Source organism: Streptomyces sp. NPDC056373, from assembly GCF_042262425.1.
Classification (GTDB): Bacteria; Actinomycetota; Actinomycetes; order Streptomycetales; family Streptomycetaceae; genus Streptomyces.
In genome coordinates this window covers 458,724-513,542 of sequence record NZ_JBHJPX010000003.1, presented here as the reverse complement: position 1 = coordinate 513,542, position 54,819 = coordinate 458,724, and the positions used below count along the sequence as shown (strand labels likewise).

The 54,819-nt window shown below is 71.3% G+C and carries 48 protein-coding genes; 25 read left to right on the top strand and 23 right to left on the bottom strand.

The window, feature by feature from the left end; all coding sequences use genetic code 11:
- Positions 1-163: 163 nt before the first annotated feature.
- On the bottom strand, positions 164-745 hold the full coding sequence (locus tag ACFCXS_RS09110) for a biotin transporter BioY (RefSeq protein ID WP_376642401.1): 582 nt from the start codon (positions 743-745) through the stop codon (positions 164-166).
- A 476-nt stretch (positions 746-1,221) separates the two neighbouring features.
- On the opposite strand from ACFCXS_RS09110, the gene ACFCXS_RS09105 reads away from it, so the two are divergent.
- The 8 genes from ACFCXS_RS09105 to ACFCXS_RS09070 all read left to right on the top strand — a co-directional run bounded on the left by ACFCXS_RS09105 (position 1,222) and on the right by ACFCXS_RS09070 (position 9,911).
- Positions 1,222-2,421 (top strand): ROK family protein, encoded by a 1,200-nt coding sequence (locus ACFCXS_RS09105; RefSeq protein WP_376642400.1) that lies wholly within the window; start codon positions 1,222-1,224, stop codon positions 2,419-2,421.
- A 231-nt stretch (positions 2,422-2,652) separates the two neighbouring features.
- The gene (locus ACFCXS_RS09100) at positions 2,653-3,708 is read left to right on the top strand and encodes an ABC transporter substrate-binding protein (protein ID WP_376642399.1); all 1,056 of its coding nucleotides are present in this window, start codon (positions 2,653-2,655) and stop codon (positions 3,706-3,708) included.
- Complete coding sequence (locus ACFCXS_RS09095) at positions 3,705-4,568, top strand: ABC transporter permease (protein ID WP_376642398.1); 864 nt, start codon at positions 3,705-3,707, stop codon at positions 4,566-4,568. Before ACFCXS_RS09100 ends, ACFCXS_RS09095 begins: the two co-directional genes overlap by 4 nt.
- A complete protein-coding gene (locus ACFCXS_RS09090; RefSeq protein WP_376642397.1) occupies positions 4,544-5,278 on the top strand; it encodes an ABC transporter ATP-binding protein in 735 nt (244 codons plus the stop codon). The genes ACFCXS_RS09095 and ACFCXS_RS09090 overlap by 25 nt, the downstream gene beginning before the upstream one ends.
- Entirely contained in the window at positions 5,275-6,618 is a 1,344-nt protein-coding gene (locus ACFCXS_RS09085; RefSeq protein ID WP_376642396.1) for an LLM class flavin-dependent oxidoreductase, read from the top strand. Before ACFCXS_RS09090 ends, ACFCXS_RS09085 begins: the two co-directional genes overlap by 4 nt.
- A gap of 114 nt (positions 6,619-6,732) precedes the next feature.
- A complete protein-coding gene (locus ACFCXS_RS09080) occupies positions 6,733-7,626 on the top strand; it encodes a TauD/TfdA dioxygenase family protein (protein WP_376642395.1) in 894 nt (297 codons plus the stop codon).
- Between the two features lie 120 nt (positions 7,627-7,746).
- Positions 7,747-9,129, top strand: coding sequence for an amino acid permease (locus ACFCXS_RS09075; protein ID WP_376642394.1), 1,383 nt, complete (start codon positions 7,747-7,749; stop codon positions 9,127-9,129).
- Between the two features lie 134 nt (positions 9,130-9,263).
- Positions 9,264-9,911 (top strand): superoxide dismutase, encoded by a 648-nt coding sequence (locus ACFCXS_RS09070; RefSeq protein ID WP_376642393.1) that lies wholly within the window; start codon positions 9,264-9,266, stop codon positions 9,909-9,911.
- Between the two features lie 114 nt (positions 9,912-10,025).
- On the opposite strand, the gene ACFCXS_RS09065 is transcribed toward ACFCXS_RS09070, so the two are convergent.
- On the bottom strand, positions 10,026-10,649 hold the full coding sequence (locus tag ACFCXS_RS09065; RefSeq protein WP_376642392.1) for a histidine phosphatase family protein: 624 nt from the start codon (positions 10,647-10,649) through the stop codon (positions 10,026-10,028).
- The gene (locus ACFCXS_RS09060) at positions 10,646-12,154 is read right to left on the bottom strand and encodes an FGGY-family carbohydrate kinase (RefSeq protein ID WP_376642391.1); all 1,509 of its coding nucleotides are present in this window, start codon (positions 12,152-12,154) and stop codon (positions 10,646-10,648) included. The genes ACFCXS_RS09065 and ACFCXS_RS09060 overlap by 4 nt, the downstream gene beginning before the upstream one ends.
- 156 nt (positions 12,155-12,310) lie before the next feature.
- Between ACFCXS_RS09060 and ACFCXS_RS09055 the strand changes: the two genes are divergently transcribed.
- Genes ACFCXS_RS09055 through ACFCXS_RS09010 form a run of 10 tightly spaced genes read left to right on the top strand, consistent with a single transcriptional unit; the run spans position 12,311 to position 22,174 of the window.
- The gene (locus ACFCXS_RS09055) at positions 12,311-13,732 is read left to right on the top strand and encodes an ABC transporter substrate-binding protein (protein ID WP_376642390.1); all 1,422 of its coding nucleotides are present in this window, start codon (positions 12,311-12,313) and stop codon (positions 13,730-13,732) included.
- A 3-nt stretch (positions 13,733-13,735) separates the two neighbouring features.
- Positions 13,736-14,620: a carbohydrate ABC transporter permease gene (locus tag ACFCXS_RS09050; RefSeq protein ID WP_376642389.1), complete on the top strand. Its 885-nt coding sequence runs from the start codon at positions 13,736-13,738 to the stop codon at positions 14,618-14,620.
- Positions 14,617-15,441 carry a carbohydrate ABC transporter permease gene (locus ACFCXS_RS09045; protein WP_376642388.1) on the top strand — a complete coding sequence of 275 codons (825 nt, stop codon included), beginning with the start codon at positions 14,617-14,619 and terminating at the stop codon, positions 15,439-15,441. Before ACFCXS_RS09050 ends, ACFCXS_RS09045 begins: the two co-directional genes overlap by 4 nt.
- On the top strand, positions 15,438-16,526 hold the full coding sequence (locus tag ACFCXS_RS09040; protein ID WP_376642386.1) for an ABC transporter ATP-binding protein: 1,089 nt from the start codon (positions 15,438-15,440) through the stop codon (positions 16,524-16,526). The genes ACFCXS_RS09045 and ACFCXS_RS09040 overlap by 4 nt, the downstream gene beginning before the upstream one ends.
- A complete protein-coding gene (locus ACFCXS_RS09035) occupies positions 16,523-17,350 on the top strand; it encodes a DeoR/GlpR family DNA-binding transcription regulator (protein WP_376642385.1) in 828 nt (275 codons plus the stop codon). Before ACFCXS_RS09040 ends, ACFCXS_RS09035 begins: the two co-directional genes overlap by 4 nt.
- A complete protein-coding gene (locus ACFCXS_RS09030) occupies positions 17,328-18,416 on the top strand; it encodes an ABC transporter ATP-binding protein (RefSeq protein WP_376642384.1) in 1,089 nt (362 codons plus the stop codon). Before ACFCXS_RS09035 ends, ACFCXS_RS09030 begins: the two co-directional genes overlap by 23 nt.
- A complete protein-coding gene (locus tag ACFCXS_RS09025; protein WP_376642382.1) occupies positions 18,413-19,444 on the top strand; it encodes a 2-hydroxyacid dehydrogenase in 1,032 nt (343 codons plus the stop codon). The genes ACFCXS_RS09030 and ACFCXS_RS09025 overlap by 4 nt, the downstream gene beginning before the upstream one ends.
- Positions 19,445-19,464: 20 nt before the next feature.
- Positions 19,465-20,889: an FGGY family carbohydrate kinase gene (locus ACFCXS_RS09020; protein ID WP_376642381.1), complete on the top strand. Its 1,425-nt coding sequence runs from the start codon at positions 19,465-19,467 to the stop codon at positions 20,887-20,889.
- A gap of 26 nt (positions 20,890-20,915) precedes the next feature.
- Positions 20,916-21,953, top strand: coding sequence for a glycerophosphodiester phosphodiesterase family protein (locus ACFCXS_RS09015; RefSeq protein ID WP_376642380.1), 1,038 nt, complete (start codon positions 20,916-20,918; stop codon positions 21,951-21,953).
- Positions 21,953-22,174 carry a hypothetical protein gene (locus ACFCXS_RS09010; protein ID WP_376642378.1) on the top strand — a complete coding sequence of 74 codons (222 nt, stop codon included), beginning with the start codon at positions 21,953-21,955 and terminating at the stop codon, positions 22,172-22,174. Before ACFCXS_RS09015 ends, ACFCXS_RS09010 begins: the two co-directional genes overlap by 1 nt.
- A 3-nt stretch (positions 22,175-22,177) precedes the next feature.
- On the opposite strand, the gene ACFCXS_RS09005 is transcribed toward ACFCXS_RS09010, so the two are convergent.
- On the bottom strand, positions 22,178-22,816 hold the full coding sequence (locus ACFCXS_RS09005) for a DsbA family protein (RefSeq protein WP_376642377.1): 639 nt from the start codon (positions 22,814-22,816) through the stop codon (positions 22,178-22,180).
- A 138-nt stretch (positions 22,817-22,954) separates the two neighbouring features.
- Here ACFCXS_RS09005 and pepN (ACFCXS_RS09000) point away from each other — a divergent pair, with 138 nt between their 5' ends.
- Positions 22,955-25,534, top strand: a complete 2,580-nt coding sequence (pepN, locus tag ACFCXS_RS09000) for an aminopeptidase N (protein WP_376642376.1) — start codon at positions 22,955-22,957, stop codon at positions 25,532-25,534.
- Positions 25,535-25,730: 196 nt separating this feature from the next.
- Positions 25,731-26,771, top strand: coding sequence for a hypothetical protein (locus ACFCXS_RS08995; RefSeq protein ID WP_376642375.1), 1,041 nt, complete (start codon positions 25,731-25,733; stop codon positions 26,769-26,771).
- Between the two features lie 152 nt (positions 26,772-26,923).
- Here ACFCXS_RS08995 and ACFCXS_RS08990 read toward each other — a convergent pair whose 3' ends face one another.
- The 9 genes from ACFCXS_RS08990 to ACFCXS_RS08950 all read right to left on the bottom strand — a co-directional run bounded on the left by ACFCXS_RS08990 (position 26,924) and on the right by ACFCXS_RS08950 (position 36,011).
- Positions 26,924-27,610, bottom strand: coding sequence for a hypothetical protein (locus ACFCXS_RS08990; protein WP_376642373.1), 687 nt, complete (start codon positions 27,608-27,610; stop codon positions 26,924-26,926).
- A complete protein-coding gene (locus tag ACFCXS_RS08985; RefSeq protein WP_376642372.1) occupies positions 27,607-28,032 on the bottom strand; it encodes a hypothetical protein in 426 nt (141 codons plus the stop codon). The genes ACFCXS_RS08990 and ACFCXS_RS08985 overlap by 4 nt, the downstream gene beginning before the upstream one ends.
- Positions 28,033-28,038: 6 nt before the next feature.
- Positions 28,039-30,417 carry a glycoside hydrolase domain-containing protein gene (locus ACFCXS_RS08980; RefSeq protein ID WP_376642371.1) on the bottom strand — a complete coding sequence of 793 codons (2,379 nt, stop codon included), beginning with the start codon at positions 30,415-30,417 and terminating at the stop codon, positions 28,039-28,041.
- Between the two features lie 97 nt (positions 30,418-30,514).
- Entirely contained in the window at positions 30,515-31,522 is a 1,008-nt protein-coding gene (locus ACFCXS_RS08975) for a hypothetical protein (RefSeq protein ID WP_376642370.1), read from the bottom strand.
- Positions 31,523-31,534: 12 nt separating this feature from the next.
- On the bottom strand, positions 31,535-32,050 hold the full coding sequence (locus tag ACFCXS_RS08970; RefSeq protein WP_376642369.1) for a hypothetical protein: 516 nt from the start codon (positions 32,048-32,050) through the stop codon (positions 31,535-31,537).
- Positions 32,051-32,159: 109 nt separating this feature from the next.
- Entirely contained in the window at positions 32,160-32,282 is a 123-nt protein-coding gene (locus ACFCXS_RS08965; protein ID WP_376642368.1) for a hypothetical protein, read from the bottom strand.
- A gap of 29 nt (positions 32,283-32,311) precedes the next feature.
- Entirely contained in the window at positions 32,312-33,463 is a 1,152-nt protein-coding gene (locus ACFCXS_RS08960; protein ID WP_376642367.1) for a serine hydrolase domain-containing protein, read from the bottom strand.
- A 100-nt stretch (positions 33,464-33,563) separates the two neighbouring features.
- Positions 33,564-35,321, bottom strand: a complete 1,758-nt coding sequence (locus ACFCXS_RS08955; RefSeq protein WP_376642366.1) for a TIGR03767 family metallophosphoesterase — start codon at positions 35,319-35,321, stop codon at positions 33,564-33,566.
- A 231-nt stretch (positions 35,322-35,552) separates the two neighbouring features.
- A complete protein-coding gene (locus ACFCXS_RS08950) occupies positions 35,553-36,011 on the bottom strand; it encodes an NUDIX hydrolase (protein WP_376642365.1) in 459 nt (152 codons plus the stop codon).
- A 224-nt stretch (positions 36,012-36,235) separates the two neighbouring features.
- Between ACFCXS_RS08950 and ACFCXS_RS08945 the strand changes: the two genes are divergently transcribed.
- On the top strand, positions 36,236-39,547 hold the full coding sequence (locus ACFCXS_RS08945; RefSeq protein WP_376642364.1) for a S8 family serine peptidase: 3,312 nt from the start codon (positions 36,236-36,238) through the stop codon (positions 39,545-39,547).
- A gap of 130 nt (positions 39,548-39,677) precedes the next feature.
- Here ACFCXS_RS08945 and ACFCXS_RS08940 read toward each other — a convergent pair whose 3' ends face one another.
- Both ACFCXS_RS08940 and ACFCXS_RS08935 read right to left on the bottom strand, forming a co-directional pair.
- A complete protein-coding gene (locus ACFCXS_RS08940) occupies positions 39,678-40,439 on the bottom strand; it encodes a hypothetical protein (protein ID WP_376642363.1) in 762 nt (253 codons plus the stop codon).
- A gap of 1 nt (position 40,440) precedes the next feature.
- On the bottom strand, positions 40,441-41,013 hold the full coding sequence (locus ACFCXS_RS08935) for an RNA polymerase sigma factor (protein ID WP_376642424.1): 573 nt from the start codon (positions 41,011-41,013) through the stop codon (positions 40,441-40,443).
- Between the two features lie 401 nt (positions 41,014-41,414).
- On the opposite strand from ACFCXS_RS08935, the gene ACFCXS_RS08930 reads away from it, so the two are divergent.
- The gene (locus ACFCXS_RS08930; protein ID WP_376642362.1) at positions 41,415-42,431 is read left to right on the top strand and encodes an aspartate-semialdehyde dehydrogenase; all 1,017 of its coding nucleotides are present in this window, start codon (positions 41,415-41,417) and stop codon (positions 42,429-42,431) included.
- On the opposite strand, the gene ACFCXS_RS08925 is transcribed toward ACFCXS_RS08930, so the two are convergent.
- Together ACFCXS_RS08925 and ACFCXS_RS08920 are read right to left on the bottom strand one after the other, a co-directional pair.
- On the bottom strand, positions 42,428-43,009 hold the full coding sequence (locus ACFCXS_RS08925) for a DUF1203 domain-containing protein (protein ID WP_376642361.1): 582 nt from the start codon (positions 43,007-43,009) through the stop codon (positions 42,428-42,430). The two genes, ACFCXS_RS08930 and ACFCXS_RS08925, sit on opposite strands and share 4 nt — an antisense overlap.
- A gap of 5 nt (positions 43,010-43,014) precedes the next feature.
- Positions 43,015-44,247, bottom strand: a complete 1,233-nt coding sequence (locus ACFCXS_RS08920) for an MFS transporter (protein WP_376642360.1) — start codon at positions 44,245-44,247, stop codon at positions 43,015-43,017.
- A gap of 95 nt (positions 44,248-44,342) precedes the next feature.
- On the opposite strand from ACFCXS_RS08920, the gene ACFCXS_RS08915 reads away from it, so the two are divergent.
- Positions 44,343-45,239 carry a LysR family transcriptional regulator gene (locus tag ACFCXS_RS08915; protein WP_376642359.1) on the top strand — a complete coding sequence of 299 codons (897 nt, stop codon included), beginning with the start codon at positions 44,343-44,345 and terminating at the stop codon, positions 45,237-45,239.
- A gap of 55 nt (positions 45,240-45,294) precedes the next feature.
- Positions 45,295-47,874, top strand: a complete 2,580-nt coding sequence (gene pepN, locus ACFCXS_RS08910) for an aminopeptidase N (RefSeq protein ID WP_376642358.1) — start codon at positions 45,295-45,297, stop codon at positions 47,872-47,874.
- A 156-nt stretch (positions 47,875-48,030) separates the two neighbouring features.
- Here the strand turns inward: pepN (ACFCXS_RS08910) and ACFCXS_RS08905 are convergent, their stop codons facing one another.
- From ACFCXS_RS08905 to ACFCXS_RS08895, 3 genes are all read right to left on the bottom strand, one after another.
- Positions 48,031-48,789: an SDR family NAD(P)-dependent oxidoreductase gene (locus tag ACFCXS_RS08905; RefSeq protein ID WP_376642357.1), complete on the bottom strand. Its 759-nt coding sequence runs from the start codon at positions 48,787-48,789 to the stop codon at positions 48,031-48,033.
- A gap of 76 nt (positions 48,790-48,865) precedes the next feature.
- A complete protein-coding gene (locus ACFCXS_RS08900) occupies positions 48,866-50,197 on the bottom strand; it encodes a sigma-70 family RNA polymerase sigma factor (RefSeq protein WP_376642356.1) in 1,332 nt (443 codons plus the stop codon).
- A 155-nt stretch (positions 50,198-50,352) separates the two neighbouring features.
- Positions 50,353-51,294, bottom strand: coding sequence for an EamA family transporter (locus ACFCXS_RS08895; protein ID WP_376642355.1), 942 nt, complete (start codon positions 51,292-51,294; stop codon positions 50,353-50,355).
- Between the two features lie 107 nt (positions 51,295-51,401).
- On the opposite strand from ACFCXS_RS08895, the gene ACFCXS_RS08890 reads away from it, so the two are divergent.
- The gene (locus tag ACFCXS_RS08890) at positions 51,402-51,914 is read left to right on the top strand and encodes a MarR family winged helix-turn-helix transcriptional regulator (protein WP_376642354.1); all 513 of its coding nucleotides are present in this window, start codon (positions 51,402-51,404) and stop codon (positions 51,912-51,914) included.
- A gap of 57 nt (positions 51,915-51,971) precedes the next feature.
- Here ACFCXS_RS08890 and ACFCXS_RS08885 read toward each other — a convergent pair whose 3' ends face one another.
- The 3 genes from ACFCXS_RS08885 to ACFCXS_RS08875 all read right to left on the bottom strand — a co-directional run bounded on the left by ACFCXS_RS08885 (position 51,972) and on the right by ACFCXS_RS08875 (position 54,665).
- The gene (locus tag ACFCXS_RS08885) at positions 51,972-52,259 is read right to left on the bottom strand and encodes a hypothetical protein (RefSeq protein WP_376642353.1); all 288 of its coding nucleotides are present in this window, start codon (positions 52,257-52,259) and stop codon (positions 51,972-51,974) included.
- A 63-nt stretch (positions 52,260-52,322) separates the two neighbouring features.
- A complete protein-coding gene (malQ, locus tag ACFCXS_RS08880; RefSeq protein ID WP_376642351.1) occupies positions 52,323-54,407 on the bottom strand; it encodes a 4-alpha-glucanotransferase in 2,085 nt (694 codons plus the stop codon).
- Entirely contained in the window at positions 54,408-54,665 is a 258-nt protein-coding gene (locus ACFCXS_RS08875; RefSeq protein ID WP_184846438.1) for a hypothetical protein, read from the bottom strand.
- Between the last annotated feature and the right edge of the window lie 154 nt (positions 54,666-54,819).

Below are 54,819 nucleotides of genomic sequence, written 5' to 3'. Positions count from 1 at the left end.
TTATACTTCCCCGCGGCGGGGGGGCTTTTTTGGTGGGGGGCGCGGGGGGGGGGCGGGGGGCCCGTGTCGGGCTCAGGGGGCGCCCGCCGGCGTCGGGTTTCCCCGGCCGCGCCCGGGGGGGGCCCGGGCCCCCCCGGCGGGCCTCTCGGTGACGACCGAGGTGTCAGCGCTTGTTCGCGAACTTCCAGGCCGTCGGCAGGACGCCCATCGCCAGCGCCGCCTTCAGCGCGTCGCCGATGAGGAACGGCGTGAGGCCGGCCGCGATCGCGGCGGTGGCGGACATGCCGGTGGCGAGGGCCAGGTAGGGCACGCCGACGGCGTAGATGATCGCCTCGCCCACCAGCATCGTGCCGGCCGTGCGCAGCACCGAGCGGTCGGCGCCGCGGCGGGCCAGGGCGCCGACGACGGTGGAGGCGAGGATCATGCCGAGGATGTAGCCGAAGGAGGGGGCGACACCCGAGGTGCCCTGCGCGAACCACGGCACGCCCGCGATGCCCGCCACGGCGTACAGCGCGAGCGCGAGGAAGCCGCGGCCTGCGCCGAGGGAGGTGCCGACGAGCAGCGCGGCGAAGGTCTGGCCGGTCACCGGCACCGGGGATCCCGGGACGGGCACGGAGATCTGGGCGGCGAGGCCGGTGAGCGCGGCGCCGCCGAGCACGAGGGCCGCGTCCCGGACTCGGGAGGCAGGGAGCAGGTCGGCGAGGACCTGTCCGGTGCTGGACGGTGTGGCGGCAGCGGTGCTCATGGGGACTCCGCGAGGGTGAGGGCCGGTGGGACACCGTGACGCTATCCCAGCGCCCTCGTCCCGATCACCGTCAGCCGTCCACAAAGGCGTGGACCGGCCGTTGGTCGGCTTCGGACAAAGGGTGCCGGTTACACCGACGTCGGCGTGACGCCGGTCACGGTGATGAGATGGTGCACGCCACGGAGGCCGGGTCGGAGGCGTCTGTAGGTTTCCGCCAAAGCCACCCACGCCACCCGAGCCGCCGGACCCGCCGGCTGCGCCGTCTCGCCCGTCGGTCGCCGTCTGGGCAGCCCGGGGCCGTTTTGCTAGCGTCGCGGACATGGTTGCCCAGGCCCGGTACTTCTCGTCGCGTCGCTATGTCGACCTGCGACGCCAGGGCACGGCCACCTGTCGCCGCCCTCGGTGAGGCGGGGCGGAGGGATCCGGCTCGCCGATCGAAACGGCGCAGTGTCGGACCGGCCTCCAGGAAGATTCCCATGCCCCGTACCGCGGCTCCCCTTCTGACGTCCCCCATTCCCCGTGTCGCGGACAGCGACCGGCGCCGCACCAGCGCGAGCGTCGTCCTGCGGTCCGTGCTGGAGCACGGGCCGGTCGCGCGCAGCACCATCGCCCGGCTGACCGGTCTGTCGCCGGCGTCGGTGACCGACTACTGCGCCCGCTTCGCCGAGTTGGGCCTCATCCGCGAGTCCGCCGCGCCGCGGCGCCCCAAGGGCGTGGGCCGGCCGCATCTGCCGGTCGATCTGGACGACTCCCGGTTCGTGGTGGGCGGTGTGCACGTGGCGGTGCCGTACACCACGGTCGCGCTGCTGGACCTGCGCGGGCGGGTGGTGGCCCGCAGCGAGGTGAAGCACGGGGGCACCGAGCCCGCGCGGGTGCTGGACCGGGCGGCCGACGCGCTGGCGGCGCTGCTCGCCGGGGCTCCCCGCAGCAGGGTGCTGGGAATCGGGTTCGCGGCGGGCGGCTGGGTGGACCGGGACTCGGGCACCGTCGTGGAGCATGGCCTGCTCGGCTGGCGCGAGGTGCAGGTGCGGAAGGTGCTCGGGGCGCGTACCGGGCTGCCGGTGCATGTGGACGGGCACGCGCGGGCGTTGGTGAACGCGGAGCGGCTGTTCGGGCGGGCGCGGGGCAGCGGCAGCGTGCTGCATCTGTTCGCGGGCAATGTGGTCGACGCCGCGTTCGCCACGCATGACGAGGTGCACCACGGGCCGCGCTCACAGGCGGGGGCGATCGCCCATCTGCCGGTGCCGGGCGGCACGGAGCCCTGCGCGTGCGGCCGCGTGGGCTGCCTCCAGGTCGAGCTGAGCGAGCGGACGCTGTGCCGGCAGGCCCGGGAGGCGGGGGTCGTCGACGGGGTGAACCCGATGCACGTGGTCTCCGCCGCGGCGGCCGGTGACGCGGTGGCCGGGCGGCTGCTGCGGGAGCGGTCGCGGCGGGTGGGCCGTGCGGTCGGGCTGCTGCAGGACGTGCTCAACCCCGAGCGGGTGGTCGTGACGGAGATCGGGGCCATGCACCGGGCGGACTGTCTCGCCGCGCTGCGGGAAGAGGTCGGAGCGGATCGCGCGGCGACCGTCTCACCGATCAGTTTCACGGATTCCGTACTGGCCGTGGCCGGCGGTTCGGTGGCGCTCGACGTTCTCTACCGGAATCCGCTGGCCGCGTCACCTGAGGCTATTTAATTCAGAAACTCGGAATGTTGACAGGGCGGGCTGCTGACCAGGAACATCCTGTTCATGACCCCGCTCACGAGCTGTCGCACTCTCTGTTGCTGACCCGTTGACGCGCCCAGGCGCCCGTTCGCGGAGCGCCTTCTTCTTCCCCGTGTGAAATTCACGTGAATTCCCCTGCCCGGCTTTTCCTGTCCGGAATTCCGCGTGCGGTGCCGCCTTCCATACCCAGGGAGTCCTCCCATGCCCTCTCCTCCCCTGCCCGGTCTCGACCGGCGTCTGTTCCTGACCTCGCTGCTCGGCGTGACGGCCGCGGCGGCCGGACTGAGCGGCTGCGCGGACAGCAGTGCCGCCGCCGAAGAAGCCTCCGACGCTCCCCTCGCCTCCAAGGTGCCCGCCGGTACGAGCCTGAAGATCGCCTCGTACCAGAACGCGCAGCAACTCCAGTTCAAGCTGGCCGGGTTCCGGGACCTGCCGTTCAAGGTGGCCGACTGGCTGAACATCGGCGCGGGCCCCGACGTCATCAACGCCTTCCGCTCGAAGTCCCTGGAGGTGGCCAACAACGCGGGCATTCCGCCGATCCAGGCGCACTACCAGGGCTTCGACGCGAAGATCGTGGCGATCAACATCACCCGGAAGCCCAACTACCTGTTCGCCACCAAGCCGGGCAGCGACATCCGTACGGTCGCCGGTTTCAAGGGCAAGCGGCTCGCCTTCTCCCAGGGCCAGGCGCAGGGCGTGGTCCTGCTGCGGGCGCTGAAGAAGGCCGGGCTGGCGTACGACGACGTGGAGCTGGTGCCGCTGACCAGCAACCAGTTCCTCACCGCCCTGCAGTCCGGGCAGGTGGACATCGCCCCGCTCGCCAACACCCAGGCTCCCGCGTATCTCGCGCAGTACAAGTCGGCACGCACCATCACCACGGACGTGGTGGACCTGCTCAACCTGCTGTGGGCGCCGGTCTCGGTGCTGAACGACAAGGCGAAGGCCGCCGCGATCGCCGCGTACGTCCCGTACTGGGCGAAGAGCCAGGTGTGGACCTACGAGCACCCCGACGAGTGGAACGAGCAGTTCTACGTCGGGACGCAGAACCTGACGCTCGCGCAGGCGAAGGCCGTCACCGCGTTGGCCAACAAGCCGCTGTTCCCGCCCCGCTGGGACGAGGCCATCGCATGGGAGCAGGAGACCGCCGATCTGCTCGCGGAGGGCGGCTTCGTGAAGAAGTTCGACGTCTCCGAGCTCTTCGACCACCGCTTCGAGTCCCTCGCGGCCAAGGCCGTGCCCGCGGAGTACCGGAGGTGACCGCCGTGACCACGACCACGCACACGAGCGCGAAGGCTCCCGCGGTGCTCGCCCCGGTGGAGGGGACGCACCAGGTGCGCAGGCGCCGGCGGCTGGCTCCCGGCAAGCGGCTGCCCGCCACCCGGCTCGTCGGACCGGCCGCCCTCCTCGCGCTGTGGAGCACCGCCTCCGCCGCCGGTCTGCTCGACCCGGGGGCGATCCCGGCCCCGTGGACGGTGCTGGAGACGGGCAGCCGGCTGTGGAGCGCGGGCACGCTGCCGGACGACATCCTGACCTCGCTGCAGCGCGCGGCCACCGGTTTCTCGATCGGTCTGGCCGTGGGGATCCTCCTCGCACTGGCGTCGGGACTCACCCGGACCGGCGAGGCCCTGATCGACGGGACGGTCAACCTCAACCGGGCGATCCCCACCCTCGGTCTGATCCCGCTGTTCATCCTGTGGCTGGGCATCGGGGAGACCTTCAAGATCGCCATCATCGCGATCGTCGTCTACATACCGATCTACCTGAACACGCACGCCGCGCTGTCGGGCATCGACAGCCGCTTCGTCGAACTCGCCGAGGTCCAGGGACTGTCGAGGTACCGGTTCATCCGGCAGGTCGTCGTCCCCGGTGCCCTGCCCGGTTTCTTCGTCGGGCTGCGGCTCGGCGTCACCGGCTCCTGGCTGGGCCTGGTGGTGCTGGAGCAGATCAACGCCACCAGCGGACTCGGCTACATGATGTTCCAGGCGCAGAACTACGGCCAGACGGACGTCATCCTCGTCGGCCTGGTCGTCTACGGCATCTTCGGCCTCATCTCCGACAGCGCGGTCCGTCTCGTCGAACGGAGGGTGCTGTCATGGCGCCGCACACTGAGCAGCTGACCCGGCCCGCCGTCCAACTGCGCGGCCTGACCCGGTCGTTCGACGGGCGCACGGTCCTCGACGGCATCGACCTCGACCTGCCCGCCGGGCAGCTGACGGCCCTGCTCGGGCACAGCGGCTCCGGCAAGAGCACGCTGCTGCGGGCGATCGCCGGGCTCGACCACGGCGTCACCGGCTCCGGGCAGCTCACCGCGCCCGAGCGGGTGTCGGTGGTCTTCCAGGACTCCCGGCTGCTGCCCTGGCGGCGGGTCCTCGACAACGTGCTGCTCGGCGCGGAGGGCAAGGACGCCGGGCGCAAGGGCCGTGAGGCGCTGGAAGAGGTGGGCCTGAAGGGCCGCGAGCGGGCCTGGCCGGGCCAGCTGTCCGGCGGGGAGGCCCAGCGCGCCGCCCTGGCCCGGTCGCTCGTACGGGAGCCCGAACTGCTGCTGGCCGACGAGCCGTTCGGGGCGCTGGACGCGCTCACCCGGATCCGGATGCACGGTCTGCTCCGGGAGCTGTGGGAACGCCACCGGCCCTCGGTGCTGCTGGTCACCCATGACGTGGACGAGGCGATCGTGCTCGCCGACCGGGTGCTCGTCCTGGAGAAGGGCCGGATCGGCCTCGACCTCACCATCGACCGCGCGCACCCGCGGTCGTACCGCGACCCCTTGCTCGGCGAATACCGGGAGCGGCTGCTGGCCGCTCTCGGTGTCACGGAGGACCACCGATGACCCGCAGACAGCTCCACCTCAACGCGTTCCTGATGAACACCGGTCACCACGAGGCGTCGTGGCGGTTGCCGGAGAGCGACCCGTACGCGCATGTGGACCTGGCCCACTACGTACGGCTCGCCCGCATCGCCGAGCGCGGCACCTTCGACTCGCTGTTCCTCGCCGACGGCCCGCAGCTGTGGAACAGCGTGCAGCAGCGGCCCGCCGGGGCGCTGGAGCCGATCACGCTGCTGACCGCCCTGGCGACGGCGACCGAGCACATCGGCCTGATCGCCACGGCCTCCACGTCGTACAACTCGCCGTACAACCTGGCCCGGAAGTTCGCCACACTGGACCATCTCAGCGGCGGCCGGGCGGGCTGGAACATCGTGACGACCGCCGGTGCGGAGGCCGCCCGCAACTTCGGTCTGGACGCCGAGCCCGCGCACGCCGAGCGGTACGCGCGGGCCGCCGAATTCCTCGACGTGGCGCTGAAGCTGTGGGACAGCTGGGAGGACGACACGATCGTCGCCGACAAGGCGGCGGGCGTGTGGGGCGACGACGCCAAGATCCACCCGCCCCGGCACCAGGGCCGGTACTTCAGCGTCGAGGGCGCGCTCAACGTGCCGCGCACGCCCCAGGGTTACCCCCTGCTCGTGCAGGCCGGCTCCTCCGAGGACGGCAAACGCTTCGCCGCGCGGTACGCGGAGGCCGTCTTCACCGCCCAGCAGACCGTCGAGGACGCGCGGGCCTTCTACGCCGACCTCAAGTCCCGGACCGTCGCGGCGGGCCGGGACGCCGAGCACATCAAGGTGCTGCCGGGCATCGTCCCGGTGATCGGCTCCACGGAGGCCGAGGCGCTGGCGAACGAGCGGCTCCTGGAGGACCACATCGTGCACACGCACGGCGTGGACCGTCTGGAGCGGCTGCTGCAGCTCGACCCCGGCACCCTGGAGCTGGACGGCCCGCTGCCCTCCGACCTGCCGCCGGAGAGCGCCATCGAGGGCGCGAAGAGCCGCTACACGCTCGTCGTGGAGCTGGCCCGGCGCGACCGGCTCACCGTGCGGCAGCTGATCGGGCGGCTCGGCGGCGGACGTGGGCACCTCACCTTCGCCGGGACGCCCGAGCAGGTCGCGGACACCATCGAGCTGTGGTTCGAGTCGGGCGCCGCGGACGGCTTCAACATCATGCCCGCGGTGCTGCCGTCCGGCCTGGAGGCCTTCGTCGACCACGTCGTCCCGATCCTGCGTGCCCGCGGGCTGCTCCGCACCGGGTACGGCAGCGCCCGCCGCACCCTGCGGGAGCGCTACGGCCTCCCGCGCCCCGCCAACCAGCACGTCATCACTCCCGCCCTCGTCTGATCCCCCTCTCGATCCCTCTCTCGATCCCCCTCTCGATCCCTCTCTCGATCCCCCTCTCGATCCCTCTCTCGATCCTCCTCTCGATCCCATCCCCTCTTCCGGAAGGAACCCGTCATGGCCATCGAGATCCACAAGGTCACCGCGAACATCGGCGCCCGCATCGAGGGCGTCGACATCACCAAGCCCCTCGACCAGGAGACCTCCACCGCCCTGCGGGACGCGCTCAACGCCCACAAGGCCCTGGTCTTCGACGCGGAGGGACTCGACGACGCGGGCCAGCAGGCCTTCGCCCGCAACTTCGGCGACATCACCACCGCCCACCCGACGGTGTCGGCCGTGGACGGCGCCCCGAACGTGCTGCCCGTCGACAGCGAGCGAGGCCGGGCCGCCAACCACTGGCACACCGACGTCACCTTCGTCCTCAACCCGCCTCAGGCCAGCACCCTGCGCAGCATCACGATCCCGCCGTACGGCGGCGAGACGCTGATCTCCAGCTCGGCCGCCGCCTACCGGAACCTGCCGGAGCCGCTTCGCAACCTCGCCGACACGCTGTGGGCCGAGCACACCAACGACTACGACTACGCCGTCGCGGAGGAGGACCTCGACGAGGAGCAGGCCTCCCGGCGCGCCCAGTTCACCTCGATCAAGTACCGCACGGTCCACCCGGTGGTCCGCGTCCATCCGCTGACGGGCGAGCGCGGGCTGTTCATCGGCGGTTTCGCCCAGCGGATCGTGGGCCTGTCGGGGGGCGAGTCGCGCAAGCTCCTCGACCTGCTCCAGGCCTACGTCACCCGGCCGGAGAACGTCCTGCGCCACCGCTGGTCGCCGAACCAGCTGGTCCTGTTCGACAACCGCATCACCCAGCACTACGCGATCGACAACTACGACGGCCTGCCGCGCCGCCTGCACCGGGTCACGGTCGCGGGGGACATCCCCGTCGGGATCGAGGGTAAGGAGAGCTACGTCATCGAGGGCGACGCCTCGCACTACACACCGCTCGCCGCCTAGCCACACAGAGCGACGCGGCCGTCCACATGCTGGGATGCCTCTTCGTCCGGCGGGGAGGCATCCGAGACTGGCGGCGTTTTTGCCCTCGCACGCCTCTCACGCATAGGACGAGTCGCGCCCATGCCCAGCAGCACCACCACGGGGACGCCGCCCAGCGCGGACGACGTCGCCCTCTCTCATGGCCTGAAGCAGCGCCACCTGTCGATGATCGCCCTCGGTGGTGTCATCGGCGCCGGTCTGTTCGTCGGCTCCGGTGCCGGCATCGCCGCCGCCGGTCCGTCGATCGTGGTCGCCTACGCCCTTTCCGGTGTCCTCGTGATGCTCGTGATGCGGATGCTCGGCGAAATGTCGGCCGCGTATCCGTCGTCGGGGTCGTTCTCGGCGCACGCGGAGCGGGCGATCGGGCCCTGGGCGGGCTTCACCGCCGGCTGGTCCTTCTGGGTGCTGCTCTGCACGGCCGTCGGCCTGGAGGGCATCGGCGCCGCGAAGATCGTCACCGGCTGGCTGCCGGGCACGCCCGAGTGGGCGTGGGTCGCGCTGTTCATGGTCGTCTTCTGCGGTACGAACCTCGCGGCCGTGAAGAACTTCGGCGAGTTCGAGTTCTGGTTCGCGGCACTGAAGGTCGGGGCCATCACCCTGTTCCTGGTACTCGGCGTCCTGGCGATCGTGGGCGTCCTGCCCGGCACGGACTCGCCGGGTGCGAGCCACCTCACCGACTTCCTGCCGAACGGCGGTGAGGGCCTGGTCATCGGCCTGCTCGCGTCGGTCTTCGCCTACGGCGGCCTGGAGACGGTCACCATCGCGGCCGCCGAGTCGGAGAACCCCGTCAAGGGCGTCGCGAGCGCGGTCCGCACGGCGATGTGGCGCATCGCGCTGTTCTACGTCGGCTCGATGGCCGTCATCGTCACGCTCGTCCCCTGGGACTCCGAGGCGGTCGTCGAGAAGGGCCCGTACGTCGCCGCCCTCGACGAGCTCGGCATCCCGGGCGCGGGACAGCTGATGAACGTGGTCGTCCTGGTCGCCCTGCTGTCCGCCATGAACGCCAACATCTACGGCGCCTCCCGCATCGCCTACTCGCTGGTGAAGCGCGGCCAGGGCCCGAAGGGGCTGGGCCGGGTCTCGGGCGGGGTGCCGCGGATCGCCGTGCTGGCGTCCTCCGTCTTCGGGTTCCTGTGCGTGCTGCTGAGCTACTGGCGGCCGAACGACGTGTTCGCCTGGCTGCTGAACATGATCGGCGCGGTGATCCTGGCCGTCTGGATCTTCATCGCCGTCTCGCAGCTGCGCCTGCGCCGCCGCCTGGAGCGCGAGGCCCCCGAGAAGCTGGCGGTGCGCATGTGGGTGTTCCCGTGGCTGACCTGGGTCGCCCTGGCCGGCATGGCCGCGGTCTTCGTGCTGATGGCCCGGGAACCGGACACACGGGTGCAGCTGTACTCGACGGGCGGGATGATCCTGGTCCTGGCCGCGGTCGGGTACGCGTGGCAGAAGGCCCGCGCCAAGCAGTAGGAAGCCCATCGCCGAAGGCCCCCGCGACACACGCGGGGGCCTTTCGCGTGCCCGGACCACCCGACGGCACTCTTCTGCTGCTAACGTGCAGTTGCAAGCAAGTTGCAATAAGAGCTCCGGAGGGGATCCCGCCCATGCCCGTCTACACGCTGCCTGAACTGCCCTACGACTACTCCGCGCTCGCCCCCGTGATCAGCCCCGAGATCATCGAGCTGCATCACGACAAGCACCACGCCGCCTATGTGAAGGGCGCCAACGACACGCTGGAGCAACTTGCCGAGGCGCGGGACAAGGAGACGTGGGGGGCGGTCAACGGGCTGGAGAAGAACCTGGCCTTCCACCTGTCCGGGCACATCCTGCACAGCATCTACTGGCAGAACATGACCGGCCCGAAGGACGGCGGCGGTGAACCGCTGGCCGCCGACGGTGTCGGGGAGCTCGCCGACGCCATCGTCGAGTCGTTCGGGTCGTTCGCCGGCTTCAAGGCCCAGCTGACCAAGGCCTCCGCGACCACGCAGGGTTCGGGCTGGGGTGTGCTCGCCCACGAGCCGCTGAGCGGGCGGCTGATCGTGGAGCAGGTCTACGACCACCAGGGCAACGTCGGCCAGGGCGCCACCCCCATCCTCGTCTTCGACGCCTGGGAGCACGCCTTCTACCTGCAGTACAAGAACCAGAAGGTCGACTTCATCGAGGCCATGTGGCAGGTCGTCAACTGGCAGGACGTGGCCCGGCGTCACGAGGCCGCCAAGTCCCGGGCGGACGTGCTGCTGCTGGCTCCCTGAGCCCGTGATGCGTCCTGCCTCGTGATCGTCTTCTCACCTTTCACGCACGGCAGGCGGAACAAAGGAAACCCCCGCGAGGACATGACTCGCGGGGGTTTCCCAGTGCCCATGGTGCTAGGGGGTTTCGCTCTCGCACGGCACGTTGAGTGAGAGGAGCGCGGCGGAACCGTCGGGGTTCATGCGCAGTTCGCTGATCGCCGCGTTCCGCAACCGTGGGAGCACTCTGCGGTACTCGCTCACCGGGATCGACAGCAGGGTGCACAGCACCAGCCGCAGCAGGGTGTTGTGGGCGACGACCAGGACACGTTCGCCGGGGTGGGCGGCGGCGATGTGGCGCAGGGCCCGCACGCCACGGGCGGCCGCGGCCAGCGGGTCCTCGGCGCCCGGGAAGGAGTGCTCCACCGGGTCGGCCCGGTAGGCCGCGGCCCACTCGGGGTCCTCGGCCTCGAACTCGGCGAGCGTACGGCCTTCGAGGACCCCGAAGTCGCATTCCCGCAGGTGGGGTTCGCTCTGGGCGGTGAGGCCGAGGGCTCGGCAGGCGGGCTCGGCGGTGGCGGCGGCCCGGGACAGCGGGGACGTCCAGATCGCGTCGACGGGGTGGGCGGCGGCCCAGCGGCCGAGGGCGTCGGCCTGGGTGCGGCCGGTGTCGGTGAGGTCGATGTCGCTGATGCCGGCGTAGCGGTTCTCGGCGTGCCAGACGGTCTGCCCGTGGCGGACCAGCAGGAGGGTCGTACTCATGAGGCGGAAGTATCCCGGTTCAGCCGGCCGTGCGCGTGCGCGGCGACCGGGGCGGGCAGCCAGCCGCGGTCCCGCAGGGCGTCGACGAGACGCGCGTACGGCTCGGCGAAGGCCGCGGTGCGCCCGGGGCGGGGCGCGACGAGGGTCCGGACGCGGACCATGCGTTCGGTGACGTCGGCGAGTGCGCCGGCCCCCGACGCCCCGTACGCGGCCAGCGCCGCCATGCCCAGGGCCGGTTCGGTCTGCTCGGGGACGCGGGCCGGGCGGCCCAGGATGTCGGCGCGCAGCTGGTTCCAGTACGCGCTGCGGGCGCCGCCGCCGGTGAAGGTGAGCGGGCCGTCCTGGGGGGCGCCGAGGTGGTGCAGGTAGTCCAGGCACAGGCGCTCGGTGAAGCCGACGCCCTGGAGCAGCGCGGCCCACAGGTCGGCGTCCTCCGCGGGAGCGCCCAGGACGAACGGGGTCGCCCCGGGTACCCGGAACGGGAACCGCTCCCCCGGCGAGACGAGCGGGTAGGCGATCACGCTGGACGGCTCGAACGCCATGGCCGGTGCGTCCATCTCGGCCGGGTCGGCCTCCGGGAAGTGCGCGGCGAGCGCCCCGGCCCCGACGCTCGACGCCCCGCCGGGCAGCCAGGTGCCGTCGGGGGCACGGTGGTTGTAGACCACGCCGGTGGGGTCGCGGACCGGGTCGCGGGCGGCGCCCTTCAGCACGAGCGTGGTGCCGAGGACGGAGTTCCAGGAGCCGGGCCGCAGCGCGCCGGACGCGATCTGGGCCGCGCAGCCGTCGGTCATCCCCGCGAAGACCGGGGTGCCGGCGGGGATGCCGGTGGCGTCGGCGGCGCCCGGGCCGACCTCGCCGAGGCGTGTCCCCGGGCGGACGACGTCCGGGAACAGCTGGTCGGGTACGCCCAGTTCGGCCAGTGCGGCCTCCGGCCAGCGGTCGCGCTCCAGGTCGTATCCGGTCTTCAGGGCATGGCTGGAGTCGGCCGGGGGCGGCTCGCCCGTGAGCCGCGAGACGACCAGGTCGGGCTGGTGCATCAGGCGCAGCGAGGTTCCGCCGTACTCGTCCAGCAGCCACAGGGCCTTCGGCAGCGCCCAGGTGTCCTGGACGGCGAGTCCCGCCTGTCGGGCGCGCGCGGCCTCGGCCTTCGCCCGCCCGTCGTCGTACATCAGCGCGGGGCTCACCGGGCGGCCGGAGCCGTCGGTCAGCAGGACCGTGCCGGACGTGCCGCACACCGCGAGTCCGCCGATCGGCAGGCCCGGGGGCGCGGAGCGCAGGGCCGCCCGGGACGCGTCGCACAGCGCCGCCCACCAGAGCAGCGGGTCCTGCTCGTGCCGCACGCCGTCCCGGCGCCCCGTCAGTGGGGCCGAGCCGCTGCCGAGGACCGTGCCGTCGGCGGTGACCAGGAGCACGCGGACGCTCTGCGTGCCCAGATCCACGCCCAGCCAGCCCGCGCCCGCACCGTGGCCGTCGCCGTCGCCGTCGCCCGCACCGTCGTTCACCATCCGGAACCTCCCACGCCGTCGCAGCCGGATCTGTGAACTTCTCACTGTGCCCCGATATTTTCCCGTGCGCGAGGGATTGACGCCCAACTTCAGCCGTTCCACCCTCTGTTAACGAGTCGACTCGACGTGTTAACCAGGCTCCACGCGGAGGTACGGATGGACACGCACGTGCACGACCGCCGGCGCTTCCTCGCCCTCGCCGCCGGGGCGGCGGCGGCCCCGTTGCTCACGGCCTGCGGCGCGGGCTTCGGCGGGAACGACGACAAGAGCGACGGGTCCGCGGCGGACGACGTCACCGGTTCCTTCGACTGGAAGCGGGAGAAGGGCACCACCGTCAAGGCGCTGCTCAACAAGCACCCGTACACCGACGCCCTCATAGCCGACCTGAAGTCGTTCACCGCGCAGACGGGCATCGAGGTCGAGTACGACGTCTTCCCCGAGGACAACTACTTCGACAAGCTCACCGTGGACCTGTCCAGCGGGCGTGCCTCCTACGACGTCTTCATGCTCGGCGCGTACATGGTGTGGCAGTACGGGCCGCCGGGCTGGCTGGAGGACCTCGGGCCCTGGATGCGCAACCCCTCCGCGACGGGCTCCGAGTGGGACCAGGCGGACTTCTTCCCGAACCTCCTCCAGGCCGACCAGTGGTCGCTGAAGGCGGGCGCGCCGCTCGGCAAGGGCGGGCAGTACGCCCTGCCGTGGGGCTGGGAGACGAACGTCGTCGCCTACAACACCGAGGTGTTCGGCAAACTCGGCCTGAAACCCGCCGAGTCCTTCGACGAGCTGGCCGAACTCGCCGGCACCATCAAGCGGAAGGCGCCGGGCGCGGGCTACGACGGGATGTACGGGATCGCCGTACGCGGGTCCAGGAGCTGGGCCACCATCCACCCGGGCTTCATGACGATGTACGCCCGCAACGGGCTGAAGGACTTCACGGTCGACGGCGGGAAGCTCACCCCCGCCATGAACAGCCCCGAGGCCGTCGCCTTCACCGAGGACTGGGCACGGATGGTCAAGCGGGGCGGGCCGCCGTCCTGGACGTCGTACAGCTGGTACCAGTGCTCCAGCGACCTCGGCGCGAAGAAGGCCGGGATGCTGTTCGACGCCGACACGGCCGCCTACTTCCAGGCGGTGAAGGGCGCGAGTCCCGCCTCCGGGAAGATCGCCTTCCACCCGGGGCCGAAGGGTCCGGACGGCTCGCTCGCCACGAACATGTGGATCTGGTCGCTCGGGATGAACGCCAAGAGCAAGAAGAAGAGCGCCAGTTGGCTGTTCCTCCAGTGGGCGACCGGCAAGGAGCACCTGCGCAAGGGCGCGATCACACACAACCACATCGACCCGGTGCGCAAGTCGGTCGCGAACGACGCCGCGTACAAGGACAAGATGCGGCACCTGCCGGGTTTCCTGGAGACCTTCGAGACGGTCGTCGACCGGACGAGGATCCAGTTCACCCCGCAGGCGCAGTTCTTCGACGCGACGACCAGCTGGGCGGCGGCCCTCCAGGAGATCTACGGCGGCAAGGGCGCGAAGCCGGTCCTGGACGGGCTGGCGGACGACCTCGCCGGCAAGGTGGGCTAGCCGATGGGGTGGCGGCTCAGCCTGCGCCCGTACCTCCTGATCGTGCCCGCCCTGCTGCTGACCTGCGGGATCCTCTACCCGTTCGGACTCGGCCTGTACTACACGCTGTTCGACTTCTCGGCGAGCAAACCGCAGCCGGACATGGTGCGGTTCGAGAACTACACGACGGTGTTCACGCAGGAGGCCTTCTGGAACTCGGCGTGGGTGACGGTGCTGTACGCGGTCGGGGCGGCCCTCGCCGAGACCGTGCTCGGTGTGGCCGTCGCCCTGCTGCTGCACCGGTCGACGGTCATCGGCCGGATCCTGGAGAAGATCCTGATCCTGCCGCTGATGATCGCGCCGGTGATCGCGGCGATCATCTGGAAGCTGATGCTCCAGCCGTCGGTCGGGGTGGTCAACCATCTGCTCAAGCCCTTCGGGCTGGGCGGGGTGCAGTGGACCGACACCCCGACGGGCGCCCTGCTGTCGTCGATCGCCGTGGACGTCTGGGTCTACACCCCGTTCGTGGCGATCCTCGCCCTCGCCGGTCTGCGGTCGCTGCCCACCTCCCCGTTCGAGGCGGCGGCCGTGGACGGCGCGGGGTGGTGGTACACCTTCCGGCGGCTGACCCTGCCGATGCTGTGGCCGTACGTCCTGGTCGCGGTGATCTTCCGGTTCATGGACTCGCTGAAGGTCTTCGACATCATCTACGCGCTCACGGAAGGCGGGCCGGGCGACTCGACCGTCGTGCTCCAGATCCGGGCGTACCTGGAAGCCATCCGCTTCCAGCGCTACTCCTTCGGGATCTCCTACACGATCGTCCTGTGGGCCGTGGTGTACCTGGCCGCGATGGTGCTGGTGAAACACCTGGGGAAGATCCAGCGGAAGGCCGCGGAGGTCACCACATGAACAAACGCGTCCTGGGGTGGCTGGGCGATGCCGCCCTGGTCCTCTACTTCGTCTTCGCGCTGTTCCCGATCGCCTGGATGGTGATCCTGTCGCTGAAGCCGGCCGACCAGCTCTTCTCCACCTACTTCTCCTTCTCCCCCACCCTCGACGGCTACCGGACGGTCCTCGGTGACAGCGAGGGCATCCCGTTCGTGCGGTTCTTCGTCAACAGCCTGGTGGTGTCGGTCGGGGCGGTCGCGCTGTCGCTGGTGGTGGGGCTGCCGGCGGCGTACGCCTCGGCGCGCTGGCGGTTCAAGGGCTCCGAGAACCTGATGTTCACGCTGCTGTCGTTCCGCTTCGCACCCGAACTGACGGTCATCATCCCGCTGTTCGTGCTGTACCAGAAGCTCGGGTTGTTCGACACGTACGTCGGCATGGTGTGGGTGCTGCAACTCGTCACGCTGCCGCTGATCGTGTGGATCATGCGGTCCTACTTCGCCGATCTGACACCGGAGCTGGAGCAGGCGGCCCTGCTGGACGGCTACACCCGCAAGCAGGCGTTCTTCAAGGTGGCGCTGCCGCTGGTCAAGCCGGGCATCGCGGCCGTGTCGCTGCTGGCGTTCATCTTCGCCTGGAACAACTTCGTCTTCCCGCTGATCCTCACCTCCAACGAGGCCCAGACGGTGACCGTGGGCGCCCTGTCGTTCCTCGGCGGTGACCGGCCCAAGTACAACCTCACGGCCGCCGCCGCGCTGGTGTCCGTCGTACCGCCGCTGCTGCTGGCGCTGACGATCCAGCGGTATCTGGTGCGGGGCCTGTCGTTCGGGGCGGTGAAGTCATGATCCGGCTGAGCGGGATACGCAAGGCGTACGGGAGGACGCTCGCGCTCGACGGGCTCGAACTGGAAGTGCGGGAAGGCGAGTTCTTCTGTCTGCTGGGCCCGTCGGGAGCCGGGAAGACCACGACCCTGAAGACCGTCGCCGGGCTCGAACAGCCCGACTCCGGCACGGTCGTGCTCGACGGCGAGGACATGCGGGGCGTGGAGCCCTACGACCGCGGCGTGGCGATGTGCTTCGAGAGCTACGCCCTCTACCCGCACCGCTCGGCCTACGACAACCTGGCCTCGCCGCTGCGCTCGCCCCGGCACCGGCTGCCCGCGGCCGAGGCCCGGCAGCGGATCGGCGTCATCGCCGAACTGCTGGGCATCTCCGGGCTGCTGGACCGCTCCGTCGGACAGCTGTCCAACGGCCAGCGGCAACGCGTCGCCCTCGGCCGGGTCCTGGTCCGCCCGGCCCGGGCCTTCCTGCTCGACGAGCCGCTCTCCCACCTGGACGCCAAGCTCCGCCAGCAGATGCGGGCCGAGCTGAAGGCGATCGGGGCCGTGCAGCACACCACCACCCTCTACGTCACCCACGACTCCGTCGAGGCACTCGCGCTCGGCGACCGGATCGGGGTCGTCCGGGAGGGCCGGATCGTGCAGACGGGCACCCGGGAGCAGATCTGGTACGAGCCGTACGACACGGAGGTCGCCCGGGCCTTCGGCCGGCCCCGGATCAATCTGCTGCCGGGCGTGGTGACGGAGAGCGGCGTACGCGCGGACGGCGGGGTCGAGCTGCCGGTCCGCGCACGGGCCGCCCCCGGCACCGACGTCCTGGTCGGTCTGCGCCCCCGGGACATCGCGCTGCACGGCGAGGGCCACGAGGTGACGGGGAGCGTGTACGTCACCGAGGTCCTCGGCCGGTCCGTGGAGGTCACCGTCCGGCTCGGGACCGGGGAGCAGCGGGTGTCGCTGGTGGCGCCCCGGGCGGACGCGGCGCGCCTTCGGACCGACGATCCGGTGCGGCTCGTGGTCCGGCCTGAGAACCTGCTGCTGTTCGAGGCCGACCGGCCGGAGCGACCGGGACGACGGATAGAGACCGAGTCATGAGCAGCAACAGCAGTGGTGGACAGCAGGGGCCCGCGGCACGCCAGGCCGCCATGGCCGAGCAGGTGCTCGCCGACGGCTCGGCGACGGCGGCGGAGCTCGCCGAGCGGTTCGGCGTGAGCCTGATGACCATCCACCGGGACCTCGACGAACTCGAACGGCAGGGCATCGTACGGAAGTTCCGGGGCGGGGTGACCGCGCAGCCCTCAGGGGTCTTCGAGTCGAACGTGCAGTACCGGCTGAAGACCATGCGGGCCGAGAAGGCCGCCGTCGCCGAGCACGCGCTGCGCATGGTGGAGCCCGGCATGGCGATCCTGCTGGACGACTCCACGTCCACGCTGGAGATAGCCAGGCGGCTGCGCACGGCCGAGGTCACGCCGCTGACGGTCGTGACCAACTTCCTGGAGGCCATCAACCTCCTGTCCGGCCAGCGGGGCATCCATCTGATGGCGCTCGGCGGCGACTACGACCCGCTGCACTCCTCGTTCCTCGGGGTGTCGTGCGTGGAGGCCGTCGAGCAGCTGCGGGTGGACGTGTGCTTCGCGTCGACGTCGGCCGTGCACGGCGGGTACGCCTACCACCAGGAGCAGCACATCGTGTCCGTGAAGCGGGCGATGCTCGACGCCGCGGCACGCAACGTCCTGCTGATCGACCACACCAAGCTCGGCCGGGTCGCCCTGCACCGGGTCGTCCCGCTGTCCCGCTTCGACACGGTCCTCGTGGACGACGGGGCGACACCGGAGGCACTGCGGGATCTGGACGAGCACAAGGTCCGTTACGAGGTTTGCGGCATGAAGGGCGGCCATGACGGGGCTGGAGCTACGTGAGCTGCGGAAGACCTACCGGTCGCGTGGGCGGCCTTCCGTGGAGGCCGTGCGCGGGATCGACCTGAATCTGCGGTCCGGGGAGCTGCTCGGGCTGCTCGGGCCGTCCGGCTGCGGCAAGTCGACCACGTTACGGATGATCGCCGGTCTGGAGTCCGTCACCGGCGGGGACATCCTCGTCGGCGGTGCGTCGGTCGTGGAACGGCCCGCGCAGGAGCGGAACATCGGGGTGGCGTTCGAGAACTACGCGCTGTATCCGCCGCTGTCGGTCGCGGAGAACCTGGCGTTCGGCCTGAAGGCCCGGCGCAGGTCCGCCCGGGGTTCCCGGGGGGACGTCGAGCGCAGGGTGAAGGAGATCGCCGAGCGGGTCGGTCTGACCGGCCTCCTCGGTGCCCGCCCGGCCGGCCTGTCCAGCGGCCAGAAGCAGCGCGTCTGCCTGGCCCGGGCCCTGATCCGCGAACCCGACGTGCTGCTCCTCGACGAGCCGCTCTCCCACCTGGACGCGGCCCAGCGCGACACCACCCGCCGCGAACTCAAGCGCATCCAGAAGGACCTGGGCCACACCACCATCCTGGTCACCCACGACCAGGAGGAGGCCCTCTCCCTCGCCGACCGGATCGCCGTGATGAAGGACGGCGTCATCCAGCAGCTCGGCACCCCCTACGAGATCTACGACAGCCCGGCCAACGTGTTCGTCGCGGACTTCGTCGGCGAACCGGCGATCACCCTGCTGCCCGGCATCGCCGGCGGCGACGGGCACGCCCGCCTCTCCGGCTCCGTGCGTGTCGCGCTGCCCGTGCCGGTGGACCGGGGGCGGGAGGTGGTGGTCGGGGTGCGCCCCGAGGACGTCCGGCTCACCGCCGAGGGCGGACTGCCCGCCCGGGTCGTCGCCCACGAGCCGCTCCTGGAGTCGGGCCTGGCGACCGTCGCCCTGGACGGGGTGGAACGGCATCTGGTCGTCCTCACCGACCCCGAGGTTCGGCTCGCCCACGACGAGCGGGTCCGGGTCGCCGCCGACCCCGGGCACACCCATGTCTTCGACGCCGAGACAGGAGCCTCTCTGCGATGACCGACCGGAAGAGCGTGCGTGTCGTGGCCGCCGGTGACCACTTCGTCCTGCCGTCGCTGATCACGCGGGCGGTGGAACACGAGGTGGAGCGGGCCGAGGTGACGGAGCTGCGGCTCGGCTGGCCTCTGGAGCCGTTCGGGCCGGTCGCCGAGGTGCAGGAGGCCAGTGACGCCGAGGACGCGATGATCGAGGCGCTGGCCGGGGCGGAGGTCCTGGTCACGCAGATGGGCCCGGTCACCGGGAAGGTCCTGGCCGCCTGCCCGGATCTGAGGCTGGTCGTGGTCTGCCGGGGCGGGCCGGTCAACGTCAACCTGGACGCGGCGAAGAACCATGACGTGCGGGTCTGCTTCGCTCCGGGCCGCAACGCCGCCGCCACCGCCGAGTTCACCGTCGGCATGATGCTGGCGGCCCTGCGCCGCATCCCCCACGCCCACGAACCGCTCGCCCGGCGGGGCAGCTGGGAGGGGGCGACGTACTACACGTACGAGCAGAGCGGACTGGAACTGGAGGACCTGCCCGTCGGGCTGGTCGGGTACGGGGCCGTCGGCAGCCGGGTCGCGCGGGTGCTGTGCGCGTTCGGGGCGCGGGTGATGGTCCACGACCCGTATGTGCACGGCGAGATCCACGGCCTGCGGGTGACCTCGCTCGACGACCTGCTGCGCCGCTCGCAGGTGATCACCCTGCACGCCCGGCTCACGCCCGAGACGCGGGGGCTGATCGGCGCCCGGGAGCTGGGGCTGCTGCCGCCCGGCGCGGTGGTCGTGAACGTGGCCCGGGGCCCGCTGCTGGACGAGGGCGCGCTGTGTGACGCGCTGGAGAGCGGACGGCTGTCGGCGGCGGCTCTGGACACCTATGAGCGGGAGCCGCTGCCGGCTCGGTCCCGGCTGCTGGGACTGGCCGAACGCGTGGTCCTCACCCCCCACCTTGGCGGGGCGTCGCGGGCGGTCGCGGAGAAGGCCGCCCGGATCGCCGCCGAAGAGGTGGGCCGCTGGGTGCGCGGGGAGCCGCTCGCGCACTGTCTGACCTGAGGACCCCGGAGGAGAGCCGCATGTACGTCGGTATCGATGTGGGCACGTCCATGGTCAAGGCGGCGGCCTTTGACGCCGCGGGCCGCCAACTGGCCGTGGAATCCCGGCCGGTGGGCCTGGACCTGCACGGCGGGGTCGTCGAGCAGGACATGGAGGAGGTGTACGGGGCGGTCGTCGCGGTGCTTGGGGCGCTGACCTCCGCCGTGGACGAGCCCGTGGAGCTGGCCGGGCTCACCGGGCAGGGCGACGGGGTGTGGCTGGTCGACGGCGAGGGCCGGCCGGTGCGCCCCGCCGCCTCCTGGATGGACGGGCGGGCGCACGAACTGGTCGACGGCTGGCTGGCGGACGGCACGTTCGAGTCGGTGTTCCGGCGCACGGGCAGCGCGATGTTCCCCGGCTGCCCGGGGCCGCTGCTGGCCTGGCTGGACCGTCACGAACCGAAGGCGCTGGACGCCGCGAAGGCCGCCCTGTACTGCAAGGACATGGTGTTCCAGCGGCTGACGGGAGTCGCGGCGACGACGGATGTGTCGGACGCGTCGATGCCGTTCCTGGACCCGCGGACCCGGACCTACGACGACCGGGTCGTCGAGTTGCTGGGGCTCGCGCACCGCCGGGGTCTGCTCGCCCCGGTCAGCGACCCGGTGGCGACCGCGAAGACGCGGGGCGAGGGCCTGCCGTCGGGGACGCGCATCGCGAACGGGCCGTACGATCTGCCGGCCTGCGCGCTGGGCGCCGGGGTGACGGCCCCGGGGGACGGTCTGCTGATCGTCGGCACCTGTCTGGCCAGTCTGGTCGCCACCACCGAGCTCGACCTGACCGGTGAGCCGGCCGGTCTGTACATCTCCACCGACCGGCCCGGGCACTGGCTGCGCGCCATGCCCGCCATGGTCGGCACGGCGGCGCTGGACTGGGTGCTGTCGACGACCGGAGTGCGGCACGAGGAGGTGGACGGTCTGCTGGCGGGGACCCCGCCCGGGGCGCACGGGGTGCGGGTGCTGCCGTATTTCGCGCCCTCCGGTGAACGCGCCCCCTTCGTGGAACCGCGGCTGCGCGCCGAACTCACGGGCGTGTGCCTGGAGTCGACCCGGGGTGACCTGGTCCGGGCCACCTGCGAGGGCATCGGGTACGCGGCCCGGCACTGCCTGGAGGCGGCGGGCCTGACCGGGAACCTGGCGGTCTGCGGCGGCGGCACCCGCAGCTCCGCCTGGATGCGGCTGCTGGCCGATGTGCTCGGGCGGCCGCTGCGGGTCGTCGAGGGCGAGGTGGGCGCGCGGGGCGCGGTCCTGGCGGCGGCCGAGCGGTACGGGGTGCCGCTCGACGCCGGGGTGTGGACGAAGCCGACGGCGGTGGTCGAGCCGGACCCGGAGCGGGCCGCGTTCTATGCGAGCGGTTACGACGAGCACCTGGACCGGCTGGCCGGGGCGCGGGCCCGGGCACGTCGGTGAACCTGCCATCGAAGAAGGGGACTTGCATGCACCTCGGACGGAGATGCCTCCTGCTGGCGGCGGCCGCCGGAACCGCCACGGCCGCGACGGCCGGCGCGGCGGCGGCCGTGCCCCGCAAGGGCGGCGGCCCGGTCGTCATCGGGCATCGCGGCGCGGCCGGCTGGCGCCCGGAACACACGGCGCCCTCGTACACGTACGCCGTGCAGACGGGCGCCGACTGGATCGAACCGGACCTGGTGCCCACGAAGGACCACGTGCTGGTGGTGCGACACGAGAACGAGATCTCCCAGACGACCGACGTGGCCCGCCGCCCGGAGTTCGAGGGCCGCCGTACGACGAAGACGGTCGACGGGCGGGCCGTCACCGGCTGGTTCACGGAGGACTTCACGCTGGCCGAGCTGAAGACGCTGCGGGCCGTGGAGCGGCTGCCCGCGGTCCGCAACCGCAACACCGTCTTCGACGGGCGCGCGGAGGTCATGACCTTCCAGGAGGTCGTGGACCTGGCTCGGCGGCTGTCACGGGAGCACGGCCGGACCGTCGCGGTGTTCCCGGAGACCAAGCACCCGACGTACTTCCGGTCCATCGGCCTGCCGCTGGAACCGAAGCTGACGGCGGCGATCCGGCACAACCGGCTCGGCCGGCGCGAGTGTGTCGTGCAGTCCTTCGAGCCGACGAGCCTGCGGCGCATGACGGGCCTGGGTGTGCCGCTGTGGCAGGCGCTGGGGACCACGGGCGGTCCGTACGACCTGCCCTCGACGACCTACCGGGACATGATGACGCCGCAGGGCCTGGCGGAGATCGCCGGGTACGCGGACTGGATCGGGCCGGACAAGGCGTCGCTCGTCGGCACCTCTCTCGTCGCGGACGCGCACGCGGCGGGGCTGCGGATCGGGCCGTACACCTTCCGCGCCGAGAACCAGTTCCTGCCCGCGCAATTCCGACATGGGAGCGGACCGAACGATTTCGGGGACGCTTTCGCCGAATACGCGCTGTACTACCGCATGGGGGTCGATGCGGTCGTGACCGACTTCCCGGACCTGGCGGTGATCGCGAGGAGGAGCTGATGTTCTTCAAGGACAAGCACTGCCCGACCTGCAAGGGCAGCGGCACGCAGGTGTTCACGCCGCTCAAGCCCGAGGAGCGCAAGGCCCTCGGGACGAACCGCACGGACCTGTGGCGCTGCACCGCCGCGGGCTGCCGGTGGTATCAGCCCTGGGACCATCAGGCCGGCGGGGGCCGGCTCCCGGAGGAGTTCCAGAACCCGGGAGCCGACGTCTCGCGGTGAGGCCTACAGGTTGGAGAAGTCCGGGCCCTTGGTGCGGGTGCGCTTGATCTCGTAGAAGCCGGGGACCGAGGCCACGGCGAGGGTGCCGTCCCACAGGCGGCCGGCCTCCTCGCCCTGCGGGGCCGGGGTGACGACCGGGCCGAAGAAGGCGATCTGCTCGCCGTCGGGTCCGGGCACGGCGATCACGGGGGTGCCGACGTCCTGCCCGACCTTGTCGATGCCCTCCTGGTGGGAGGCGCGCAGCTCCGCCTCGTACGGGGTGGAGTCCCAGTGCTCCAGGAGGGACTCGGGCAGGCCCACGTCCTTCAGTGCGGCGGCGACCGTCTCCTTGCCCGGGCCCTCGGCCTGGTTGTGGATGCGGGTGCCGAGCGCGGTGTAGAAGTCGCCGAGGACCTCGGGGCCGTGCTCCTGCTGCGCCGCTATGACGACCCGGACGGGCCCCCACGCCTTGGTCTCCAGCAGCTCGCGGTACTCCTCGGGCAGCTCGTCCAGCCTGTTCTCGTTCAGGACGGCGAGGCTCATGAGATGCCAGCGGACCTCGATGTCCCTGACCTTCTCCACCTCCAGCACCCAGCGGGAGGTCATCCAGGCCCAGGGGCACAGCGGGTCGAACCAGAAGTCGACGGGGGTCTTGTCCGACATGTCTCTCCTCGAAAGGCAACCGTTTTCTCCGGCAACGCCGGTATGCGCTCGCCTCATTCCCGGCTGCCCGGTGTCAGGTGCACGTGGCAGGATCGGTCCTGTTCAGCCGTACCCCACGACATCCGAGGAGTGCCGCCCGTGCCCGGTGAGAATCTGTCCCGCGACGAGGCCCGGGAGCGGGCCGCCCTGCTCAGCGTCGACGGGTACGAGGTGTCCCTCGACCTGCGGTCCGCGGTCGGGGAGGACCCGGGGGACGGGCCCCGCACCTTCCGCTCCGTGACGACGCTCCGCTTCCGCTGCGACGAGCCCGGGGCGAGCTCCTTCGCGGACCTGATCGCGCCGAGTGTGACGGCCGTGTCGCTCAACGGCCGTGATCTGGACCCCGGGGAGGTCTTCGACGGCTCCCGGATCACGCTGGAGGACCTGGCCGCGGACAACGAGCTGGTGGTCGACGCCCAGTGCGCCTACTCCCGCACCGGCGAAGGCCTGCACCGCTTCGTCGACCCCGAGGACGGCGAGGTGTACCTGTACACGCAGTACGAGCCGGCCGACTCGCGCCGCGTCTTCGCGAACTTCGAGCAGCCCGACCTGAAGGCCCCCTACCGCTTCGAGGTGCGGGCGCCCGAGGGCTGGACGGTGTGGAGCAACGGGGCCGGTGAGCAGGCCGACGGCGTGTGGCGGTTCGCCGAGACCGAGCCGATCTCGACGTACATCACCTGTGTGGTGGCGGGGCCGTACCACTACGTGACGGACTCCTACGCGCGCACCTTCGCCGACGGCACGACGCTGGAGATCCCGCTCGGCGCCCTGTGCCGCAAGGGCCTCGCGCCCTACTTCGACGCCGACGACGTGTTCCTGGTCACCAAGCAGGGCCTGGACTTCTTCCACGACCACTTCGACTTCCCGTACCCGTTCGGGAAGTACGACCAGGCGTTCGTGCCCGAGTACAACCTGGGCGCGATGGAGAATCCGGGGCTGGTGACGTTCCGGGAGGAGTTCATCTTCCGCGGGAAGGTGACGCAGGCCTCCTACGAGGGCCGGGCCAACGTCCTCCTGCACGAGATGGCGCACATGTGGTTCGGCGACCTGGTCACCATGGAGTGGTGGGACGACCTGTGGCTGAAGGAGTCCTTCGCGGACTTCATGGGCGCGTTCTCCCTGGTCGGCGCGACCCGTTTCGCCAACGGCTGGATCACCTTCGCCAACCGCCGCAAGTCATGGGCCTACCGCGCCGACCAGCTGCCCTCCACGCACCCGGTCACGGCGGACATCCGCGACCTCCAGGACGCCAAGCTGAACTTCGACGGCATCACGTACGCCAAGGGCGCGTCGGTGCTGAAGCAGCTCGTGGCGTACGTCGGCGAGGAGGCGTTCCTGGAGGGCGCCCGGCGCTACTTCAAGCGGCACGCGTACGGCAACACGCGCCTCGGCGACCTGCTGGCGGTGCTGGAGGAGACCGGCGGCCGGGACATGAGCGCCTGGTCGCGGTCCTGGCTGCAGACGGCCGGGGTGAACTCGCTCACCCCGCAGGTGCTGCTGGGCTCGGACGGCCGCGTCGAGGAGCTGGCGGTGGTCCAGGAGGCGGCCGAGTCGCACCCGGAGCTGCGACCGCACCGGGTGGCCGTGGGCCTGTACCGGGTGACGGACGGCGGCACACTGGAGCGCTGCGCGCGCGTGGAGACCGACGTCGACGGCGCACGGACGGTCGTCGCGGACCTGGCCGGAGCCGAGGCCCCCGACCTGGTCCTGGTCAACGACGACGACCTGACCTACTGCAAGATCCGCTTCGACGCGACCTCGCTGGCGACCCTGCGCGAGCACCTGGGCTCGATCACCGACCCGCTGGCACGTGCGCTGTGCTGGTCGGCGCTGTGGAACATGACGCGTGACGCGCTGCTCCCGGCGCGGGACTTCGTGGACCTGGTGCTGCGGTTCGGCGGGCGCGAGTCCGAGATCGGCGTCGTGCAGATGCTGCACGCGTGGGCGGAGTCGGCGGTCACGCACTACACGGCGCCCGCCCGGCGGGAGACGGCCGCCGCGCTGCTCGCCGAGGGCGCCCGGCGCGAGCTGTACGCGGCCGGGCCGGGCAGCGAGCACCAGCTCGCCTGGGCGCGCTTCTTCGCCCGGACGGCCACCACGGGGGCCGACTTCGAGCTGCTGCGGGACCTGCTCGCGGGCACGGCGACGGTCGAGGGCCTCGACCTGGACCAGGAGCTGCGCTGGGTGTTCCTGGAGCCGCTGGCCGCGCACGGGGTGGTGGACGAGAAGGCGCTGGCCGAGGAGCTGACCCGGGACGACACGGCCTCCGGCAAGCGCCACCAGGTGCGCTGCCTGGCCGCCCGTCCGTCCGAGGCGGTCAAGGCGCAGGCGTGGGCGCAGGTCGTGGAGTCGGACGCGCTGTCCAACGCCATGGTCGAGGCGACCATCTCGGGCTTCTCCCAGGGCTCGCAGCGGGAGCTGATCGCGCCGTACGCCGGGAAGTACTTCGCGGCGATCGAGCGGGTGTGGGCCGAGCGGTCGATCCAGATCGGCATGCACGTGGTGCAGGGCCTGTTCCCGTCGCTCCAGCAGTCCGAGGAGACGCTCGACGCCACGGACGCCTGGCTGGACTCCCACAAGGAGGCAGCCCCGGCGCTGCGCCGGCTGGTGCTGGAGTCCCGTGACGATCTGGCACGGGCGTTGCGTGGACAGGCGTGCGACGAGGCCTCTGACCAGTAGCTTTGGCCTGAGATCCGGGTGTTCCGCCTTCGTTACGAGACGAATGCCCAGCGAGCCGTAACCCCTGGTCCGCACCCGAACGGACCAGGGGCTTTCGGCATCCGAACATCCGTCCTTTAGTGCCGGGTTGTCCGTATTTGTCGACGGACCTGTAACAGCGGTTCAAGGAGGGGCGGAACGCGGGAAATTGCGGGTCATGACCCACAACGCCCCGCTCTCCCCCCGCCCCCTGCACGACCTGTCGGGCGGTGGCCGCCCGCGCGTGCTGACGACGGCCCAGCTCCGCGCGCACGGTGTCTCCGCGGCCGAGACGAACGAGCAGTGCCGTGCGGGCGGACCCTGGCAGCAGCTCCTGCCGGGCGTCGTCCTGCTCCACCCGGGTCCGCCGACCAGCGAGGAGCGGCTGCACGCGGTGCTCATGTACGCGGCGCGGGAGCGCGGCTCCGGGGTGCCGGCCCAGCCCGGCGCGAGCCGGCCGCACGCCGCCGCCTACCCCGAGGTGATGATCACCGGCCTGGCCGCGCTGACGTTGCACGGCTTCTCCTCCACTCCCCCGCTGCCCTCCCTGGACGCGATCGACGTCCTGGTGCCGCGGATGCGGCGGTTGCGTTCCACGGGCTGCGCGCGCATCGTCCGTACGCCGGCCCTGCCCGACCCGGAACAGGTCACGGGGGTGCCGGTGGCACCGGTGGCCCGCGCGCTGGCCGACGCGGTGGCCGAGCTCGCCGACGCCGTCGCCGTGCGCCGGCTGCTCACGGAGGCGGTCCGCGGCGCCCACTGCGACCCGACGGCGGTGGTCCGCGAGCTGAACCAGGCCCGGCTGCTGAGCCGCCCGCACGTCGTGGACGCGGTGGAGTCCCTGCTCGCCGAGGGCCGGGCCCGCGCGGAGGACCGCCTGTACCGCATGATCGCCGAGTACGGCCTGCCCGACCCGGTCTGGAACGTCGATCTGCGCCTGCCCGGCGGCCCCTACCTCGGCGGACTCGACGCGTACTGGCCCGACCAGGCGGTGGCGGTGGAACTCGACACCCGGGCGCCCCGGCAGGACGACGACGCCCTGTGGTCCGAGTACGCCCGCAAGCGCGAGCACTTGGAGCGACTGGGCATCACGGTCGTCCACATCACGCCGAGGAAGCTCCGCGACTCCCCGGAGCAGCAGGCGACGGTGATCCGCACGGCCCTGATGGCCTCGGCCGACCGCGAGCCGGCCGCGTATGTCGTGGTGCTGCCCCGGTAAGGAGGGGCCGGGGCAGCACCCCCGGGGGGAGCGCAGGTGGCCGGGAAAGGTCGTCCCGGCCACCTGCGCCTGTGGCCGTGCCTGCTCCGGTGCCAGTGCCGGTGCCCGTGCCCGTGCCTGTGCCCGTGCCCGTGCCCGTGCCTGTGCCTGTGTCAGGCCGCCTGCTTGCTCGCCAGTTTCTTCGCCGCTGTGATGCGCTCGGGGTCTTCGACGTTCTGGGTCCCGGCTCCCTTGCCGGGAGTGAGTCTCCATTCCCTGAGGGTCTCCGCGACCCGGGCGAGCTTCGCCGAACCCGGTGGGACGTCGACGAAGAAGGTCGACTCCTTGGCCGGCTCCATGTCGCCGCCCCACCTGATGACGCCCTGCAGCTCGGCGAGGATGTCCCGGATCGCCGTGACCTGGTAGGGGAAGAGGTTGCCCGTGACGCCGAGCGGATAGCTCTCCGGGTACAGCGCCAGCGCCGTGCCCGACAGATGGTTGGATTCGAAGTCCGCCTCCACGTGCAGGGCGTCGCTGTACCCGATGATCTGCCCGCGGCCCGCTTCGAGCTCGGCGACGTCGTAGTGGAAGCGTTGTGCCACATAGGACAGAACGGTCCCCACATCCCCCTCTCGCAGGGTGACTCGGCGATTCGTTCCCGGGATGTCGTAGGTGGCGGTGCCCGGGGAGCCGGGGAGGACATCCCAGCCGTTCGCCGATCTGGACTTCTTCCACGAGTTGCCGGCGGCTTGGGCGGTGAGAGGGGCGAGAAGGCCCTCCCCGGTGGTGAGCAGTGCCGCTCCGGCCGCGAGACCGGTGAAGCGTTTGAGCGCCGTGCGGCGCGAGAACTCGGCGTTCATGAAGCAGCTCCAGAAGATTGTCCGACACGCTTGCGCAGGAATACGGAGGTGCCGGCCGAGACGAGACCGACACCCGCCGACAGGCACACGACCACGTTGATCGACATCGAGACGTACTCCACGGTGGATCCGTCGGAGTACAGGCAGGCACTGCGAAGGGGCCAGTACTGCTGCCTGATCGCCGCCAGTTCGGCTCCGGCCTCGTTCTCGCTCTTGCACAGCTCGGGGAAGGGTCCGCCCAAGCTGACCGAGAACCAGCCGTAGCAGTACAGCGCCACCGCCAGGGAAAGAAGGATCAGGGCGATCAGCGCATACAGCTTCGGCAGAGGCAGCGGCGGATGACTCAGCAGTATGAGGATCACCACGACGCCCACCACCGCGGTGACCCCGCTCACGACGAGCAACGCGCCGATCAGGACCATGTGCACCTACCCCTTTTCCGCCTTCTGCGCGGCGAGGAACTTCGCACGGCGGGCCACCTGCTGGCCGATGAGATTCTGCAGCGTCTCGGTGAAACCCGCGTAGAACTCGCTCATGACGGAGTCGGACTCGTTCCACGGCTCCTTGCCCAGGGGGCAGTTCCGCTGAATGAGGAGGGCGCGAGTGGAAGACAGCAGGGTGTCGTCTATCTGGTCCTCCAGGAACGCCTTCGCGGTCGTTCCGATGTTGCTCGTGACACCACCGAACCGGTACAGCTTGAAGTCGCTGAAGCGTGTCAGATGACCTGTCCCGATGAGGATTCTCTTCAGTTCGTCGACGATGTTCGTGCCGCCGTTGTCCTTGAGGCGCTGGGCGACCAGAAATCCGTCGATGTCCTCGATGAGGTCGCCCAGCGCGAACGTGGACGCGACATCGGGCCGGCACAGCGTCTTGCGGCAGAAGTCCAGGGGGGACGCGTTGTCCGAGCGGCTCCACTCGCCGTAGAACGTGAGCAGGTCCCCGCCCCAGCTCGCCAGTTCGGCGCGGTTCGCCTCGCCCACGCCGGCGTTCCCCTTCAGGAAGTACCCACTGGCACTCGCGACCAGGTGGTCCGGGTTGACGACGACACCCATCGACGGGTCCGCGTACGCGTAGTCCCTCGACCGGCCGATCCCCCGGCCGGAGGCGTAGGTGATGAACGCGTCGTCGACCTCACCGAACAGCGCTCTCCACCGGGAGTCGGTGTACTTGTCCCAGCGCATGAACTGCAACGAGAGTTCGTTCGGATCGCCCTTGCCGTAGGAGACGGCGGCGTCGTACACCGACTGGACGTAGGCGATGAACCTTTCGACCGGCGAGGCGCCCGTGTCGCCGACCGACTTCTGCCCGAAGTCGGACCCGGGGCGGTGGGCCACCCGGTCCAGTCCGAAGCTGTCCGAACCGCTGGTGAAGTCGTATTCCTTGATCTGGTTGAACGTCCAGTTCTGCGGCAGCGGGAAGCCGAGGTTGCCGGAGAAGCCGTAGGACATGCCGGAGACGTACGCGTACGGCACATAAGCGCCCCCGGAGACGCTGGCGCACACGTTCCGTGAGCCGTAGACGCCGCATATGTACTTGCTGCCGTTGCTCTTGAGTGCGTCGTTCACGCCGGAGAAGTAGTCGATGATCCGGTCCATGTCCGCCGCGGTGGCGTCGTAGTCGACCGCGAAGTAGATGACCGTGCTCCGGTTGAAGCCGTACCCCTCGGCCCGGGCGTGCGCCAGGCTGCCGTGACGGTAGCCGTTGCTGTACTTGAAGTCCGCGAGACTGCCGGCGTCGTACTGCCAGATGGGTATGACGCTCAGCCCGGCGGAGAAGATCGCGTCCAGCTCACCCGGCTGGATCTCCTTGTTCAGGGTGCTTCCGGCCGGCTCGTCCAGGTAGCGGCCCACTGCGCGATATCCGGCGTCGTAGAGGGCCGCTGCCCGCTGGGCGGTGATGGTGAACCGGGTGTCACAGGCGTTGACCGGGCGATCGGGGTTCCCGTAGGAGACGAGCAGCTGTGCCCAGGTGTCGAAGTCGGCCTTGCCGGTCTGACTGATCGCGGAGAAGCTCTGGAACTTCCTGACCCAGTCGGCGAGGTCCGCGTCGAAGATGTTCCCGAAGGTGGCGATGTCACCGCTCGTGTTGGAGGGGCCGTTCGCCACGCACGCGCCGGCGAAGAGCTGCACCCACGTGCCGGTGTCGCCCTCCGAGAGGGTGTGGGCCTTCAGCCCGGCGACGGTGGCGGGGCCGAAGACACCGGTGGCCTGGTCCTCGGGGATGCCCGACTCGTACTGGATGCCCTTCATCAGCGCCTGCTGGGCGTCCCGGGAGAAGAAGCCGTCGCACGGTCCGATGAAGAAGGTGGACTTCTCGAAGTAGCGGCCGTTGAGCCACTGCTGCAAGAAGCGGATCTGCTCCAGCCCGCCGGAGAGGAATATGTAGGAGTCCATGGTCAGCAGGGCCTTGAACACCTTGGGGCGCACGGTGCCGTCGATGTAGAAGGGCGAAAGACCCATGTGCTGCATCATCGTGTTGATGCCGGTCTGGGTCGCCTGGGACATCTGCCCGTCGATGGCGCCCGCGCTGTAGCCCTTGCAGTACATCCCGCACTGGATGATCTTGACGATGTTCCCGTTGGACTCGCCGATCTTGATGGAGCCCTTGGCCTGCAGCTTCGACAACGTCGTCGGGCCGAACGCGTCGGACAGCGCCGTGATGCCGAGTTCGTGTTGCAGCGCGCGAGTCAGGGAATACATGGTGTTCCAGCCGGTCTTGCCGTCTTCCGTGACAAGGTTGTAGCCGGAAACGTTCTTGCAGGTGGCGTTGACCCATTTCTGGGCCTGGAGCACCATTGCGTCGGCCATTGCGGCAAGCTGCCCTTCGTCTGCTGTTACCGGTCGGTGATGCGGGTGAAGTCGTCGACGAAAATCCCCGGCGCCTGCGGAACGTTCGGACCGTCGCTCACCGCGTGGACGCTGCCATCTGCCTGCGCGCCGCCACGAACTCCGTGTCGTGCTGCTGCTTGATGGCGGTCAACTGGCTCCGGCTGTCGGCGATCTGCCGGTTCTGGATCGCCGACTCCACCCCGAACCAGATCTTCACCAGGTCGGTCTGCTCCTTGCAGTCGATGTCGTCGACCGCCAGAGCGATGGACTCCTTCGTCGGCTCGCCGTCCGCCGTGACGCCCTGGTCCATCGCCTTGTACGGATCGGCGAGTCCCGCGTGCCCCTTGCCGGCCATGCAGGAAGACCACGCGGCGGTGGCCTTGACGACCTTGTCGTCCTTCATCGACTGCGTGAGGCTGTCTCCGGCGAGCTGCGCGACGAGGGTCGGGTCGGCTTCCTTCACACCGAGCCGGTCCTCGGACCAGCCGACGCAGCCGCCCTGCTTCAGCGCCTTCCCGTTGTACTCCGCCCGGGCGGGCTTCACTCCCCGGGCGGGGGCGGCGATCGGCTGACCCGCCTCGGCCGCCGCGGGAGCCTCGGGCTTGGTGTGGCCGGTCAGGACCTCGACCTCGACACCGGGCAGATCCGGCATGGCCTGCTCGGTGTGCTCCCGCAGCGCCGGGGGGAGCTCGTAGCCGTACTTCTCGGCCTGGGCCCGGTCGGAGATGCCGTAACGGCGTTCGATGTTGGCATCGTTGTCGCTGGGCGGCGGGTTGGCGCCTGCCCTCGGCAGCGTCAGATCGAACCCGTAGTCCTTCATGCAGGACTGCTCGAGATCACTGGCGGCCTGCTCGAGGGTGACCTGGTCCTCGTAGGAGGCCATGTACGCCTCCAGCGGCAGGGTCAGGTTCTTGGTGAGGCCGGTGGTGGGAACCTTCTCGGGCCAGTTCGCCTTGTTCACGATCGGTTTGCCGTCGGCCGCGTTCTCCGTGGTGTCCGAGGCGGCGCCGGAAGAGCAGGCACTGACCAGGAGAGCCGAGGCGGTCAGGGCGACCGCGAGGGCTGTCCGCTTGATGCGCTTCACGCGGGATCCTTCTTATGCGAAGTGGGAGGAAGCGTTGTTGTTCTTCAGGGCGGAGATCAGGTTCGTGATGTTGCAGTCCCCGAACGGGCTGTTCTTCGCGAAGTACTGAGAGGTGCCGCCGTAGCCGGAGTTGAAGTACACGCGGTAGTTGTCGTCCGGGGCGCAGTTCTGCACGGACGCCGCGTTGTTCTTCATGTACTGGCCGTTGCCGTTGCCGCCGTTGCCGAAGACGTACCGGTAGGTCGTCAGGGACGATCCCTGGTACTGGCTCGTGCCCCAGTGGTCGGACACGTCGCCGTAGAACGTCGTGTACGCGGACTTGATGACGCCGTTCTGGACGGCGATGTCCTTCGAGTTGTAGAAGAGCCACAGATCACCGTTGGAGCAGGTGATCCATGGCACGTCACAGTTGTCCGTGACGGCGAACTCGGCCGCGTTCGCCGGCTGGGCGGTCGCCATCACGGCCGCCACGGCCGCGAAGGACAGGGCGCAGGCGGCCGACTTCGTCCTGAAGCGGGCACTCCTCATCACAGCTCCATCGATAGGTCACTGATGTGAAGAGGAGCTTGATACTTCAAACTGTGTCATGGCCATGGGCTTTGCCTGATCTAGACCGGATGTACACCACGGCGTCAGGTCAGGCCGGGCTCACCAACTCGACGGCATACGAACGGCGTTGCCCGGACAGGGCGATCACCGCCCACTCGCTTCGCTCCCACACCGGCACCGGCACCACGGCGTACGGGGCGGGGACCGTCACCGTCCCCGCCCCGTACGCCGCTCAGCTCCTCAGCGGCCGCAGAACTCCGCCTCGATGATCGCGTCGGTGCTTCCCGACCAGTCGCCGTTGAAGTTGACCGCGAGGGAGTGCCGGCCGTTCCCGGTGGTCACGGCGTCCGAGTTCGAGCCGTAGATCCCCCCGTCGTGGCCCCAGACATGGACGCCGCAACTGAGCCTGCGGTCGACCAGGCCGAGACCGTAGCGGCTGGTTTCGCGGCTGGAGGGGACCGTCGTCCTCATCTTCTTCAGCTGTTCCGCCGGGAGCAGCCTGCCGCCGAGCAGGGCCGAGTAGAAGCGGGTCAGGTCGGCCGAGCTGGAGACCATCTGGCCCGAGCCGTAGGCCATGCGCGCGTTCAGCTCCGTGACGTCGTACGTCCGGCCCGTCGTCTCCCTGGACAGCTTGGAGTAACCCCGGCTGCTGGGCCCGGGGAGCGTCACCCGGGTGGTGGGGACCGATGTGGACGTCAGGTGCAGGGGGGCGATGATCCGAAGGTCGATCTCGTCGCCGTAGTCGTTGCCGGTGGCCTTCTCGATCACCCGGGCGGCCAGGAGGTAGTTGGTGTTGGAGTACGCGAACGACGCTCCGGGCTCGAAGTACGGCCGGTTCCTCATCGCGACGGCGAGCATGTCCTCGGGGGCCGCCTCGTCGAAGCGGTGCTTCATGAAGCCGTCCGGGGTCATGTAGGTCTGCTGGAAGTCCGGATCCTCCAGGTAGTCGAAGACGCCGCTGGTGTGGTTCAGGAGCTGCCGGATCGTGATGCGGCCGCCGTCGTGGCCGTTGCCCCGCACGGCGCCCGGCAGCCAGTGCTCCACGGTGTCGTCGAGCGACAGCCTCCCCTCCGCCTCCAGCTGGAGGACGACCGTGGCGACGAACGTCTTGGTGATGCTGGCGATGCGGTAGTGGTCCCGGGCCGAACGCGGCGCGCCCGTCCTCAGATCGCCCACACCGGCCGTGGCCGCCCAGGTGCCGTGGCCCCGCCGGACGGTCACCGTCACGCCCGGGACCCCGTCGGCGACCGCCGCCCGGACGGCCCGCTCGGTCCGGTCATGGCCGCCGGGTGCGGCAGGCGGGCCCGCCGCCACCGCCGGAGCCGTGAGGGCCACCGACAGTGCCACCGCCGTCGCCGCCGTCAGGGCCGTCGTGAACGCGCGTCTGTTCATGTCCCCGTTTCCCCCTGTCACGTCATGTCGAGTCGTGCCGGGAGAGGGGACTCGGGCGGCCGCGGCGGTGGTTGACCGGCGCCGGGCGGTTGAGCGGCTTTCAGACCTTCTTGAGCACCAGCTCGGTGTTGCGGTCCGCCGGGTCGCCGCCGAGGGTCGTGCTCGCGCCGGGGGCGTTGAGGGACAGCTCGCGGTAGAGCGCCGCGAGGCCGGTCTGGGAGAGGTCGGAGAAGTCCGTGCGGTGCGGGGCCGAGGACTCCACGAGCGTCGTGAACAGGGAGATCGTGCCGTCCTTGTTGTCGGCCAGCTCGACGATCCGGGCGAGCTGCGGGAAGTCGACGTGGGAGGCCGTGGAGATCTCCCAGAAGGAGCCGCCGCTCGCCAGGGCGTGCGGGGTGATGACGTTCTTGTGGATGTGCCCGTTCACCCAGGCGAGCACCCTGGGGTGGCCGCCGAGCAGGGTGAGGACCTCCTGGCCGTTGTGGCGGCGCTCGTTCGGCCTCGCCGGGTCGTTGCGGAGGTTGGTCATCGTCTTGCTGGTGTGATGGCTGAAGATCACCGCGTAGGAGTCCTTGTTGTCCCGCAGTGTCTTGTCGAGCCACTTCAGCTGGGCCGTGCCGATGGACCCCTCGTAGTGGCCGCCGGAGTCGGTGGTGTCCAGGCTGATGCCGATCACGTCGTCGGAGATGCGGAAGGCGTAGTACTGGGTGCCCGCGTCCAGGTTGGCGGAGGAGTAGCCGTGTCCGGCGGGGCCGAGGCCGCGGTGGGCCGGGTCCAGGTGCGCCTCGACGTACTCGGCCGGGGTGAAGGGGGCGCGCCTGTCGTCGGGGGTGACCGGCCGCATGGAGCGGGCGTGGGACTTCAGGAAGTCGTGGTAGCGGACGCCCTTGGGGTCGGTGGCCTGCTTGATCTGCGCCTGCAGCTGCCGCGCCTCGGCCGCGGACACGTTCATCAGCTTCTTGCCGCCGACGGCGAGTTCGGTGAGGTAGGGGTCGCTCTGCGAGCCGTAGCAGCCCATCGGCAGGGAGTCGTGGTTGCCGACGGTCGAGTACCAGGGCAGGTTGAGGCCCGGGCTGCGCACCTCACGGATCGCGGCCTTCAGGAAGCCGTCGAGGTGGGGGAAGCCGGCCTGCTTGTCGCTGTCGCGGACGGCGGCGTCCGGCTGCCAGTACTGCTTGAGGCCGCTGTTCTGGACGCCTTCGTAGCGGCGCGGGTCTCCGGTGTTGGGCGTGATGCGCCCGCCGCTCATGATCTTCAGGAACCAGTCCAGCTCGGACTTGGCGTTGTTGTCCGTGTTGTCGCCGGTGGTCATGGCGAAGTGCAGCGGGCCTCCGGTGACGGGGGCGCCGCGCAGCGCGTTGATCCGCTCGACGAGCGCGATCGCGCCCTGCACGGTCAGCGCCTCGTGCGGCCGCCAGGCGTGGATGTCGGCGGAGCGCAGGTACTCCAGGCGCAGGGGGTGCTGGGCATCGATGATGTGCAGGTCGGTGAGCTGCACGAAGGCGGCGAGCGCGGTACGGCGCCCGGCGCGGCCGGGCTTGGGCGCGGCCAGGTCGGAGCGGACGACCCGCTGCCAGCCGGGCCCGTCGCCCAGACGCCGGTAGCCGGAGCCGCCGCGCGGGGCGGCGACGGACGCCACGGTGGTGCCCTTGGTGTAGGGGGCCAGGGGCGCGGCCGGCGCCTGACGTGAGGACGCGGCCACGGCCGCGGTGCTCTCCTGGGCCGTGGCGGCCTGGCTTTCGCTGGGCCTCAGCGCGTAGCCGACACCCCCGGCCAGGGCGACCGCGCCGGTGGCGGCGAGGACGGAACGACGGTGGATGTTCTGGCCGTAGCCGGCGACTGAGCGTGTGCGCGACATGCGCTTCTCTCCCCGAGTGCGAACGCGTCGGCAGTGGTCGCGGGGCCTTCACGACGTGAACACCCCGCTCGTACTGGATCGTTGGCAGCGGGAATGACCTGTGCGTAAACGAGGCGGCAACGCGCAGCGCCGATCACCGTACGTCGATCTTGGACTGCCCTGCGCGTCGCCGCCTGCTCCGGACACGGCCCGGAGCCGGTCACGCGGCGTTCATCTTCCGGGGTACTGCACCTACTCCAGGGCGTCCGTCAGCCGTCCGGTGGCCGGGCGTTCGCGCCACATCCGCAGCGCGATGTCGACCATCGAGATCCGCACCAGCCCGGGGACCGCGTCCAGGTCGTGCCAGGCGGCGAGGTCGGTGGAGCCGTTCACCTCGTTGCGCAGTTCGCCGCCGATGATCCGGCCCTCGTAGACGAGCCGGACGCCGTGATGGTCGACGGGGGGCCCGAAGCCTTCGCGGAAGACGCGGTGCGAGGAGTTCACGCCGAGCAGCCCGGTCACCTCGATGCGGTACCCGGTCTCCTCCTCCACCTCCCGCCGGACGGTGTCGTAGGGATCCTCGCCGTGCTCCATGCCGCCGCCCGGCACGACCCATTCGAGCGTGCCGTCCCAGGCGGGCGAGCGGGCGAGGAGGATCTGTCCGTCCCGGACGCATATGGCGTAGGCCGCCACCCTCAACTTCTGTCTCACTTGGGGACGTTAACCGATTTCTTCCCCACCTTCGGGACTGATGCTCACAAATCGCATCGCGGGTTTTCCCCATACATCCATTTCGTTTGGGTCAACCCTCCCCAAAGGACTTCACCTTGCGTAAAGCTGTGCGATCGTCCGGGCCTGCCGTTCGGACCCTGTGCGACCAGGGCCGATCGGCCCCGGTCGTTTCCCGCTCGTTCCTTTACCTACAAGGGATGCCGATGACCCCTCCCACCCCGCGCGATCAGATATCGGGCCCGAGACGTGTGGCCCGCATCGCCGTGGCCGCCGGTCTCGTGGCCGCGCTCTCCGCGGCCGGGCCGATCCCGCTGGCCTTCTCCGCCGACGGGCCGGGCGCGGACGCCACCGCCGACCCGGGCGTCAAGTCCGCGCACGCCAAGCTCGGCTCGGACGACGCGGATCTGCTCGCGGAGGCCAAGGCCGACGGTGACAAGACCGTCACCATGATGATCGCCACCGCGCCCGGCAAGACCGAGCAGGTCGCCGGGCAGCTGGACGCGGTCAAGGGTGGCTCGGTGGGCCGGGCCGACGACAAGCTGGGCTACGTACGGGCCACCGTCCCGACGGCCAAGGCGGACTCGGCGATCGCCGCCGCCGCGAAGCTGTCCTCCGTGCACGGCATCGACCTGCGCGAGGAGATCCCGCTGGACGACCCGACGCCGAGCGCGGACACGGCCAAGGGTGCGAAGGCCGCGAAGGGCACGTACCCGGCACCGGGGAAGAACACCCCGGCCGAGAACCCGTACAACCCGTCGTTCGAGACGGGTGCGGTCGACTTCGTCGAGGACCACCCGAAGGCCGACGGCCGCGGTGTCACCATCGGCGTCCTGGACTCCGGCGTGGACCTCGGCCACCCCGCGCTGCAGAAGACGACGACCGGTGAGCGGAAGATCGTCGACTGGGTGACGGCCACCGACCCGATCATCGACAACGACAACACCTGGCGCCCGATGGTCACGGCCGTGTCCGGCCCGGCCTTCACCTACCAGGGCCAGTCGTTCAAGGCGCCGGCGGGCTCCTACGCCGTCAGCCTCTTCAAGGAGTCGTACACCGCCGGCGGCGACGCCAAGGGCGACGCCAACCGCGACGGCGACACCACCGACGCCTGGGGCGTGCTGTACGACGCCAAGACCGGCACGGTCCGGGTCGACCTGAACAACAACAACGACTTCTCCGACGACGCCCCGATGAAGCCGTACAAGGACGGCCAACAGGTCGGGTACTTCGGCACCGACGACCCGAAGACCGACGTCGCCGAGCGGCAGCCGTTCGTCGTGGAGATCCGCAAGGACGTGCCCATGGACCCGCTGGGCGGCTCCTGGGTCGGCAAGAAGTCCGACTTCGTGAACATCGGCGTCATCGAGTCCGAGCACGGCACGCACGTCGCCGGCATCACCGCCGCCAACGGCCTGTTCGGCGGGAAGATGAACGGCGCCGCTCCGGGCGCCAAGCTGGTCTCCTCGCGCGCCTGCACCTGGTCCGGCGGCTGCACCAACGTGGCGCTCACCGAGGGCATGATCGACCTCGTCACCAAGCGGGGCGTCGACATCGTCAACATGTCCATCGGCGGCCTGCCGGCGCTGAACGACGGCAACAACGCGCGCGCCGAGCTGTACACGCGTCTCATCGACACCTACGGCGTCCAGCTGGTGATCTCCGCGGGCAACTCCGGCCCCGGCGCCAACACCATCGGCGACCCGGCCCTGGCCGACAAGGTCATCTCGGTCGGCGCGTCCGTCTCCAAGGAGACCTGGGCCGCCAACTACGGCTCGGTCGTGGAGAAGAAGTACGCGATGATGCCGTTCTCCTCGCGCGGCCCGCGTGAGGACGGCGGCTTCACGCCGACCCTGGTCGCCCCGGGTGCGGCGATCAACACCACGCAGACCTGGCTGCCGGGATCCCCGGTCGCCGAGGCGGGCTACACCCTGCCGGCCGGTTACTCGATGCTCCAGGGCACCTCGATGGCCTCCCCGCAGGCCACGGGCGCCGCGGCGCTGCTGGTGTCGGCCGCCAAGCAGAAGAAGATCGACCTCACGCCGGCGACCCTGCGCACGGCCCTCACCTCCACCGCCGACCACATCAAGGGTGTGCAGGCGTACGAGGAGGGCGTGGGCCTCATGAACATCCCCGACGCCTGGGACTCGATCCGCGACGACGCGACCGCCCACACCTACGCGGTCAAGGCGCCGGTCGACACCGCGATGGACCAGTTCCTGAAGACCCCGGGCTTCGGCACGGGCCTGTACGACCGTGAGGGCGGCCTGAAGGCCGGGCAGAAGAAGACGTACGAGATCACCCTGACCCGTACGTCCGGCGCCGACAAGGCGATCCGGCACGAGCTGCACTTCGAGAACAACGCGGGCGGCACGTTCCGCATCGTCGGCTCCGACGAGGTGAAGCTGCCGCTGAACCAGCCGGTGACCGTCAAGGTCCAGGCCGCGCCGAAGTCCGCGGGCCTCAAGAGCGCGATCCTGGAGGTCGACGACCCGAAGACCGAGGGCATCGACGAGCAGGTCCTCAGCACGGTCGTGGTCTCCGCGCCGCTGAAGTACACCTTCTCCGCGTCGGACTCGGTGCAGCGCAACAGCACGCAGCACCACTTCGTCACCGTTCCCGAGGGTGCCAAGACCCTCGAGGTCGCGATGGGCGGGCTGAAGGACAAGAGCCAGACCCGGTTCATCTCCATCCACCCGTACGGCACGCCGTCGGACCCGTCGTCGACGGTCAACTGCTACCCGAACTACGACAACCCGGCCAACACCTGCCGCCCGGACGTGCGTTCCTACGCCGACCCGCAGCCGGGCGTCTGGGAGATCGAGGTCGAGTCGCGCCGTACGTCGCCGCTGCTGGACAACCCGTACAAGCTGGACGTCGCCGTGCTCGGCGCGGCCTTCGACCCGGAGACCGTGACCGTGCCCGAGGCGAAGGCCGGCACCCCGGCCGCCGCCTCCTGGAAGGTCACCAACGGCTTCGCCGCGCTCGACGGCAAGCTGGTCGGCGGCCCGCTCGGCTCGGCCAAGGTGGCCCGCCCCTCGATCAAGCAGGGCGAGAAGCAGACCACGACGGTCGAGGTGCCCGCGGGCGCCAAGTCGCTGGACGTCGCCATCGGCGGTGTCTCGGACAACGCCGCGGACCTGGACCTCGCCGTGTACGACGCGTCGGGCACGCAGGTCGGCAGCTCCGCCGACGGCGACTCGGAGGAGTCGGTCTCCATCCCCTCCCCGGCCGCCGGGAAGTACTCGATCGAGGTCGTCGGCTACTCGGTGCCGGCCGGCACCACGGAGTACGACTACCAGGACGTGTTCTTCTCCCCCTCCCTCGGCAGCGTCACCGTCGACGGGTCGGCTCCGGTGAAGCTCGGCACGGGCGGGACCGCGACGGTCTCGGGCAGCGTCACCGCCGCGGCGGCCGCTCCCGAGGGGCGTGAGTTCTTCGGCCAGGTCCAGCTGGTCAACGCGCGCGGCACGGTCGCGGGCCTGGGCAGCGTGAAGATCGAGAAGGTTCTGCCGTAACGGCAACGCGGCATCGGTGGGGCGGGCGTCCGTAGGGGCGCCCGCCCCTCTTGCTGCTCCTCACCGGCAGGGGCGCCCGCCCTTCCTGTCGCTCCTCACCGGCAGGGGCGCCCGCCCTTCCTGTCGCTCCTCACGGGCACGGAACGGTTCGCGAGGCGGGCAGCGCGTCGGTGATCCACGCCCGGTCGCGGGCGATCTCCTTCTCCCCCGTCGCCCACATGTCCGGGTGGGCCTGGTCGCCGGAGACACCGACGAGCATGTGGTCACCGGCCCGGAGGGAGGGCTCGGAGCCGGTCTCCAAGGGGAAGGTGATCCGTGCCCGGCCCTTGTCGGGCTTGTAGTAGCGCGTCACGTCCAGGGTGATCCGGTCCTGGCCGGTACCGGGGACCGCCTCGACCTCGGCGACGGTGCCCTCGACGACCAACCGGGCGCAGGCCAGATACCCGGCGTGGCCGAGCTTGGCGCCCGCTTCGGCGTGCGGCCGCCCGGCGGAACTGTCGGCGGCGGACGACCCGCCCTGATCGCTCCCGGCGCTCAGGTCGCCACTGTGGACGACGAGCCAGCCCATGCCGATCACGAGACTGGCCCCGACGGCTGCGACGAGGCCCTTCACGGCCACGGCCAAGGGCTCGGGCCGCTCACGGCGCGCCGACAGCGGCGTCACGGAGGCGCCGCCGCCGGTCTCGGCCCCGGGCACCTCCGGGGGCTCGGCGAGGGCGTGGCCGATGAGGCCCAGCTGCTCGCGCAGCACCCCCACGTCGGCGGTCGCGGCCCGGTACCCGGCCATGAAGTCCTCGCTCGCACGAGCCTCCGGCGGTGGCGCCTCGCCGGTGATCGCCGCCATCAGCGCATCGGTCCCGTCGCGCCCGGCCTGGTCCTGTTGGGCGGTCACGTCACACCACCTCGTCCTCGTGCAGGCGGGCGCGCAGGGCCCGTACCGCGGTGTGCAGCCGGCTCTTGACCGTGCCCTCCGGGACGCCGAGCTGCTCGGCGATGGACCGGACCGGCAGGTCGGCGTAGAAGCGCAGGACGACGACCTGCCGCTGGGCGTCGGGCAGCTCGTCCAGGCCCTGGGCGACGGCGACGGACAGCACGCTGCTGTCCTCGCCGGAGGGATGCTCCGTCTGGCGCAGGGCGGCCAGCCGCTCCCCGAGCCGGTCCTGGCGGCGCTTGGCCCGGTGCCAGTCCATCGCCAGGTTGGAGGCGACGACCGCCGCCCATGCCGAGACGTCCCGCGGCGCCTCCCTGCCGCTCGCGGCCCGCTCCAGCAGCCGCAGGCGGACCTGCTGTACCCCGTCCGGCAGGTCCGCCTGCGGCACCCCGCCGAGCGCGAGCACGGCCCGCACCCGGCGCTCCTGTGCCGCGTCCAGTGGATCGGCCTCCCTCCGGCGATCGCCCTTTCTCAGCGGAACGTCGCCGGACCCGGCGTGCGCCTCCCGGGCGCGCCGGGCCCTCCCGCGCAACAGCACAAGCCACCCCCCTAGCCGTGTTCCTCCTACGACGCCGGGACGGCCCGGAACGTTCGGTGGTCTTTCCGCCGAGTTCCGGCGGCCCCCGTCGCGGTCCGCCGGGACCCGGTCACGGGCGGCCCGAGTCCCGTCCCGGTCCGCCGAGGCGTACATCACACTTCCGTGTGGCCGGGACCGGCATGGGCAGGCGAGCTTGCGGCGCACGACCCCTGCCGAACGAATTCCTCCAGCTCAGCGGGGTCGACACCGCAGGTCCGCAACCATGGAGTGGGACGAGCCGTCCCACTCCCCGGGCAGACCGGGGAAAGAAGTGGACAGGCGGGCCGTGGTCGGCCGCATGATGGAAAAGCCTCGGCCAAGCAACGAGTACGTGAAGAGACGCAGGAGAGGGAGTCACCGTGAGGGTCGGAATCGTCGGAGCCACCGGACAGGTGGGCACGGTCATGCGCAGGATCCTGGCGGAGCGGAACTTCCCGGTCACCGAGCTGCGCCTGTTCGCCTCGGCCCGTTCCGCGGGGTCGGAGCTGGACGGCGTGACGGTGGAGGACGCCTCCACCGCCGACTACACCGGCCTGGACATCGTGCTGTTCTCCGCGGGCGGTGCCACGTCCAAGGCACTGGCCGAAAAGGTCGCCTCCCAGGGTGCCGTGGTGATCGACAACTCCTCCGCGTGGCGCAAGCACCCCGAGGTGCCCCTCGTCGTCTCCGAGGTCAACCCGCACGCGATCAAGAACCGCCCCAAGGGCATCATCGCGAACCCGAACTGCACGACCATGGCCGCGATGCCGGTCCTGCGTCCGCTGCACGACGAGGCGGGCCTGGAGGCCCTGGTCGTCGCCACGTACCAGGCGGTCTCCGGCTCCGGCCTCGCGGGCGTGGCCGAGCTGCACGGCCAGACGCAGAAGGTCGTCGCCGACGCCGAGAAGCTCACCCACGACGGTGAAGCGGTCGACTTCCCCGAGCCGGGCGTCTACAAGCGCCCCATCGCCTTCAACGTGCTGCCGCTCGCGGGCAACATCGTCGACGACGGCCTGAACGAGACCGACGAGGAGCAGAAGCTCCGCAACGAGTCCCGCAAGATCCTGGAGATCCCCGAGCTGAAGGTCTCCGGCACCTGCGTGCGCGTCCCGGTCTTCTCCGGCCACTCCCTCCAGATCAACGCCCGCTTCGCCCGGCCGATCAGCCCCGAGCGCGCGACCGAGCTGCTGGCGGACGCCCCGGGCGTCGTCGTCACCGACATCCCCACCCCCCTCCAGGCCGCCGGCAAGGACCCGTCCTACGTCGGCCGCATCCGCCGCGACGAGACGGTGGACAACGGCCTGGCACTCTTCGTCTCCAACGACAACCTCCGCAAGGGCGCCGCGCTGAACGCGGTCCAGATCGCGGAGCTGGTGGCGGCGGAGCTGAAGGGCTAGCCCCTGCCCTCCTCGAACCCCCTGCGCACCTCGTTTCCCCTGCGCACCTCGTAGAGGAAACAGCCGTACTCGACGGCCCGGACGTGGACCAGTGCCACGGCCGGGTCGTCGAATGCTTCCGTGAGGGCTTGTGGGAAGGCGGCGGCGGATCCTTCGACCAGCCGTCCGCCCAGGATGTGCCCCTCGGCCGAGTAGCGGCGGAGCGTGCGGTGGCTGTCGGTGAAGGGGAGGGTGTCGATGTCCGGCCCCTCGCAGTCCTCCGCGTGGATGAAGACCGGGCCCTGTTCGTCGTAGGCGCCCGGGGCGGCGCCCGTCTCCGCCGCCCAGCGGCGCAGCGGGGCGTAGGACACCAGGGCGATGCGTTCGCCCGGTGCGCTGCGGCGCAGGCAGCAGCGGAGGGGGGCGCCGCCCTCGGTGTCGGGGAACGGCACCGTCGGGCGGCCGGCGTCGTCCGTCACGCGGAGTTCCCCCAGCGCGGGCGGGGCGATGGGGCGGGCTGTGTACGGGGTCGCCGTCGTCGTCCGTGCCGCCGTCGTCGTCACCGTGTCTGTGGCTGGCGTTGTCGTTGTCGTTGTCATGCTCTTCAGGCTCGCTCGCGTGGCGCCGCGCCACCGGCGGGATCCGGACGTCGCGTTCCCGCGCTCAGCACGACCGGCACGGCCAGCAGTGCCAGTGCGCCGCCCACGCCCAGCACCGCCGTGGGCCCCAGCGCGTCCGCCGTCCGGCCGCCGGTGAACGCCCCCAGCGCGATGGCCGTGTTGAAGATTCCCGCGAAGAGCGCCGACCCCGCTTCCCGCGCCCCGGGCGCCGCGGCCGACAGCCGGCTCTGGGCGGAGACCGAGACGCCTCCGTAGTCCAGGCCCCACAGGACCAGCAGGGCCGTGGAGGCCGCCGGTGAAGCCGCCGCCGGGATCAGCAGCAGGACCACCGTGCCGAGTCCGGCCGCGACGAGGAGCAGGGCCCTGCGGGGGTCGCGGGCCGCCAGTGCGCCGCCCGCGAACGTGCCGGCGACGCCCGCCAGGCCGTAGCCGAGGAGGAGGGTGCTCACCGTCCCCGCGCCGAGGTCCGGGACCCGGTCCAGCACGGGGCGGACGTATGTGTACGCCGCGAAGTGGCCGGTGACCAGGAGCGCCACCGCCAGCAGGCTCCGGCCGACGCCGGGCGTGCGCAGCAGCCGCGCGAACGTGCCGGGGCCGACGGGCGTGTCGGGCGAGAGCGGCGGCAGGACGAGGAACAGGGCCGCCGTCACCGCCAGGGTCACGCCCGCCAGCGCCACGAAGGTCCAGCGCCAGCCCGCGAGCGAGCCGAGGAAAGTGCCGGCCGGCACGCCCAGCACCGAGGCGACCGCTATCCCGCTGAAGATCAGCGCGGTCGCCCGGCCGGCCCGGTGCGGTGGCATCAGCCGGGTGCCCAGTCCGGCCGCGATCGCCCACACCCCGCCGATACACACCCCGACCAGGGCGCGGGCGAGCAGCAGGACGGCGATGTGCGGGGCGAGGGCGGAGAGCAGGTTGGCGGCCGTCAGCAGGAGCAGCAGGGCGCACAGCACCGTGCGCCGGTCGGCGCGGCGGGCGGCGACCGGCAGCAGCGGCGCGCTCGCCGCGGCGACCAGGCCGGGCAGGGTGACGGCGAGTCCGGCGGTTCCGGCGGAGACCCGCAGGCCGTCGGCGAGCGGGGTGAGCAGGCCCACGGGGAGCATCTCGGTGGTGACGACGGAGAACGTGGCGGCGGCGAGGACCAGGACGGCGGCCCAAGGGCGCGGTCGGACGGAGCCGGTCGCCGGTACGGCTGTGGCGGCGGAGGTGGTGGAGGGCATGCCTCCACCCTTTTGCGGCGCCCGGCCGGGAACAACGGCGAAGTCCTCACCCTTGCATGAGCGGGACTGATCGATCGGAGCGGGAGGCAAACACGGTGGCGGGGCTGGAGTTGCGCGAACTGGAGTGCTTCCTGGTGCTGGCGGAGGAACTGCACTTCGGACGGACCGGCGAGCGGCTCTACGTCTCGCAGAGCCGGGTGAGTCAGCTGCTGAGCGCGCTGGAGCGGCGGGTTGGCGGCCGGCTGGTGCGGCGGACCAGCCGCCGGGTCGCGCTGACCCCGCTCGGGGAACGGTTCGTGGAGCGGCTGCGTCCGGCGTACGGCGGGCTGCGGGACGCCGTGGAGGACGCGCGGACCGCCGCCCGGGGCGTCGAGGGCAGTCTGCGGATCGGCTTCCAGGGCGCGGCGGACACGCGGCTGACGGCGGCGGTGCGGGCCTTCCGCTCCGCGCACCCGGAGTGCGCCGCGGACCTCGTGGAGATCCCGCTCGCCGATCCGTTCGGCGGGGTGCGGGAGGGGGCGGTGGACGCGGCCGTCGTCCTGCTCCCGGTGGAGGAGCCGGATCTCGTGCTCGGTCCCGTCTTCTCGCGCCGGCCGCAGACCGTCGCGGTCGCGCAGGACCATCCCTTCGCCTCCCGTACGGCCGTGACGGCGGCGGAGGTCGCCGAGACGGCACTGGTCACGGCCGCGCCCCCGGCCCCGGCCTACTGGCGTGCCGCCCACGCACCGACCGCCGTGCCGGGCCCGGCGGTGACCACCCTGCAGGAGGGGCTGACCCAGGTCGCCGCCGGACGGGCGGGGATGCTGCTGTGCCGGCCGACGGCCGCGTACCACCGGCGCGAGGACGTGACGTTCGTGCCGGTGGAGGGCGTGCCGGAGTCGGCGCTCGGCCTGGTGTGGCACCGGGACGGGGAGTCGGCGGGGGTGCGCGCATTCGCCCGGACCCTCGCCTCCCGAGGGGTATCCCTCGAAGACCCCCGGGTCGTCGCCTGACGCCGAGCCGCCGTGGAAAGATGACGCAACCCACCCATAACGAGGAGATGACCGCGTGCCTGGCACAAACCTGACCCGCGAAGAGGCGCAGCAGCGGGCGCAGCTGCTCGCCGTTGACTCGTACGAGATCGAACTCGACCTCTCCGGCGCGCAGGAGGGCGGCACCTACCGGTCCGTGACCACGGTGCGCTTCGACGTGACGGCCGGGAACGGCGCGGAGTCGTTCATCGACCTGGTGGCGCCGGCCGTGCACGAGGTGACCCTGAACGGCGACTCCCTCGACCCCGGCGAGGTCTTCGCGGACTCCCGGATCGCCCTGCCCGGCCTGCTCCAGGGTCGCAACATCCTCCGCGTCGTGGCCGACTGCGCGTACACCAACACCGGTGAGGGACTGCACCGGTTCGTCGACCCGGTCGACGACCAGGCCTACCTCTACACCCAGTTCGAGGTGCCGGACGCCCGCCGGGTGTTCGCGAGCTTCGAGCAGCCGGACCTGAAGGCGACCTTCCAGTTCACCGTGAAGGCCCCCGAGGGCTGGACCGTCGTCTCCAACTCGCCGACCCCCGAGCCCCAGGACAACGTCTGGGTGTTCGAGCCGACGCCGCGCATCTCGACGTACATCACCGCGCTGATCGTCGGCCCGTACCACTCGGTGCACAGTGTGTACGAGAAGGACGGCCAGTCCGTCCCGCTCGGCATCTACTGCCGGCCCTCGCTCGCGGAGCACCTCGACTCGGACGCCATCTTCGAGGTGACCCGGCAGGGCTTCGAGTGGTTCCAGGAGAAGTTCGACTACGCGTACCCGTTCGAGAAGTACGACCAGCTGTTCGTGCCGGAGTTCAACGCGGGCGCGATGGAGAACGCGGGCGCGGTGACCATCCGCGACCAGTACGTGTTCCGCTCGAAGGTGACGGACGCGGCGTACGAGCTGCGCGCCGAGACCATCCTGCACGAGCTGGCCCACATGTGGTTCGGCGACCTCGTGACCATGGAGTGGTGGAACGACCTGTGGCTGAACGAGTCGTTCGCCACGTACACCTCCATCGCCTGCCAGGCGCACGCGCCGGGGTCGCGCTGGCCGCACGCGTGGACCACCTTCGCCAACTCCATGAAGACGTGGGCGTACCGGCAGGACCAGCTGCCCTCCACCCACCCGATCATGGCCGAGATCCGCGACCTGGACGACGTCCTGGTCAACTTCGACGGCATCACGTACGCCAAGGGCGCCAGCGTCCTGAAGCAGCTCGTCGCCTACGTCGGCATGGACGAGTTCTTCCGGGGCGTGCAGGCGTACTTCAAGCGTCACGCCTTCGGCAACACCCGGCTGTCGGACCTGCTGGGCGCGCTGGAGGAGACCTCCGGCCGCGACCTGAAGACCTGGTCGGAGAAGTGGCTCCAGGCGGCCGGCATCAACGTGCTGCGTCCGGAGATCGAGACGGACGCCGACGGGGTCGTCACCGCCTTCGCCATCCGCCAGGAGGCCCCGGCCCTGCCCGCCGGCGCCAAGGGCGAGCCGACGCTGCGCCCGCACCGGATCGCCGTCGGCCTGTACGACCTCGACGAGGCGAACGGCAAGCTGGTCCGCCGGGAGCGGATCGAACTGGACGTGGACGGCGAACTGACCGCCGTGCCGCGGCTGGTGGGCGAGCGCCGCCCGGCCGTGATCCTGCTCAACGACGACGACCTGTCGTACGCGAAGGTCCGCCTGGACGAGCAGTCGCTGGCCTTCGTCACGGAGCACCTCGGCGACTTCGAGTCCTCCCTGCCGCGTGCCCTGTGCTGGGCGTCGGCCTGGGACATGACGCGGGACGCCGAGCTCGCGGCCCGTGACTACCTGTCGCTGGTGCTGTCCGGCATCGGCAAGGAGTCCGACATCGGTGTCGTGCAGTCGCTGCACCGCCAGGTGAAGCTGGCGATCGACCTGTACGCCGACCCGGCCGCCCGCGAGGCGCTGCTGGCCCGCTGGACCGACGCGACGCTGGCGCATCTGCGGGCGGCGGCGCCGGGCAGCGACCACCAGCTGGCGTGGGCGCGCGCGTTCGCGGCGACGGCCCGCACGCCGGAGCAGCTGGACGTGCTGGACGCGCTGCTGGAGGGTTCGCAGACGGTCGAGGGCCTGGTCGTCGACACGGAGCTGCGGTGGGCGTTCGTGCAGCGGCTCGCGGCGGTCGGCCGGTTCGACGAGGCGGAGATCGCGGGCGAGTACGAGCGGGACCGGACGGCCGCTGGTGAGCGTCACGCGGCCACGGCCCGTGCGGCCCGCCCGACCGCGGAGGCCAAGGCCGAGGCGTGGGCGTCGGTCGTGGACTCCGACAAGCTGCCGAACGCCGTGCAGGAGGCGGTCATCGGCGGCTTCGTCCAGACCGACCAGCGCGAGGTGCTCGCCCCGTACGCGGAGCGGTACTTCGAGGTGGTCAAGGACATCTGGGGGTCGCGCTCCCACGAGATGGCCCAGCAGATCGCCGTCGGCCTCTATCCGACGGTCCAGGTGTCGCAGGAGACCCTGGACAGGACGGACGCCTGGCTGGCCTCCGCCGAGCCGAGCGCGGCCTTGCGCCGGCTCGTCTCCGAGTCCCGCGCGGGCGTGGAGCGGGCGCTGAGGGCGCAGGCGGCGGACGCGCAGGCGGAGCAGTAGGAGACCGGGGCGGTGGGAGGCGGGCGGCTTCGGCCGACCGCCTCCCCCGTCCACTCCGCCGGGCCGGGCTCGGCGCCGAGGGCACACCCTTGTCCGGCGGGCGGATCACGGTCTTCGGCGGGCTCTCGACTCCCGTGCGCGGCCCACTCGGACCGCTCAGCGGGACACCATCCCGCCCGTCGCGTTGACGAAGGTGCCGGTGACGCCGCCCGCGTGGTCGGAGGCGAGGAACACCGCGGTGGCGGCGACCTCGGCGAGGGTGGGGTTGCGGCGGGTCATGCGCATCCCGGCGAGCTGGTCGACGATGCCCCGGACGGCGCCCTCGTCGATGGCCGGGTTGACCGCGGAGAGCTTCTCGACGGTGAACGTCTCCGGCACTCCCGCCACCCACAGCCCCACCGCCCGCACCCCGCTCGGCCCCAGTTCGATCGCCAGGTTGCGCACGAGCGTGTCGATCGCCCCGTCCGCGGGGCCGGTGCCGCCCATCATCGGACTGCCGTGCGCGGAACCGCTGTTGAGGGCGAGGATCACCCCGGACCCCCGCGCGGCCATACGGCGTCCCGCGGCACGGGCGGTCAGGAAGTTGGCGCGCAGACCGTCGGTGACCGGCCGCATGAAGTCGTCGGCGGCCATGTCGACCAGCGGCGCGCCCTGTACGTCGCCGCGCGTGACCAGGTTGATGGAGATGTCGATGTCCCCGACCCGCTCGGCGTGGGCCTCCACGGCCGCCTCGTCCAGCGCGTCCACGACGGCCACCTCGGCGTCCTTGATGTCGGCGGCCACCGCCTCCAGGGTCTGCCGGGTGCGGCCGACGAGGTGGACCCTCGCGCCCTGCTCGGCGAAGGCACGGGCGACGGCCCCGCCGATGGAGCCGCCGGCGCCGTAGACGATCGCGGTCTTGTAGGTGAGCAGCATGGGGAACTCCTTGGAAGTTGTTCGTGCGGGACATCCATGCAGACGTATCACCGCGCCGAAGCTCATCGGCCGGAGTTCACAGCCGCTGGGGCAGCCCGAACGCGGGGAAGAGGTGCGGCTCGAAGGAGGTGATCTCCGCGATGCGGTCGCCGTGGCCTTCGTCGCCGAAGCGCAGGACGTCCAGGACCTGGGCGCGGTGGACGCTGGTCCCGGGCCTGCGGACGTAGTTCGCCGCCGCGAGCTGGCCGTTGGCGCGGGTGGGCAGGCTGCGCCAGTGGCCGAAGAACATGGGGGAGGCGGGATCGAGGCTGATCCGCACGAAGTCGATGATCGCGTCCCGGCCCACGAACCAGAACGGGTTCGGCGGCATGGTGAGGGTGACGTCCTCGGTGAGCAACTCGGCCATCGCGTCGAAGTCGAGGCGTCCGACGGCGGCCATGTACCGGTCCAGCACGGCCCGTTGGCCGTCCGTGGGCACGGTGGCCCGCCAGTCGGCACGCTCCCGGGGAAGGTGCTCGCGCAGGGTGGGCCGGGCCCGCTGGAGTGCGCTGTTGACGGAGGCGACGCTGGTCTCCAGGGCCTCGGCGGTCTCCGCCGCCGTCAGTCCGAGGGCGTCGCGCAGGACCAGCGCGGCCCGCTGGCGCGGGGGCAGGTGCTGGATCGCGGTGAGGAGGACGAGCTCCAGGGTCTCGCGGGAGACCGCGGCGGACTCCGGCTCCTCGCGCTCCTCGGTGAGGGGCATCTCGTCGTCGGGGTAGGGCTGCAGCCAGGTGATACGGGCGGGCGGCTCCCCGTCGCCGTGGTTCATCCCCGGCACCGGTTCGTACCGCTGCGGGCGGCGCGCGGTCCGCCGCAGCAGGTCCAGGCAGGTGTTGGTGGCGATCCGGTACAGCCAGGTCCGCGCGCTGGCCCGCCCCTGGAAACCGTCCCGCGCCCGCCAGGCCCGCAGGAAGGTCTCCTGCACGAGGTCCTCGGCCTCGTCGTACGACCCCGTCATGCGGTAGCAGTGCACCTGGATCTCGCGGCGGTACTGCTCGGCGAGGGCGGCGAAGTCGGTCTCGGCGAGTTGCGTAACGGGGGTGGGTGTTACGGAATCACCGGGTGCCGCGGCATCCTCGGTGCCCTGGGTGGTGTCGCGCGCGGTACGGGCCACCCGCCTCAACCGCGCGACGGATTCCGCCAGTTCGGCGACGGTCGAGCAGAGGGTGTCCACGGGCTGCGGTACCAGCTGCCCCGCCTGCCGCCCGATGTCGTCGATGAGCCCCTGCACGGTGAGCCCCTGGGGCTGCCGCCGTTCCCGGTAGGCCTTCTGCCGGCAGGCGGCCGAGCAGTAGACGGACCCGCGACCGGTACGGCCGGCACGCGCGGCGAGCGGCTTCCCACACAGCGCGCAGACATCTGCGGCCACACCCACCTCCGGGAGTTTCGTAACGCGGTGCCGGAGTGACGCTACAACGCCGGGGGGGGCGGGACGAGGCCCGCTTTCCGGGCGCGACGGCGGCTGCGCGGGGCCGAGGGGAGATCGACTCCCGCGCACGACGGCCGTACCCCCACCCAGTCGCCCTACCGTCGCGGCGCCGACAGTGCCAGGTCCGGCGAGCCCTTTCGGTGATCGCCCCCGGGAGAACCGAACGACCCCCGCACGGGCGGTCGTACCCCCAGCTGCCCCGCCACCGTCGCTCCGAAGGCCAGCACCATGCCTCCCAGCTGTACCGGTGTCAGTGTCTGGTCGAGCGCCGCCCAGCCGACGACCGCGGCGGTCAGGGGGGACAGAGGGCCGAGGAAGGTGACCTGGGTGGCGGTCAGACGGCCGATGCCACGGAACCAGAGCCAGTACGCGATCGCCGTGTTCGCCAGCGCGAGGTAGAGGTAGCCGCCGACCGCCCGGCCGTCGAGCGCGGGCGGGGCGCCCTCGACGAGGAGGGCGAGGGGCGCGATGAGCAGGCCGCCCGCGGTGAGCTGCCAGGCGGTGAGCGCGAGCGGGCCCACGCCGTCGGGGCGGCCCCAGCGCTTGGTCAGCACGGTGCCGGCGGACATCGAGGCGGCGGAGGCGAACGCCGCCGCCACCCCGACGGCGTCGAGTGCCCCGGCCGCCTTCAGTACGACGAGGCTGACACCGAACGCGGCGACGAGACCGGTGAGCACGCTCCGGGCGGTGGGCCGCTGCCCCAGCAGCACCGCCGACAGCCCGACGACGATCAGCGGCCCCACCGACCCGACCACCGCGGCCATCCCGCCCGGCAGCCGGTACGCCGACAGGAACAGCAGGGGAAAGAAGGCGCCGATGTTCAACGCCCCGAGCACGGCCGCCTTCCCCCACCAGACGCCCCGGGGCAGCACCCGGGCGAGAGCGAGCAGCACCAGCCCGGCGGGCAGCGCCCGCATCATGCCGGTGAACAGCGGACGGTCGGCGGGGAGGAACTCGGTGGTGACCGCGTAGGTCGTGCCCCAGGAGATCGGGGCGAGGGCGGTGAGGGCGATGAGAGCCGGGCGGGAGGCGGCCATGGGAAGACATCCTTCGAAGTAGGTCGGCAGAAAGTAGCTTAACGCTAAGCAACTTTCCGTCAAGCTACTTTCTTGCGGGTGACCTGGTGGAGGCGGATACTCGGGGCATGAGCGGACGCCCTGAACAGCGCAACGACCCCGTCGACGCGATCATCGAGCAGTGGGCCACGGTCCGGCCCGACCTGGACACCGCCGCCATGGAGGTCTTCGGCCGGGTCGGCCGGCTCACGCTCGCGATGGGCGACCGGATGGACAAGGCGTACGCGAGGTTCGGGATCTCACGCGGGGAGTTCGACGTCCTGGCGACCCTGCGGCGCTCCGGGGAGCCCTACACGCTCTCGCCCCGGCAACTGTCCGCGACGCTGATGCTCACGACCGGTGGCATGACGGGGCGCCTGGACAAGCTGGAGCGCGCGGGGCTGCTGCGCCGCTCGCCGGATCCGCACGACCGGCGCGGGCTGCGGGTCACGCTCACCGACAAAGGCCTCGGGGTGGCCGACGAGGCGGTCGCGGCAGGGCTGGCCGTCCAGACGGAGGCACTGTCCTCCCTGGACCCCGAACGGGCCGGCCTCCTGGCGGACCTCCTGCGGGAACTGCTGGCGGGGGCGGAGAGGCCCTGACGACAACGAGGGCGTCGCCGCGGTGACCGCGACGACGCCCTCGAAGAGGAAAGCTGATCAGGCCTTGACTTCGCTCTTCGCCTCGGCCTTGGTGGCGATGTTGGAGCTGGTCGGGTCCTTCTTCTTGTGCGACTTGTCGCCGACCATCACCAGACCGGCGATGACCAGGTAGAGCACGATCGGGGCAAAGACGAAGAGGCCCAGCGTCTCGATGACGCTCAGGCCCGTGCCGGGGTCGTCACCGTCGTCGCGCGTGAGCGCGGAGGCGGGCGACGACAGGAGCAGCATCATCAGCGTCGTACCGGCTGCCAGGGCGCCGGCGCGCAGGGCGTTCTTCTTGTCCACGGTGTCAAAATATCCAACGCCGACCGGGCCCGCGCGCCCGGGGTGCCGTAAGAGACGCCGGGCTCATGGACGGCCGTCCCCGAGGACCTCCATCAGCGCGTGCAGCCGGGGCGAGGCCGCGAGGTCCTCCAGCGTCACGGGCCGCCCCTGCGCGTCCGCGATCGGCAGCCGCCAGTTCGGGTACTGGTCCCAGGTCCCCGGGAGGTTCTGCGGGCGGCGGTCGCCGACGCCGTCGGGGAGCCAGACGCCGACCATGCGGGCCGGGGTGCGCAGCAGGAAGCGGTGGACGGCCTGGATCTGGGCCTCCTCCGAGGAGGTGTCGCTGCCGCCGCCCGTGCCCCGCAGCAGGCCGAGCCGGGACAGCAGGGACAGCCACTCCCCCGCGTCGGCGGCGGCCTCGGCGCGCTCCTCCTCCAGCGGGCGGGTCAGCAGCCCCAGGCTGTCCCGGAGTTCCACGTGCTCGCCGGTCAGGCGGGCTGCCGTGGAGGGCAGGTCGTGGGTGGTGGCGGTGGCCAGGCAGTCGGCGCGCCAGCTCTCGGGGGGCAGCGGACGGCCGTCGCCCTCCCAGTCGCGTTCGAACCACAGCACGGAGGTGCCGAGCACACCGCGCTCGCGCAGCGTCTCCCGGACGCCGGGCTCGACGGTGCCGAGGTCCTCGCCGATCACCAGCGCCCCGGCCCGGGAGGCCTCCAGGACGAGGACGGCGAGCATGGCCTCGGCGTCGTAGCGGACGTAGGTGCCCTCGGTGGGCGGGTGCCCCTGGGGGACCCACCAGAGGCGGAACAGGCCCATGACGTGGTCGATGCGCAGCGCTCCGGCGTAGCGGAACAGGGCGCGCAGCAGCTCGCGGAACGGGGCGTAGCCGGACGCGGCGAGGCGGTCGGGCCGCCAGGGCGGCAGGCCCCAGTCCTGGCCGCGGGCGTTGAAGGCGTCCGGCGGGGCGCCCACCGACATGCCCGCGGCGAAGTACTCCTGCTGCGCCCAGGCGTCGGCACCGACGGGGTGCACGCCGACCGCGAGGTCGTGGACGATCCCGACCGGCATCCCGGCTTCGCGCCCGGCGCGCTGGGCCGCGGTCAGCTGGGTGTCGGTGAGCCAGGCGAGCCGGGACCAGAAGTCGACCCGGTCCATGAGGCCGTTGCGGGCCTGGGCGGTCTCGGCCGAACGCGGGTCGCGCAGGCCCGTCGGCCAGCGGTGCCAGTCGGAGCCGTGCACCTCGGCGAGCGCGCACCAGGTGGCGTGGTCCTCCAGGGCCTGGCCCTGCCCGGCGAGGAAGTCGCAGTAGGCGGCGCGCCGGCCGGGCCCGAGGGGGACCTCACCGAGCAGCTCCAGCGCCTCCCGCTTGAGCTCCCACACGGCGTCCCGGTCGATCAACGCGCCCTGCCGCAGCACCGCTTCGCGCAGCCGGCCCGCTCTCTCCAGCAGGGCGCGCAGGCGTTCGGGGTCGTCGACGTACGTGGCCTCGGGGACGTCCTCGATGCGCAGGTGCACGGGGTCGGGGAAGCGGCGCGAGGAGGGGCGGTAGGGGGAGGGGTCGGTGGGGGCCCCGGGTACGGCCGCGTGCAGCGGGTTGACCTGGATGAATCCGGCGCCGAGCGACCGTCCGGCCCAGCCGGCCAGTTCGGCGAGGTCACCGAGGTCGCCCATGCCCCAGGAGCGGCGGGACAGCAGGGAGTAGAGCTGGACGAGCAGCCCGCAGGAGCGTCCGGGCGGGGCGGGCAGGCGGGGCGGGGCGACGATCAGGTGGGCCGTGGCGGTGTGGCCGTCGGGGGTGGTGGCGGTCAGCCGGTGGACGCCGGGGGGCAGGCCGTCCGCCGCGGTGCGGCTCTCGCCCTGCTCGGTGTCGATGCGCAGCCGGGTCCCCGCGGGCAGCGCCGCCAGGGCGGCCGGGGGGCTGCCGCCCCAGCCGACCAGTGTCGGGGGCAGCAGCCGTTCGCCCAGTTCCCCCTCGCGGGCCGCGAGCGCGGCGCGGACGGCGCCGGGCGTGCTCGCGTCCACGCCGAGGGCGGCCAGGGTCAGGGTGACCGCGGTGGCCGAGGCCGCGACCGTGCGGTCCGGGGACGGACTGTAGGAAGTCGCGACGCCGTGCAGGACGGCGAGGCGGGACAGGTCCTCGGAAGGCGGGTCGGCCGGCCGGGGTGCGGTCATCTACATCCTCGTGAAGTCCGGGACGAAGGCCGGGGGCTCGCTGGTCAGGGGGGCGGCTTCGGCGAGCGGCGGCTCACTGGTGAGGGGCTCGGCGTCGGGCAGCGGGGGCTCGCTGGTCAGCGGCAGTTCGGTGTGGGTGCTCTCGGAGCTGAAAACGCAGTAGCGCGGGTCGTCGTGGTGGGTGTCGTCGAGGTCGGCGGACGGGTCCGCCACGGGTTTGGACGGGGCCGGGAGCGGAAGGAAAGTCATCGCAGCCACGGGGGGCCTCCTTGTCGGTTTCTGCTCAACGGTGGGTCATGGCAGCCCTACCCAGTCGACGCGAAGGCAGACACCCTGGGCCCGACATCGTGCTTCTGCTCACATTCCACTCCCCTCCACACAGTCAAGATTCCGGCATTTCAGTCACAACGGC

What these genes read in the sequence shown, in the direction of transcription:
- ACFCXS_RS09110 (WP_376642401.1), bottom strand. Translation starts at nt 745, where the DNA reads ATGAGCACCGCTGCCGCCACACCGTCCAGCACCGGACAGGTCCTCGCC.
- ACFCXS_RS09105 (WP_376642400.1), top strand. Translation starts at nt 1,222, where the DNA reads ATGCCCCGTACCGCGGCTCCCCTTCTGACGTCCCCCATTCCCCGTGTC.
- ACFCXS_RS09100 (WP_376642399.1), top strand. Translation starts at nt 2,653, where the DNA reads ATGCCCTCTCCTCCCCTGCCCGGTCTCGACCGGCGTCTGTTCCTGACC.
- ACFCXS_RS09090 (WP_376642397.1), top strand. Translation starts at nt 4,544, where the DNA reads ATGGCGCCGCACACTGAGCAGCTGACCCGGCCCGCCGTCCAACTGCGC.
- ACFCXS_RS09085 (WP_376642396.1), top strand. Translation starts at nt 5,275, where the DNA reads ATGACCCGCAGACAGCTCCACCTCAACGCGTTCCTGATGAACACCGGT.
- ACFCXS_RS09080 (WP_376642395.1), top strand. Translation starts at nt 6,733, where the DNA reads ATGGCCATCGAGATCCACAAGGTCACCGCGAACATCGGCGCCCGCATC.
- ACFCXS_RS09075 (WP_376642394.1), top strand. Translation starts at nt 7,747, where the DNA reads ATGCCCAGCAGCACCACCACGGGGACGCCGCCCAGCGCGGACGACGTC.
- ACFCXS_RS09070 (WP_376642393.1), top strand. Translation starts at nt 9,264, where the DNA reads ATGCCCGTCTACACGCTGCCTGAACTGCCCTACGACTACTCCGCGCTC.
- ACFCXS_RS09065 (WP_376642392.1), bottom strand. Translation starts at nt 10,649, where the DNA reads ATGAGTACGACCCTCCTGCTGGTCCGCCACGGGCAGACCGTCTGGCAC.
- ACFCXS_RS09060 (WP_376642391.1), bottom strand. Translation starts at nt 12,154, where the DNA reads ATGGTGAACGACGGTGCGGGCGACGGCGACGGCGACGGCCACGGTGCG.
- ACFCXS_RS09055 (WP_376642390.1), top strand. Translation starts at nt 12,311, where the DNA reads ATGGACACGCACGTGCACGACCGCCGGCGCTTCCTCGCCCTCGCCGCC.
- ACFCXS_RS09050 (WP_376642389.1), top strand. Translation starts at nt 13,736, where the DNA reads ATGGGGTGGCGGCTCAGCCTGCGCCCGTACCTCCTGATCGTGCCCGCC.
- ACFCXS_RS09045 (WP_376642388.1), top strand. Translation starts at nt 14,617, where the DNA reads ATGAACAAACGCGTCCTGGGGTGGCTGGGCGATGCCGCCCTGGTCCTC.
- ACFCXS_RS09040 (WP_376642386.1), top strand. Translation starts at nt 15,438, where the DNA reads ATGATCCGGCTGAGCGGGATACGCAAGGCGTACGGGAGGACGCTCGCG.
- ACFCXS_RS09035 (WP_376642385.1), top strand. Translation starts at nt 16,523, where the DNA reads ATGAGCAGCAACAGCAGTGGTGGACAGCAGGGGCCCGCGGCACGCCAG.
- ACFCXS_RS09030 (WP_376642384.1), top strand. Translation starts at nt 17,328, where the DNA reads ATGACGGGGCTGGAGCTACGTGAGCTGCGGAAGACCTACCGGTCGCGT.
- ACFCXS_RS09025 (WP_376642382.1), top strand. Translation starts at nt 18,413, where the DNA reads ATGACCGACCGGAAGAGCGTGCGTGTCGTGGCCGCCGGTGACCACTTC.
- ACFCXS_RS09020 (WP_376642381.1), top strand. Translation starts at nt 19,465, where the DNA reads ATGTACGTCGGTATCGATGTGGGCACGTCCATGGTCAAGGCGGCGGCC.
- ACFCXS_RS09015 (WP_376642380.1), top strand. Translation starts at nt 20,916, where the DNA reads ATGCACCTCGGACGGAGATGCCTCCTGCTGGCGGCGGCCGCCGGAACC.
- ACFCXS_RS09010 (WP_376642378.1), top strand. Translation starts at nt 21,953, where the DNA reads ATGTTCTTCAAGGACAAGCACTGCCCGACCTGCAAGGGCAGCGGCACG.
- ACFCXS_RS09005 (WP_376642377.1), bottom strand. Translation starts at nt 22,816, where the DNA reads ATGTCGGACAAGACCCCCGTCGACTTCTGGTTCGACCCGCTGTGCCCC.
- ACFCXS_RS08995 (WP_376642375.1), top strand. Translation starts at nt 25,731, where the DNA reads ATGACCCACAACGCCCCGCTCTCCCCCCGCCCCCTGCACGACCTGTCG.
- ACFCXS_RS08990 (WP_376642373.1), bottom strand. Translation starts at nt 27,610, where the DNA reads ATGAACGCCGAGTTCTCGCGCCGCACGGCGCTCAAACGCTTCACCGGT.
- ACFCXS_RS08985 (WP_376642372.1), bottom strand. Translation starts at nt 28,032, where the DNA reads ATGGTCCTGATCGGCGCGTTGCTCGTCGTGAGCGGGGTCACCGCGGTG.
- ACFCXS_RS08980 (WP_376642371.1), bottom strand. Translation starts at nt 30,417, where the DNA reads ATGGCCGACGCAATGGTGCTCCAGGCCCAGAAATGGGTCAACGCCACC.
- ACFCXS_RS08970 (WP_376642369.1), bottom strand. Translation starts at nt 32,050, where the DNA reads ATGAGGAGTGCCCGCTTCAGGACGAAGTCGGCCGCCTGCGCCCTGTCC.
- ACFCXS_RS08960 (WP_376642367.1), bottom strand. Translation starts at nt 33,463, where the DNA reads ATGAACAGACGCGCGTTCACGACGGCCCTGACGGCGGCGACGGCGGTG.
- ACFCXS_RS08955 (WP_376642366.1), bottom strand. Translation starts at nt 35,321, where the DNA reads ATGTCGCGCACACGCTCAGTCGCCGGCTACGGCCAGAACATCCACCGT.
- ACFCXS_RS08945 (WP_376642364.1), top strand. Translation starts at nt 36,236, where the DNA reads ATGACCCCTCCCACCCCGCGCGATCAGATATCGGGCCCGAGACGTGTG.
- ACFCXS_RS08925 (WP_376642361.1), bottom strand. Translation starts at nt 43,009, where the DNA reads ATGACAACGACAACGACAACGCCAGCCACAGACACGGTGACGACGACG.
- ACFCXS_RS08920 (WP_376642360.1), bottom strand. Translation starts at nt 44,247, where the DNA reads ATGCCCTCCACCACCTCCGCCGCCACAGCCGTACCGGCGACCGGCTCC.
- ACFCXS_RS08905 (WP_376642357.1), bottom strand. Translation starts at nt 48,789, where the DNA reads ATGCTGCTCACCTACAAGACCGCGATCGTCTACGGCGCCGGCGGCTCC.
- ACFCXS_RS08895 (WP_376642355.1), bottom strand. Translation starts at nt 51,294, where the DNA reads ATGGCCGCCTCCCGCCCGGCTCTCATCGCCCTCACCGCCCTCGCCCCG.
- ACFCXS_RS08890 (WP_376642354.1), top strand. Translation starts at nt 51,402, where the DNA reads ATGAGCGGACGCCCTGAACAGCGCAACGACCCCGTCGACGCGATCATC.
- malQ (WP_376642351.1), bottom strand. Translation starts at nt 54,407, where the DNA reads ATGACCGCACCCCGGCCGGCCGACCCGCCTTCCGAGGACCTGTCCCGC.